This window comes from Thalassotalea sp. SU-HH00458, assembly GCF_040362795.1.
Lineage (GTDB): Bacteria > Pseudomonadota > Gammaproteobacteria > Enterobacterales > Alteromonadaceae > Thalassotalea_H > Thalassotalea_H castellviae.
This window is the reverse complement of record NZ_BAABWW010000007.1, coordinates 1-57671: the sequence shown is the minus strand read 5'-3', so window position 1 is coordinate 57671 and position 57671 is coordinate 1. Positions and strand designations below refer to the sequence as shown.

Below are 57671 nucleotides of genomic sequence, written 5' to 3'. Positions count from 1 at the left end.
TAAACTCGTTAATCCATCTACGCCATTGCTACCATTAGCACCGTTTACGCCATTTTTTCCGTTATCACCATCACCACAAGCACTTAACGCTAATGTTAATGAAGCGGTGATTGCTGTAATAATAAATTTATTCATAATGTTATATCCTTGATTTCAACGTGATGACATTTAGTCAACTAAACCTAGTGCGCGATTGATAAGATGGAAGATGACACTTTGCTCTACCGTACCTTGTATAAGATGTGCACTTGGTCCCATAGCGTGGACAGAAATATCTTCACCGGCATGCGTTTCTGAACCTAATGGAACGGTTGATTCTTGATGAAAACCGGTAACAGTGGTGTCTACTGAAGATAAATCCATACGGCCAGCCATGGCTGCTTCGCTATAACTCGCATCGGCATTGCTCTCATTACCTAAGTCTCGATAGCCTAAACCGTTCGCATAGCCCACTGTAGTGTATGGCATGCCATCTTTTGCGAGTGATGGCTCTTCTGAGCCAACACCGACAACTTTCCCTAAAATTGGGTTACCACGTTTAGGATAGCCTGCAATGGTAAATACATGACTATGATCAGCGGTGACTATGATTAATGTTTCTTCATCATTTGTGGCATCTACCGCTGCTTTTACAGCTTTTGCCAATTCGATAGTATCGGTTAAAGCATTGCTGGCATTACCTGCATGATGCGCATGATCAATTCGGCCTGATTCAATCGTTAAGAAGAAACCTTTTTCGTTATTATCAAGCACATTAATCGCTTTAGCTGTCATTTCGGCTAAGCTTGGTTCACCGGCAATATCGTTTTCACGATCCGCTTCATATTGCATGTGTGATTCATTGAATAAGCCAAAGATTTGTGTTGTTGAATCAGCATTTATCGCTTCAAAACCGGCTTTATCCATAACGTAGCTACCCTGAGGATATTTTTCTTGCCACTCAGTTACTAAGTTTCGGCTGTCAGTTCGATCACCCTCAACGGCACTTACTGCATCCGCACTATTAAATGCTGCATCTTTTGGTAAGAAATGACGGCGACCACCACCCATCACCACTTCGATGCCATCAACATCTACACCTAGAAAACGTTTTTCTAAATTAGTTTCAAAATTGATCAGTTGTGAAGCAATATCTTCGCAATCAGCGCGTTCTGGATTTTCCGCGATCGCCATATCAGAAACATCTTCCCAGTTACGATCGGCTGATTTCGCATAAGCAGCAGCTGGTGTTGCATGGGTTATTCTTGCTGTTGATATGATACCCGTAGATAAACCTTTGATTTCAGCTAACTCTAACGCTGTAACGACTTCATTACCTTTTGTTGATTCACAACTACCTCGAACAACATCTTCATTCACTCCAAGAACACCTGCGTCACTTTTTAAACCAGACATCATCGCTGTCATAGTCCCAGCAGAATCTGGTGTTTGTGCATCAACGTTATAGGTTTTTACTAAGGCTGAGTAAGGAAATTCTTCAAAACTTAAGTAGCCTTCTTCGCCCATTTCACCATTAAGCTGGCCAGATAGAATTCTCGCAGCCGTCAAGGTTGAAACCCCCATACCATCCCCAACAAAAAGAATGACATTTTTTGCTTTTATTGCTCTTTCTTGTTGTAGTTTTTCTAACAGTTTTTCTTGGCCTTGCTTAAACCAAGTATTAGAAGTTTGCGTTGCAGGTACCGTTTGGGCTAACGCACCAGACGATATCAAACTGGCCAAAACCAGTGATAGTCCTTGTTTAATCATCTATGTTTGCTCCAAGTTCATTTTTATTTATTAAGAAAACTGAACTAAAGTAAACAATAACTATTAAGCTTGAGTTACATTAACGTTACTTTCATTTGACGGTTATATGATGGAATTAAGACAGGAAATTTCATTGTTTCAAACACAAAAAAACGACTTTCACCGAAGTAAAAAGTCGTTTTTCAAATCACTAAAACTTAAGTAAGTCGTAGAATGGTGTTATTTTTTGCTTGTCGCCTGTATTACACGTAATTGCGCAACAGCACGTGCTAATTCAGAAGCAGCTTCTGCATAATCAATATCATTACCTTGATCATTCAAATGCTGCTCAGCACGTTCTTTCGCTTCAAGTGCAGCTTGTTCATCTAAGTCATCGCCACGTACAGCAATATCAGCTAGTACTGTCACGTGATTAGGTTGAACTTCAAGCATGCCGCCAGAAAGGTAGATAACTTCTTCAGTACCACCTTTTTTAACGATTCTCGCCATTCCAGGTTTTAGTGAGGTCAGCAAAGGTGCATGACCAGGCATAATACCTAGTTCACCTTCGCTACCTGTGATCTGTAATGATTCAATAGCACCCGAGAATAAACTCTCTTCGGCACTTACCACATTCAGATTGACAGAAAGTATTGCCATGTTGACCTCCTAAAGAGGTGATTAAGTCGTAGAAACGAAATAATCACCAACCTACATTACATGTTTTTAGCTTTTTCAGCTGCTTCTTCAATAGAACCAACCATGTAGAAAGCTTGCTCAGGTAAGTCATCAAATTCACCCGCAAGAATACCTTTAAAGCCAGCAATTGTGTCTTTAAGTGATACATACTTACCAGGAGAACCTGTGAATACTTCAGCAACGAAGAACGGTTGAGATAAGAAACGTTGGATCTTACGTGCGCGTGATACAGTTTGCTTATCTTCTTCAGATAACTCATCCATACCTAAGATGGCGATGATATCTTTTAGTTCTTTGTAACGTTGTAATGTTGATTGAACACCACGAGCCGTTTCATAATGCTCAGCACCAACTACTAACGGGTCTAATTGACGCGAAGTAGAATCAAGTGGGTCGATTGCAGGGTAAATACCTTGCGATGCGATATCACGAGAAAGTACAACGGTTGCATCTAAGTGAGCAAAGGTTGTTGCTGGAGATGGATCGGTCAAATCATCCGCTGGTACGTATACCGCTTGAATTGAAGTGATTGAACCTTTCTTCGTTGACGTAATACGCTCTTGAAGAACACCCATTTCTTCAGCAAGTGTTGGTTGATAACCAACCGCTGATGGCATACGACCTAACAATGCAGATACTTCCGTACCAGCAAGTGTATAACGGTAGATATTATCTACGAAAAATAATACATCACGACCTTCGTCACGGAATTTTTCAGCCATCGTCAAACCAGTCATCGCAACACGAAGACGGTTTCCTGGAGGCTCGTTCATTTGGCCGTAAACTAACGATACTTTATCAAGTACGTTAGAATCGTTCATTTCATGGTAGAAATCGTTACCTTCACGAGTACGCTCACCTACACCAGCAAATACTGAGTAGCCGCTATGCTCGATCGCGATGTTACGAATAAGTTCCATCATGTTTACGGTTTTACCAACACCAGCACCACCGAATAAACCAACTTTACCACCTTTAGCAAATGGACATACTAAGTCGATTACTTTGATACCTGTTTCTAATAGTTCATTAGACATCGCTTGCTCAGCATATGCTGGCGCTTCACGGTGAATTGACCATTTTTCTTCTTCGCCGATTGGGCCAGCTTCATCGATAGGCTCACCCAATACGTTCATGATACGACCCAAAGTTGCAGTACCTACTGGAACTTGGATGTTATCACCTGTGTTTACTACTGTCAGACCACGACGCAAACCGTCTGATGAACCCATAGCGATAGCACGTACAACGCCACCACCTAATTGCTGTTGTACTTCTAGTACTAAGCCTGAAAGGTCACCTTCAGTTACATTTAATGCGTCATATACCTGAGGTACAGCATCTTGTGGGAATTCTACATCCACAACTGCGCCAATGATTTGGACGACTTTACCTGTACTCATGTTTAATCCTCTAATCTTGTGCTCTTAAAATTAAGAACCTTTGCTTATACCGCTGCAGCGCCGGCACAAATCTCACTCAATTCTTGAGTAATGCTTGCTTGACGTGCTTTGTTATATACCAATTGTAAATCATCAATTAAGTCACCCGCGTTATCGGTTGCAGCTTTCATTGCAACCATACGAGCAGCTTGTTCACATGCGAGATTTTCAACTACACCTTGATATACTTGAGATTCTGTATAACGAACAAGTAGTTGTTCAAGCAATGCTTGAGCATCTGGTTCGTATAAATAATCCCAGCGATGCTTAATTGCGTCATCATCTGACTTAGGCAAAGGTAAAAGTTGATCGATTGTCGGCTGTTGCGTCATCGTATTAACAAACTTGTTATACACAATGAACAATCTGTCTATCTCACCATTGTCATAGGCGTTTAACATTACCTTCACACTACCAACTAAGTCAGTAAGTGAAGGGTTATCACCTAATCCAGAAATTTGTGAGACAACTTTAGCGCCCATATTATTGAAAAAGGCAGTAGCTTTAGAACCAACTACAGCAAATTCAACTTCGGCGCCTGCTTCCTGCTGTTTACCAGCATCAGCAAGTACTTGTTTAAATAAATTAATATTTAAACCACCACACAAACCTCGGTCTGTTGAGACAACGATATAGCCTACGCGCTTAGCTTCACGTTCTTCCATATAAGGATGACGGAATTCTAAATTACCAAGCGCGATGTGACCGATCACATTTCGCATATTTTCAGCGTATGGACGAGAAGCAGCCATGCTATCCTGCGCTCTGCGCATTTTACTAGCTGCAACCATTTCCATCGCGCTGGTGATCTTCTGTGTATTTTGTACACTTCCGATCTTTGATTTAATCTCTTTACCACCAGCCATGACTATTCTCCGCGAAAAGGTTAACTAATTACCAAGTTTGAGTAGCTTTGAAAGCTTCAATTGCTTTCGCTAATCCAGACTCGATATCTTTGTTATAGTCGCCTTTTTCGTTGATAGTAGCCATCAACTCAGCGTGCTCATTGTTTACGTAAGAACGTAATGCTTCTTCAAAATCAACAACTTTGTTAATTTCAACATCATTTAAATAGCCTTTTTCTGCGGCAAATAATGATACTGCTGTTTCAGCAATGGACAATGGGCTGTATTGCTTTTGCTTCATTAACTCAGTTACACGTTGACCATGCTCTAATTGAGCACGAGTAGCGTCATCTAAGTCAGATGCAAATTGAGCAAAGGCTGCTAGCTCAGCATATTGTGCTAATGCTAAACGAATACCACCACCAAGTTTCTTGATGATTTTCGTTTGAGCAGCACCACCAACACGAGATACAGAAATACCAGCGTTAACAGCAGGACGAATACCTGAGTTAAACAAGTTAGATTCTAAGAAAATCTGACCATCGGTAATTGAGATAACGTTTGTTGGTACGAATGCTGATACATCACCCGCTTGCGTTTCAATAATTGGTAATGCTGTTAAAGAACCTGTTTTGCCTTTAACTTCACCATTTGTGAAACGTTCAACGTATGCTTCGTTTACACGAGCTGCACGTTCTAATAAGCGTGAGTGAAGATAGAATACGTCACCTGGGTATGCTTCACGACCTGGTGGACGACGTAAAAGTAATGAAATTTGACGGTAAGCAACAGCTTGCTTTGACAAATCATCATATACAATTAATGCATCTTCACCGCGGTCACGGAAGTATTCACCCATAGTACAACCAGAGTATGCTGATAAGTACTGTAATGCAGCAGCTTCAGAAGCAGATGCAACAACAACGATAGTATTCTCTAACGCGCCGTGCTCTTCTAATGAACGAACTAAGTTCGCAACAGTAGAAGCTTTTTGTCCGATTGCTACGTATACACACTTAATACCAGTGTTTTTCTGGTTAATAATGGCATCTAGTGCGATCGCTGATTTACCAATTTGACGGTCACCGATGATAAGTTCACGTTGACCACGACCGATTGGAATCATTGCATCAATTGATTTAATACCAGTTTGAACTGGCTCATCAACCGATTTACGATCGATAACACCTGGTGCTACAACTTCAACTGGCGCGAAGCCATCGTTGTCAATTGGGCCTTTGCCATCAATTGGTTCACCTAAAGTGTTAACTACACGACCTAATAAGCCGCGTCCTACTGGTACTTCCAAAATACGGCCAGTACCTTTAACTTTTACGCCTTCAGCTAGATCCGCGTAAGGACCCATAACTACCGCACCTACCGAATCACGGTCAAGGTTAAGCGCTATTGCGAAGCGGTTGCCAGGAAGTTCGATCATTTCGCCTTGCATTACATCAGCAAGACCATGGATACGAATAATACCATCTGTTACAGAAACGATAGTACCTTCGTTACGAGCTTCACTAACTACGTCAAACTGTTCAATACGATTCTTGATCAGTTCAGCGATTTCAGTGGAATTCAGTTGCATGCTCTGTTCCCCGTTAAGATTGTATTGTTGTTGCTAAGCGGTTCAATTTACCTCTAACTGAACCATCTATCACCATGTCACCAGCTTTGATCACCAAACCTGAGACTACGTTTTTATCAACACTACAATTGAGCTTTACTTTTCTTGCCAAACGCTTTTCAAGCGCGGCGCTAATTACTTTCTGTTGCGCTACTTTTAGTTTCACAGCAGAGGTAACATCGACAGATATTTCTTTTTCAAATTCAGCTTTTAATTCGCTAAATTGAGTTAATACCTGTGGTAGCACCAACAAACGTTGATTTTCAGCCATTACTTTTATTAAGTTCTGGCCGTTGCTGTCTAATTGAACGTCACAAACTTTTAAGAAAAGGTCTGTGGCTTGTTCAACCGATGCACCACCAGAAATATATTCTGTAATAGTGGCATCTTTAGAAACTTCAGCAGCAAATGTTAGCATTTCATGCCAAGCATCTATTGCTTTTGCTTCTACAGCAAAATCGAACGCTGCTTTAGCATAGGGACGAGCGACGGTTGTCAATTCAGACATAAGCTCTATTCCCTCTTAAAGTTCAGCTACAAGTTTATCTAAAATGTCGCTATGTGCAGCGGCATCAATTGAACGCTCGAGAATTTTCTCAGCACCAGCTACCGCAAGAACCGCCACTTGTTGGCGTAATTCTTCTTTCGCTTGGTTACGTTCAGTCTCTATTTCTGCATGACCAGCAGCTAAGATTTTTTCTTTCTCAGCTTGTGCTTTTTCAGCAGCTTCTTCAACTAATTGCGTTTCACGCTTTTTAGCAGCTTCAATAATTTCAGCAGCTTGCGCTTTGGCTTCTTTTAGTTGTGCAGTAGCTTTCTCTTGAGCAAGCTCAAGATCTTTTGCAGCACGGTCCGAAGCAGCAAGTCCGTCAGCAATAGTTGCTTGACGAGCTTCGATGGCACCAATAATTGGTGGCCATACATACTTCATACAAAAAATTACGAATACGATAAATGCGATTAATTCACCAACTAAGGTCATATTAAGATTCATTTATGTATCTCCTATTCAAATTCGCGGTTAAAAAACAACTTAAAATTAAGCACCAACTGCGAATAATAGGTATAAGCCGATAGCAACACCGATCATCGCGATAGCATCGATAAGACCCGCTACGATGAACATTTTCACTTGAAGTTGAGGTGCTAATTCAGGTTGACGTGCAGCAGACTCTAGGAATTTGCCACCAAGTAAACCAAAACCAATCGCAGTACCAAGAGCACCTAGACCGATTAATAAAGCAACAGCGATATATAACATATTTATCTCCGATTATTTAAGTAAAGTTATAAAGTTAAAAATTAGTGATCTTCGTGAGCTAGACTCAAATATAGAATCGTTAGCATCATGAAAATAAACGCTTGTAATGGGATAACCAGCAAGTGGAAAGCTGCCCATAAAAAATGTACTGGCAATTGGAATAAACCAATTGTCGCAATCAGTAAAAATATCAACTCACCCGCATATAAGTTACCGAATAAACGTAACGCAAGTGATAATGGACGAGCTAATAAGGTAACCATTTCAAGAATAAAGTTCACTGGGTATAAAGACCAGTGACCAAAAGGTTGAGTCGTTAATTCTTTTATGAATCCGCCAATACCTTTTACTTTAATTGAATAGTAAATAATAAGAGCAAATACACCCAATGCTAAAGCAAAAGTCATATTTGGATCGGTTGTTGGCACAGCTTTCATATAATGAACACCAAACAACTCAAAAATACGCGGCATTAAATCAACGGGTACCCAATCCATAGCATTCATTAGTAAAACCCAAACAAAAATGGTTAATGCTAATGGTGCGATAACAGGGTTATGCCCATGGAAAGTACTTTTAACGCTATCGTCAACAAACTCGACGATCATTTCAACAGCACATTGCAGTTTTCCTGGTACGCCAGTTTCCGCTTTTTTGGCAACAGAACGGAAAATGGTTAAAAAGACCAAGCCTAAAAATATTGACCATCCTAGCGTATCTATGTGGAGGGCCCAAAAGCCTTCTCCTACAGTAAGATTCTGCAAATGATGTTTAATATATTCTTGGCTGGTTACTTCAGCAGCAGACATATTAAGGTTCCTAATGATTAAAGTTTAAAAATTCTAATGTTTAATAAAAAACGGTGTTAGTAATGGCATGGCCACAACTAAACAAAAACTGGTGAAAAATGGTACCGGCAGTATCGCTAAAAATTTAAAGGCTAGCGCAAACAAAAGGGCCGTTAATACTATTTTCATTTTTTCGCCACTATAAAAAGATTCCATCACTTTTTCTGACGATCGTGCTCCGGCATATCTAAAGGCTTTCAGAGCAAAAAATATATGAGGAATTATCGTTACTGCGCCGCCAGCTAAAACTGACTTTGCATGCTCAATTCCCCAGTTAAAATAAACCACGAAAGCTAAAATTAAAACCGCCATCAACATAGCGATTATCTGTTTAAAGGCGAAACGTTTTCCAACCTTGGTAAGTTCATTATTTTGTGTGGAACTCACGAGATTCTCCAAACGAAGCTTTTCGTATTATTTATAGGCTTTTAAAGTAAATACTTTTACTTTGAAAAGCCGACGCAAGTATACTTAATTAGAATACTAATGCAACAAAAGAGGGCGCTGCTTGCCCTCTTTATGTGCGATTATTGTGTAATTTTAATTATTGATGTGATGAATAGTTAAAAAGAACCAAACCGAGCAACAATACCATCCAATTCATCTAAGTTTGTATACGATATAACAAGCTTACCTTTTCCTTTAGTATTATGTGAAATAGTCACTTGTGAACCCAGCTTTTCAGATAAGTTTTGCTCTAACGATTTTGTATTTGGATCTTTTACTTTTTCTTCTTTAATTTTTGCTGGCTCTTGTATCTTTTTAATTAACGCTTCCGTTTCACGGACAGTTAACTCTTTTGCCACTACAGCACGGGCAGTGGTTGTTTGCTCATCATTTTGTAATGCTAATAAAGCTCGCGCATGACCCATTTCAATATCGCCATGTTCAAGTAATGTTTTTACTTCATCATTTAAGTTATTTAAACGCAGTAAATTAGTAACGGTAGTACGAGATTTCCCGACAGCTTCAGCGACTTCTTGATGCGTTAATTCAAATTCAGTTAATAATCGTTGTAATGCAATAGCTTCTTCCATTGCATTGAGATCTTCACGTTGAATATTTTCAATTAATGCGATGGCAACTGCAGCTTCATCTGGTACATCTTTAATTAAACATGGTACGAGATCAATCTCAGCTAATTGGGCAGCTCGCCAACGACGTTCACCAGCAATAATTTCAAAACTGTTTTCACCAATAGGACGAACAACAATAGGTTGAATAATACCTTGAGATTTTATTGAATTAGATAATTCATCTAACGCATCAGCCGACATATCTTTACGGGGTTGATACTTACCCGGTTGTAATTGCTCAATGGGAAGTTTTTGTAATTCACTTTGAGGCGGCGTGATCTCTTCAGCTTTAGACGATAACTCTTGATCAGAGCTTTCTTCTTTTTTAGGTGCATTTGTTAATAATGCATCTAAACCTCTACCAAGACCTCTACGTTTAGAAGGGCTCATAATTTTCCTTGCTGATTTACAGTGTAATTATTTTAATTTTTTAGGGTAAATATTTAATCTGCTTTACGCAGTATCTCGCCTGCTAGGGCTAAATAAGCTTTTGCACCAGTTGACGATTTATCGTAATACATTACTGGGGCACCAAAACTTGGCGCTTCAGCTAATCTGACATTTCTTGGGATAACCGTGCGGTAAACTTTATCACCAAAATGTCGCTTTAATTGTTCTGAAACATCATTGGCTAATCGATTACGTGGGTCATACATAGTTCGTAAAATACCTTCAATATGTAATTCACCATTGACCACTGAAGTTAACTGCGCAATTGTGTCCATTAATGCCGTTAACCCTTCTAATGCATAATATTCACATTGCATCGGTACTAACACAGAATCAGCTGCAGTCATGGCATTCACTGTTAACATGTTTAATGAAGGAGGGCAGTCGATAATAATATAATCATAATCTTTTTTGATCGGCGCTAAAGCATTTTTTAAGCGTTGTTCACGAGCATAAACTTCCATTAACTTAATTTCAGCCGCAGTAACATCCGCATTGGCTGCGATTAAATCATATACGCCTTCAGTATTTTTACAAACGACTTGATCAAAAGGAAGTTCTTCAACTAATAATTCATAACAAGTAGCAGGAACTTCATATTTATCAATACCACTGCCCATGGTTGCATTACCTTGGGGGTCAAGATCTATTAATAAGACCTTACGTTTTGTTGCTGCCAAAGAAGCTGCTAGGTTTACTGCTGTTGTGGTTTTGCCAACACCACCTTTTTGATTAGCAACTGCAATAATTTTTCCCACTAGAACCTCGAACAATTGTTGTTATTAGTTTTTCTTAAGCTCTATTACGTGCCTTTCACCGACAAGATTTGGCACTGTAATTTCATGACTTTTTATCAATGATACATCATTTGGTAATTGAGTTAATTCATCTTTTGGATATTGACCTTTTAGCGCATAAAAACGGCCATTTTGGTCAATAAGATGTTTACACCAATTAATCATATCTTCAAGTGAGGCAAATGCTCGACTTAATACACCATCAAAAGGAATTTCAGGTTGATATTTTTCAACTCGAGAAAGTAAAGGAGTTACATTAGCAAGTTTTAATTGAAAAACAACTTGTCTTAAAAAAGTAATACGTTTTCCTAAGCTATCAAGTAAAACAAATGATCGCTCTGGAAATAAAATAGCTAAAGGAATACCAGGCAAACCAGGTCCTGTTCCCACATCAATAAAATGATTTCCTTCAAGTACTTCTCCTACAGCTAAACTGTCCATAATATGTTTAACCAACATTTCATGCGGATCACGTACAGAAGTTAAATTATAAGCTTTATTCCATTTCACTAATAATTCAACATATTGAATTAGTTGAGATATTTGTGTTTCATTAACCTTAATATCTGATTTTTTTATTAAGGATTCTAATTCTGATATCAACGACATATTTTTAATATTTATCCATTATTTACAACAGTTTACGCTGACTTCCTTAAAAGGCCATGTTTTTTTAAGTACACAAGTAAAAGTGAAATAGCTGCGGGGGTTATCCCTGAAATTCGTGATGCTTTACCAATTGATTCTGGTTTTGCATCCGTTAACTTTGCAACGACTTCATTAGATAACCCTGAAATTTGGCCATAATCAAAATCATGTGGAATTAACGTATCTTCATGACGTTTTTTCTTTGCAATATCATCAAGTTGGCGATCAATATAACCGGCATACTTAATTTGAATTTCTACTTGCTCAGCGGCTTGTTTATCAGCAAGCGCTGGTCCAATGCCTTCAATTTCCATTAAATCATCATAACGTACTTCAGGACGACGAATTAAATCTTCAAGATTATTTTCACGACTAATCGGATTTTTTAATAATGGATTTATTTTTTCTGCTGCAGGGTGATCTTTTTGGATCCATTTTGATTTTAAACGCTGACGCTCAACTTCAATATTTTCCATTTTTTCGTTAAAACGACGCCAACGATTTTCATCCACTAAACCAAGTTTGTGACCAATTTCAGTTAATCGAATATCGGCATTATCCTCACGTAATAATAAACGATATTCTGCGCGGGAAGTGAACATACGATACGGTTCTTTAGTACCCAACGTTGCTAAATCATCAACCAAAACCCCCATATAAGCCTGATCTCTACCTAGCACTAACTCATCTTTACCTTGTACTCTTGCTGCCGCATTGGTAGCAGCAATTAATCCTTGCGCGCCAGCTTCTTCATAACCAGTCGTTCCGTTAATTTGGCCAGCAAAATACAAGTTATTCACGAGCTTACTTTCTAACGTTTGTTTTAAATCACGAGGATCAAAAAAGTCATATTCAATTGCATAGCCAGGGCGTGTGATATGGGCATTCTCAAAACCTTTGATTGAACGTACTAAATTCATTTGTACATCAAAAGGTAAGCTTGTTGAAATACCATTAGGATAAATCTCGTGAGTGGTTAAACCTTCTGGCTCGACAAAAATTTGATGTGAATCTTTTTCAGAAAAACGATGAATTTTATCTTCAATTGATGGGCAATAACGAGGGCCGATACCTTCAATAACACCAGTATACATAGGAGATCTATCTAAGCCACCACGAATAATATCATGGGTTTTTTCATTGGTATGTGTAATAAAACACGACACTTGCTCTGGATGATCTTTTCGTGATCCTAAAAATGAAAATACTGGTCTTGGATCATCACCCGGTTGTTCTTCCATTTGAGAAAAATCAAGTGTTCTAGCATCTAAGCGTGGTGGTGTACCTGTTTTTAAACGATCAATTCTAAAAGGTAAATCTTTTAATTTATTCGCCAAATTTACACTTGCTGGATCCCCGGCTCTACCACCTTGATAGTTGTTCATCCCTATGTGTATTTGACCTGCGAGAAAAGTACCAACGGTTAACACAACTGTTTGAGCTTTAAACTTTAGGCCCATTTGGGTTGAAACACCGACAACTTGATCATTGTCTAAAATAAGATCATCACAAGGTTGTTGAAATATTGTTAAATTCTGTTGATTTTCTAAAAAGTTTCTAACAAATGAACGATATAAAACCCTATCTGCTTGGGCTCTAGTTGCTCTAACAGCTGGCCCTTTACTCGCATTTAGTGTTCTAAATTGAATCGCAGCATGATCCGTCGCCGTCGCCATTAATCCACCTAAGGCATCAATTTCTTTAACTAAATGTCCTTTACCAATTCCACCAATAGCTGGATTACACGACATTTGTCCTAAAGTATCGATATTATGGGTAAGCAATAGAGTCTTACAGCCCATACGTGCTGAGGCTAATGCAGCTTCAGTGCCTGCATGTCCACCACCAACAACAATGACATCGTATGATTCTTGATACCACATAAAATAAACCTTAGAAAAATATTTAAAAATAAAAGGGCACGTATTTTAACTGTTTTTACCGTTAAGTGAAACGATCATTTTCATTAAATGATCTTCACTGGATCGTTAAATAATATATAAGATCTATTTAAAGATCTTATTATTATTACTTATTAGTAAACAGCTTTTCTGTGGGTAAGTGCTTTTTCTTCATTAAGATCAATTAATTATTTAGGATCCTTTGTTGTGATCAAACATTGATCAATCGACTTATAAGCTATGATCAAAAGCTATATTTATCCACAAGTGGATTTAATTAATTTTTTGTAAACTGGAAAATAACGCTTAATCCATAGCTTATTTTATTTTTATCCACAATTATGGTTTTTTTAGTGTAAAGTTGTTGATAACTTTGTTGTGTTTATTTTAAATATGATCGTTATTTTTAATGATCCACTGTTTAGCTTCCTCTTCAGGATCTATATCTTCAAGCATATCAAATGTTTTTATTGGAATGATTTCTATAGAACTTTTTGATTTTAATAGCTTATTTATATTTTTTGCTGCATAACAAAAGGTATCGTAGCTGGTATCTCCTAGACCAATAACAAAAAAGCGTAAACTAGATAGATCATTGGTTGTTTCAGATAAGTTATTAACAAAGGCTTGAATATTATCTGGGTATTCACCCGCACCATGAGTAGATGTACAAATTAGCCAGGTTTGATTTTCGATTGGTATTTGAGAAAAATCGGGTGATAAATGTACTTCTGTTTGATGATTTAAAGCAGTTAATACTTCTTCACATGCTTCTGCAACATATTCACTTCCACCTAACATACTGCCAACGATTATTTGTATTGATGCCATTTACTCACCTGAATGAAATTATAATTAATGTTTTCATTATATTTTTAGCTTGGCATAGTTAAAAGGTTTTTAATTATGTTCATCAATAGTTAATTAGGTTAAGGCAATATGAATGATAAAAATTTTTGTTATAGTGCTTAGAAGCTGTTGATCTATTTATTAGAATTAAGTTGAAGGAATCATATTGTGATAAAAATTTTCAGGAATAAACTTTTTTCATTATCCATTTATTGTCGACGTGATTTTGTTGTTTTATTGTTAATTAGTTTACTAGCTGCTTGTAGTTCTGCTCCTGATAATATTAAAGACGAAACCAAAGTTGTTACCCAACAACAGCAAACTGATTTAGGTCCTTATCAACAAAATACTCATGCCCCTTCTGTTGTGACTTATCAGGTTATAGATGATCCGCTTAGATTTATTAATGAACCAATATTTTCTTTTAATGACGTGTTTTATGAATACCTGTTAACTCCTTTTAGTAAAGGTTATCAGGCGGTTATGCCTGAGCCTATTGATCAAGGTATTCGTAATTTTTTTAATAATCTATCAGAGCCTGTTTCTGCAATTAATCATTTATTTCAAGGTGAATTTAAACGTTCAGCGAATAATTTATCTCGACTATTAATCAACTCTACTATTGGGTTGTTTGGTATGTTTGATCCAGCAAGTCACTGGTTTGAAATTAATGCAGACACTACTGGTTTTGCGAAAACTATTGAAATATATGGTGTGGGTCGAGGGGCTTATTTAGTTTTGCCTTTTATCGGGCCATCAAATGTTCGCGGTTTAGTGGCGATGCCTTTTGATCAATACGCTCATCCACTCAATCATATTAATGATGATGAAGCTGCTACACAGCTTTTGATCATTAATGGCGTGCATCGTCAAATTCCTGTGTTAGCGAAATATCCTCAAATGCTGGAGGGAGTTGATAATCGTTATGAGTTTATTCGAAATTTATACATACAAGGAAGTAAAAGAGATCAAGAGTTTGGTGAAAAACCGTTAATTATCAAGGATAAAAATAATCAGATGGATAAACATTAGATGAATAACCGTACATTGCCCGATAAGAAAATTGCTTTGTTTGCTAAAGTTATTTGTTTGTTTTTTATCATTTTAACGGGCTTTTTAGCCTGGCAAGCGACTCATTTTGAAATAGATGCTTCGGCTGATACTCTCTTAGTCGATAATAATAGACACCATATTATTAGCCAAATGAGTGATCAACGTTATGGTGCCCAAGAGTTTATTTTAATTGCTTTTAAACCTAAAAGTGGTGATATATTTTCACACGAAAATTTAGCTAAACTAACCAAGCTTGGTAATGAAATTTCGGCAATAGATCGCGTATCACAAGTGCGTAGCATAGCTAATGTACCTATTTTCGCCAATGCGACTAATTTTTCTGGCGATGTAAATTCTTTGACCTGGCAAGCACAACAATATCCAGCAGATCTTTTACAAAAAACCTTAAAAAATCACCCTTTATATGAAGGGTTGTTAGTGAATAAACAGCAAACCGCTTTAGCTTTACAGGTGGTTTTTCAGGAAGATCAAACACTCGTAAATTTACAAGCAGAAAGTCTTGCGATAAAGCAGCATTTACTCGAACGTGATTTACAGGCATCAGAAAAAGCACAGTTAGCTACTTTAAAAAACAAACAAGATGTTATTTCTAAATCACTGGATAAAACACGTATTGAAGAAATAACCCGTATTCGAAATATTATTAAAAAATATGGTACTGAAAATGAATTTTACCTTGGGGGGAACAATTTATTAGCCTATGAATTGATTAATATTATTGAAAGTGACTTGTTGCTATTTGGTAGTATTATTTTAATTGCTGTTATTGTTATTTTGACTTATTTGTTTCGACAATTTAGTTGGGTGTTTTTACCGATATTTTGTTGCACGGTAAGTGTCATTATTACGCTAGGTTTGCTTGCGGTATTTGCCCTAAAAGTTACGGTGATTTCTGCCAATGTTATTGCTTTGCAGATCATTTTATCGCTTGCGATGATCATTCACATCATTATTCAATATCAAGAATTTGTCGAAGCTGAACGATTTCATACTCAAACAGCTTTAGTCTTAGCAACCATTAAATCTAAATTTAAACCCTGTTTTTTTGCCGCCATCACCACAACTGTTGGTTTTGCTACCTTAATATTTAGTTCGGTTCAGCCTGTTATTAGTTTTGGTTGGATGATGGTAATCGCTATGTCAGTAAGTGTGTTAGTGAGCTTGATTTTTTTTCCTGCGTTATTAATTAGTTTTTTTTCCATTCAAAAGCACGTGGCAAAACATTCGTTAATAGAAGGATTTATGTCTGGCATGGCAACTTTGGTAAATCGCATACCGACTAAAATTAGCCTATTTACCATCATTGTTACATTAGCTTTCGGAGTAGGATGTTTTAAATTAACCGCCGAAAATAGTTTTTTAAATTACTTTTCAACATCTACTGACGTTAAACGTGAATTAACATTTATCGATCAAGAGTTTGGAGGGTCAACGACTTTTGACGTGTTATATAAAATTCCAAAATCGCAGCAAAAACAACCGTTAATTTTGTCCGCCGAAACCGTACAAACTATCACGGCAATTCAAACAATGTTAAGTCAACAAAAGGCCATAGGTAATATTACTTCTGTGGCTGACTTTACTCGCATTGCCCAAGTGGTTAACGGCAAGCCTCTCACTGAATATGAACTAACGGTGTTATATAAAAGCTTAGATAAAGACATACAACAAGATTTATTTGGTGGTTATTTTTCACCTTCCAACAATGAACTTCGGATTAGTACTCGAATTCAAGACAGTTATCAGGGGTTGAATCGAGCTGATTTATTGAAAAATATTCATCAAGAATTAGCCAATTTAGGCTTAGCGAAAAGTGATTATCAACTTACTGGTTTATTTGTTTTATATCAGCATATTTTAACTAAGCTTGTTGATTCACAAATTCTAACATTATTAATGGTTTATGCCGCGATGACCGTTATTTTAATGGTGATTTTTTCTTCATTGAAAATAGCGGTTATTTCGTTGATACCTAATATCATTACTACCGCTATAATTATGGGGATTATGGGATGGTTTGCTATTCCGTTAGACTTAATGACAATCACGATTGCGACAGTCGCAATGGGAATTTCAATGGATGATACTATCCATTATGTTCATCGCTATTTAGAAGAAAATTCAAATATTAGCAAAAAGGGCAGTGCAGACTCATCAACTAAATTGAACATAATCAAACAAACTAATTTATCGGTTGGATATGCATTAATGTACACAACATTAATCATTATTATTGGTTTTGGTATGTTGGTGTTTTCCAACTTTGTACCCAGTATGTTGTTTGGTTTATTAACCAGTATTGCCATGTTTGTAGCATTGATCACCGACATGACTATTCTGCCGGTGATGTTGAAGAAGTATTTAACTTAAATTCATTACTTACCAATACAAAACGAAGAGAATATTTCGCCTAATAAGTCATCATTGGTAAATTCACCGGTTATTTTATTGAGCGCTTCTTGACATAAGCGTAGCTCTTCAGCAAGTATTTCACCGGCGACATAAGCTTCAAGTTGTTCTAACCCTACCACTAAATGATGATGAGCCTCTTTTAAAGCCGAAAGATGACGTCGGCGAGCCATAAAACCACCTTCAGTATTTCCTTGATAGCCCATTATTTCTTTTAAATGTTCTTTTAACTCTTTTGTACCTTGGCCTGTTTTTGCTGATAAGGTTATGGTTGGTAACGCATTGTTAACTTCTATCCCCGTGGGTTTACCGGATAGATCTGCTTTATTTCTTATCACACTTAACCCAATGTTTTCTGGCAATTTTTCAAAAAATTCAGGCCAAATATCTTTCGGATTTTGATATTCTTCTTTGGTGGAATCAACCATCAAGAGTACGCGATCTGCTTGATTTATTTCTTGCCAAGCACGTTCAATACCTATTTGTTCTACTTTATCAGCGCTGTCTCGTAGCCCAGCAGTATCAATTATATGGAGTGGCATACCATCAATATGGATTTGCTCCGAAAGAACATCTCTTGTCGTTCCTTCAATATCTGTGACAATTGCACTTTCTCTGCCACTAAGCGCATTTAATAAGCTTGATTTACCTGCATTTGGCCGACCCGCAATTACCACGCGCATACCTTCACGGATAATGCTGCCTTGTTGAGCTTGTTGTTGTACATCTTCTACTTGTTTAATAATGGCTTTGAGATCATTGACAATTTTTTCATCGGCAAGAAAATCAATTTCTTCTTCAGGAAAATCAATAGCAGCTTCAACATACATTCTTAAATGGATAGTTGAATTTACCATTTCATTAACCAATTTAGAAAAGTCACCTTGTAGAGAATGCAAGGCACAACGAGCAGCTTGCTCAGAACTCGAGTTAATTAAATCGGCAATGGCTTCTGCTTGGGTTAAATCAAGCTTATCATTGATAAAAGCTTGTTCACTAAATTCCCCCGGTTTTGCCATTCTTATTTTATCTATGGTTAAAATTTCTTTTAATAACATATCTAAAATAACAGGGCCGCCATGACCTTGTAGTTCTAAAACATCTTCACCAGTGAATGAATTGGGCCCTTTAAAATACAGGGCTATTCCTTGGTCGAGTACTTGGTTATCTAAGGCATGAAAAGGTAAGTATTCTGCTTTCCTTAACTCGGGTACTTTACCTAAAATGGCTTGGGCAACATTTTTTACTTCAGGACCAGATACTCTTATGATGCCAACGCCGCCTCTTCCTGGCGCGGTTGCTTGTGCAGCGATTGTTTCTTTATAGGCTTGTAACATTGCAGATTAACTCGGTTTTGGTCTTCATCATTAAATTAAGTTTATTATAAACGGTTACTTAATGATTGGATATCTTGGAATTTCGTCATTTTTAGTCAATAAAAAAGCGACTAATAAGTCGCTTTTTCGATTGGTGCAATTTACTTCGTTAGCTCGCTTTCTTTTTTTCTATGCCCGCAAATATAATTTTCATTTGAATGATAGAAATAACATTACTGACTAACCAATATAATACTAAGCCTGATGGGAACCAGAAGAAAAAGATAGTAAACATAACAGGCATGTACTGCATTATTTTTTGCTGCATAGGGTCTTGTACGGTCATTGGTTGCATTTTCTGCATAATGAACATACTTACCCCCATCAATACCGGCAAAATGTAGTAAGGGTCTTTTGATGATAAATCTTGTAGCCATAAGCCAAAAGTTGCATGGCGTAATTCAACACTTTCTAAAAATACCCAATATAAGGCTAAGAAAATAGGCATTTGAATAAGCAGAGGTAAACAACCTCCAGCTGGATTGACCTTTTCCTTTCGATACATTTCCATGGTAGCTTGAGACATTTTTTGGCGATCATCACCAAATCGTTCTTTTAGTTGCGCCATTTTCGGTGCTAGTTCACGCATTTTTGCCATTGAGGTATATTGCGCTTTCGTTAGCGGGTACATCACACCTTTCACAATAATGGTAATAATGATAATTGCCACGCCCCAGTTTACCACTAGTGCTTGTATTTGAAGTAATAACCAGTGCAACGGTGAACTGATCATAAATAAGAAACCGAAATCGACAGTTAAGTCTAATCCATCAGCGATTTTTTCTAGCGCATCTTGATCTTTTGGACCTACATAAAAGCTTGCCGAAGCAGTAGCTTGTTGTTTTGGCTCAATAATTAAAGCAGGTGATTTAAAACCTATCACAGCATCTTGATTACTTGTGAAACTGGTATACAACAAATTGGCTTCTGTTTGATTCGGGATCCACGATGAAACAAAATAATGCTGTAACATAGCAACCCAACCACCTTGGGTGGTAACGTTTAAGTTTGCATCAGCAATATCTTCAAAATCATATTTTTCATAACGTTCTTCTTTTGTTGAGTATGCTGCGCCACGATAAGTGGGTATTAAGGCACTTGATGTATCAACTAATGAAGATTGTTTTAACTGTGCATATAATTCAATACTTGCAGCTGCGTCAGAATTATTATCAATTATATAATCTACGTTAACTTTATAATTTGATTTTTCAAAGGTAAAACGCTTGATAACAGATAAGCCATTGTTTGCAACATAGCTTAAATCAATGACGAGAGGCTCTTCACCTGTTAATTGATAGTGGTTTGACTCAACTTGATAAATTGGACGACCTTTTACCACTCTATCTATGCCTTGAGCACCCGTTAACCCACTTTGTGCGATATATTTAAAGGTACCATTTTGTAACATGGTAAAGGGAACACCACTGCCTTGCTCTGTTTCATAATCGAGTAAGGTTGCTTCAACTATATCACCACCTTGAGTATTAATTTTAATTTTTAATACGTCAGTTGTGACTTCTACCAAAGCGGCGCTTGAGGTTGTTGGTTTAACAACAGGGGTGGTTGCTGTGCTTGATACTGGAACAAATTCATCATTTGAAGATGTATTTGGAACCGACGAATCTACTTGATTAGTCGCTACCGGTTGTTGCACAGGGGCATGATCAAGCTGCCATTGTTGGTAGAGTAAAAAAGTTACTACCATAAGCGCAATGAACAGAAAACTGCGTTGAGATTCCATAATATGTTATTTCTCTTTTTTTAGTGGTGGTACGGGATCTTCTCCACCCGCATTTAATGGATGGCATTTTAGTATACGTTTGCCTGCTAACCAACTACCTTTTATCACACCAAAGCGATTTATTGCTTCAATGGCATAAAAAGAACAAGTTGGAGTGAATCGACAATTGTTGCCAAGCAGTGGGCTAAGCCAACGTTGGTAGGCTTTTACGAGTGATATTGCTATTAATTGTGGCGTTGAATTATTTTTCGCCATATTTTTTCTAATTGTCGTCTAATTTCTTGGTTATCTAACTTGTCAGTACCCGATTTAACCATTACTACCATATCTATGCCTGGTAAGTTGTGTTGATTAAGTCGAAAACTTTCTCGTATTTGACGTTTAATTCTATTGCGTTGAACCGCTAATTTAACGCGTTTTTTAGCAATAGCTAAACCTAAGCGATTAGTTTTTTCTGGGTTGGGTGTTATGAGAACAGTAATATGATTAGAGCCAAAACGTAGAGGTTTTGTAAATACTGTTTGGAATTGACCGGGAGTCAACAAACGTGACTCCCGATTAAATTCGTAAGTAACCATTTGGGTTACCTGCTTTCTATTGATGATTCAACAAAAAGTTTAAGCGCTAAGACTTGCACGGCCTTTAGCACGACGACGTGCAATTACAGCACGGCCGTTTTTAGTTGCCATGCGAGCACGGAATCCGTGATTACGCTTACGTTTTAATACGCTAGGTTGAAATGTTCTTTTCATTACGCTATCCGTCGGTTGTTGTTGCCCTGGCATAACCGCCGTTTTGAGCACACTGGGTCTAAAAAAGAGGCAGAATTCTATACATTATAGGAATAATTGTCAACGGCTAATATCAATATAATATCAAAAGATCCTTTAATGATCTTTGTGTGATCACATTACTATCCACAGTTTGATAACAAAATTAGATCATGTTGTTGATTATTTGTCCTTTTTATGGTTCTAAATAGTAATTTATTCTATCTATTATATTTTAGTGTTAATAAATTATAAGTTAAATATTATGTTTTTAATCAAAGTGTTAAGTGTTTGTTTCGCCTGAGGTGTCATTTATTTTTCAGACACCTGTTGAAGTTGTGGATAACTAAAGAGATAATGCCTTATCAAATAAAAATAACATTATTAAAGCCTACCTTTTTCGAAAATTGTTGGCATTAAATCAGCTAGGAGCTTTTCTTGGATCACTCTTTGTGGCAACGTTGCCTTTCTATTTTGCAAGAAGAACTTCCTGCTCAACAATTTAGTATGTGGATCCGCCCACTTCAATGCGTGATCGATGATAATATTATGACCTTATATGCACCTAATCGGTTTGTACTTGATTGGGTGCGTGATAAATATGTTGCACGCATCACTGAATTAGTTTCATTTGAAGAAAATGGCAATCCGCCTTTATTACGTTTTGACGTGGGAAGTATACCAAAAGTAGCACCTGCTCCAGTTAACAACGAGAGTCACTTTGCTCCTTCTATGAGAGAGAGTAGGCCACAACAAAATATAGATCCTGAGCCGAATATCCCCAAAAAAACCAATGTCAGAGTTAATTATACTTTTGATAATTTCGTTGAAGGTAAATCTAATCAGTTAGCCAGAGCTGCCGCGTCTCAAGTAGCCGATAACCCTGGCTCTGCTTATAACCCTTTATTTATTTACGGCGGAACAGGATTAGGTAAAACTCATTTATTACATGCGGTTGGTAATGGTATTTTGCTCAATAAACCTAATGCCAAAATTGCTTATATGCATTCAGAACGATTTGTTCAAGATATGGTAAGAGCGCTACAAAATAATGCCATGGAAAAGTTTAAACAATACTATCGCAGTGTTGATGCGCTATTAATCGATGATATTCAGTTTTTTGCCGGAAAAGACCGTACTCAAGAAGAGTTTTTTCATACCTTTAACGCTTTGCTTGAGGGTAATCAACAAATCATTCTCACCAGTGATCGTTACCCTAAAGAAGTTGATGTAGAAGATAGACTTAAATCTCGTTTTGGTTGGGGCCTGACGATAGCGATTGAACCACCTGAGCTTGAAACTCGTGTTGCAATACTTAAACGCAAAGCCCAAGAAAGTCATATTAATTTGGCCGATGAAGTTGCTTTTTTTATTGCTAAACGATTACGTTCAAATGTGAGAGAATTAGAAGGTGCTCTTAATCGTGTTATTGCTAATGCAAATTTCACTGGTAGAGCAATTAATATTGATTTTGTTAAAGAAGCGTTAAGAGATTTACTTGCCTTACAGGATAAGTTAGTTACTATCGATAACATACAGAAAACTGTTGCTGAGTATTACAAGATCAAAGTGGCTGATTTACTTTCAAAAAGAAGAAATAGATCTGTTGCTAGACCTAGACAAATAGCAATGGCATTATCTAAAGAATTAACAAACCATAGCTTACCTGAAATTGGTGATGCATTTGGCGGTAAAGATCATACAACTGTGTTGCATGCTTGCCGGAAGGTAAAGGATTTACGCGAAGAATCCCACGACATTAAAGAAGATTATTCTAACTTGACTAGAACTCTTTCATCCTAATAATAAGGTTAAGAACAGTAGGTAACCAATGAAGTTTTCATTAAACAGAGAATTATTATTAAAGCCTTTATTACTCGTTTCTGGAGCAGTAGAAAGGAAAAGCACATTACCTATTTTGGGTAATATTTTGCTTGATGTAAGTGAACAGTCACTTACTTTAACAGCTACTGATTTAGAGCTTGAAATGGTCTCTTACGCGGTTGTTGAAAACCAAGGTGAAGATGGTAAATTAACAATTCCTGCGAGAAAATTACTCGATATTTGTAAAAGTTTACCTGAAGGTTCTTTAATTAATTTTGAATCTGATAACGATACAGTGACGATTTCTTCAGGCAGAAGTAAATATTCCTTATCTACGCTACCGGCGACTGACTTTCCTAATATTGAACAATGGAAAGGTGACGTGGAATTTAAACTGTGTAAATCAGAGTTATTACGTCTTATTGAAAGCACACATTTTTCAATGGCTAATCAAGATGTTAGATACTATTTAAATGGTATGTCCATTGAAACAGAAGGTACTGAAATACGTTCTGTCGCAACAGATGGTCACCGATTGGCTATTTGTAAGCTAGCTAATGAATCACTTGAATTGCCAAATCGGCAAGTGATTGTTCCCCGTAAAGGTATTTTAGAAATTATTCGCTTACTTGATCCTGTCGAAGAAGACGTTCAAGTATTTTTAGGGTCTAACCATATTCGAATTATTGATAATGAGTTCTCGTTTACCAGTAAACTAGTCGATGGTCGTTTTCCTGATTATCGTCGAGTTTTACCAAGAAACGGTGATAAAATTTTAAACACGGATAAAGACCAGCTTAAGCAAGTTTTATCAAGAGCGTCTATTTTATCTAACGAAAAGTTTAAAGGGGTTAGACTTAACTTTGCTAATTCAGAGTTAAAAATTACCGCGAACAACCCTGAACAAGAACAAGCGGAAGAAGTCATAGAAATAGAGTTTCCTTATGAGGAAGTTGAAATTGGTTTTAACGTAAACTATGTGCTTGATGTTTTAAATGCCATTAAAGATCCTGTTGTTAAATTTACTCTAGCTGATGCAAACAGTAGTGTCGTTATTGAAGGCGAAAACTCCGGTGAAGCAATTTACGTTGTAATGCCAATGCGTTTGTAAATGTCTGTAAAAGAATTACACACTATAAATTTCAGAAATTTAGCTTCCAATAAATTATCGCTACATTCAGATTTAAATTTTTTAGTTGGTGATAACGGTAGTGGTAAAAGTAGCTTATTAGAATCTTTATTTTATTTAGGTCACGGTAAATCATTTAGAACAAGTAAGGTTGATAGTTTAATTCAAAATGGCTTTGATGATTTTATTATCAGTGTTAAATCAAATGAAAATACTCAATTGGGTATACAAAGAAATAAACTTGGTGAAAGCAAAATCAAGATTAACGGTTTAGCATCTTCTAAACTTTCTGATTTAGCGAAGAATATAGCAGTTCAAATTGTAACGCCTGAAAGTTTTAAATTGTTTTTTGGTGGTCCAAAAGAAAGAAGAAAATTTGTAGATTTAGGATTGTTTCACGTGGAACATTCTTTTTCATCTGAATGGAAATTGTTTCAAAGAGTCTATAAACAAAGAAATGCTTGTTTGAGAACAAAGCTAGGTTTAGAACAATTGGATTACTGGACAGATGAATTTTGCCGGCTATCTGAAAATATCGCTTCATTAAGAAAAGGCTACATAGAAAGCTTAAAGCAAGAATTACATTATTGGTTGAAAATTATGTTACCCACTTATGGGAAAGATATTTCAATTCAATATTTACAAGGTTGGAATAATAAAAAAGAATTATCTGACATATTACAAGAAAACAAATATAAAGAATTAGAAAAGGGTTTTTCTTTATATGGTGCACAGAAATTTGATATACGGTTTTTAATTGATAATGCTTCAATCGAACATCGTTTATCAAGAGGACAACAAAAGTTGTTTTTGCTCGCGTTAACTTTCGCACAATCTAAATTGATTGAACAAGTTAAACGAATAAAGCCAATTTTACTGATTGATGATATAGGTGCTGAACTAGATCATAGTTCACGAAAAGCTATGTTTTTAGCTTATCAGCAACTAAATTGTCAAACGATAATATCGGCAATTGATAGGGTCGCACTGGAACCTTTAATTCCAGACGATAATAATTACAACATGTTTCACGTGGAACATGGACAAATTAAAGCAATGATTGAGTAGGCTAAACGCTATGACAATAGAAAATGAATATGGCTCGGATAGTATTAAAGTTTTAAAAGGACTTGATGCAGTTCGAAAAAGACCTGGTATGTATATTGGTGACACGGATGATGGCACTGGTTTACATCATATGGTTTTTGAGGTGTTGGATAACTCTATAGATGAAGCGTTAGCAGGTCATTGTAGTGATATTATTGTGACTATCCACTTAGATGGTTCTGTATCTGTAAAAGATGATGGACGTGGAATTCCCACCGATATGCATCCAGAAGAAGGGGTTTCTGCTGCAGAAGTTATCATGACAGTATTACATGCTGGTGGTAAATTTGGTGGTGAAGATTCTGGCTATAAAGTATCAGGTGGTCTTCATGGTGTTGGTATTTCCGTTGTAAACGCTTTAAGTAGTAAGTTAAAACTTAATATAAGAAGAGGCGGGAAACTCTATGAGCAAATTTATCAAGCAGGTGAACCTGAAGCACCATTGGCCGTTATTGGTGAGAGTGAACGTACAGGTACAGAAGTAAGATTTTGGCCAAGTGCTGAAACTTTCTCTGATACACTTTTTCATTACGACTTATTAGTAAAAAGAATTCGTGAATTATCATTTCTAAACTCTGGTATTTCAATTCGGTTAATTGATGAAAGAGAAGAAGGTAAAGAAGACCACTTCCATTTTGATGGTGGTATTCAAGCGTTTGTTGATTACCTTAATACCAATAAAACAGCAGTGAATGAAGAAATCTTTTACTTTGATTTAGAACGTGAAGATGGAATTATTGTTGAAGTTGCTATGCAATGGAATGATGGCTTCCAAGAAAGTATTCATTGTTTTACGAACAATATTCCACAAAAAGATGGTGGAACCCATTTAAGTGGTTTCCGTACAGCATTAACGAGAACGTTAAATAGCTACATGGTTAAAGAAGGTTTAAATAAAACCAAGAAAGGCGGTAGTACAGAAACAAGCGCATCAGGTGATGATGCACGTGAAGGCTTAACAGCTGTTATTTCAGTGAAAGTTCCAGACCCGAAATTTTCTTCGCAAACCAAAGATAAATTAGTTTCTTCTGAAGTTAAGACTGCCGTTGAGCAAGCAATGGGTGAAAAATTAGGTGAGTACTTATTAGAAAAGCCAGCCGTTGCTCGTACAATTATTATGAAAATAGTTGATGCAGCAAGAGCTCGTGAAGCAGCACGTAAAGCACGTGAAATGACCCGAAGAAAAGGGGCATTAGATATTGCAGGTTTACCTGGAAAACTTGCAGATTGTCAGGAAAAAGATCCTGCATTATCTGAACTCTATATTGTGGAAGGGGACTCTGCTGGCGGCTCAGCTAAGCAGGGACGAAATCGTAAAAACCAAGCCATCTTACCGTTGAAAGGTAAAATATTAAACGTAGAAAAAGCACGCTTTGATAAAATGATATCTTCACAAGAGGTAGGAACGTTAATCACAGCGCTTGGCTGTGGTATTGGTCGAGATGAATATGATCCGGATAAATTACGTTATCATAGTATCATTATCATGACCGATGCTGATGTCGATGGATCTCACATTCGTACTTTGTTATTAACATTTTTCTATCGTCAAATGCCTGAGATAATGGAAAGGGGTTATATTTATATTGCGCAACCACCACTTTATAAAGTGAAGAAAGGTAAGCAAGAACGCTATATAAAAGATGATGATGGTTTAACAGAATATTTAACAACATTAGCGTTAGATAATGCGGCCATTCATGTCAACGAATCTGCTCCACCAATTGCTGGAGCTGCATTAGAAAAATTGGTGAATCAATTTAGAGATGTAACGGCAACAATCAAAAGATTATCTAGACAGATACCTGCTGATATCTTAGAAAAAATGATATACAGCTCAACGATCAATGTAGAAGATTTTGCTGATAAAGCTAAGGTAGAAGCATGGACAGCAAACTTACTTGCTCAGTTAGATAACCAAGACGGTAATGGTTCACTTTATTCTGTGGTAGTGAAACAAGATAGTGAACGCAACGTCTATTATCCGAGCTTTATTGTTCGTAAACACGGAATTGATACAGAATATAATTGTAGTTTTGAATTTATTGATTCAAAAGAATTTGGTTCAATTATCGCCTTAAATTCAGCAATTAACGGATTAATTGAAGAAGGTGGCTATGTTAAACGTGGTGAAAAAGTTAACTATGCGACGACTTTTGAAGAAGCATTAGATTGGTTGATGGCTGAGTCAAAACGTGGACAATATATTCAACGTTATAAAGGATTGGGTGAAATGAACCCAGATCAACTTTGGGAAACTACCATGGATCCTGAAACACGTAGAATGCTACAAGTGACTATTGAAGATGCTATCGCGGCTGATCAATTATTTAATACCTTGATGGGTGATCATGTAGAGCCACGTAGAAACTTTATTGAAGATAACGCCTTGAAAGTGGCGAATTTAGATATATAGTATATATATCAGTCAGTTGAATTAAAAAAGAGCCGTGTTGGCTCTTTTTCTTTTTGGTAAAGAAAGTAACAAATGGCTTATAAACTATCTAAATTAGGATAACAAAAGCTATAAAATTATAGTGATATAGAAAAATGCGCTAACACTATGAACGGACATCAAAAAGTTTGGTGCCTAAATTGAGTAATAACTCGAGAAAATTGCTTAGGTACCTAGGCGATTAATCAGACAAACGGTATACTAGCGCAAGAAAATTTTTAACCAGTAAAAAATCGGAAAATCATGAGCACGTTTAATAGTAAAACATTCCAAGGTTTAATTTTGCAATTGCAAGATTATTGGTCACGTCAAGGTTGTGTCATTGTTCAACCATTAGATTTAGAAGTAGGTGCTGGTACGTTTCATCCTATGACGTTTTTACGTGCTGTAGGACCTGAACCAATTAGTAGTGCTTATGTTCAACCATGTCGTCGTCCTACAGATGGCCGATATGGTGAAAACCCAAATCGTCTGCAACATTATTATCAATTTCAAGTAATGTTAAAACCGTCACCCAAAAATATTCAAGAACTGTATTTAAATTCGTTAAAAGAATTAGGTATTGATCCATTAGTTCATGATATTCGTTTTGTTGAAGATAACTGGGAATCACCAACATTGGGTGCGTGGGGTTTAGGTTGGGAAATTTGGTTAAATGGCATGGAAATTACGCAATTTACTTATTTCCAACAAGTTGGTGGTTTGGAGTGTACTCCTGTCACTGGCGAAATTACCTATGGGTTAGAACGTTTAGCAATGTACATTCAAAACGTGGATAGCATCTATGATTTAGTTTGGACAGATGGACCAATGGGTAAAGTACTTTATGGTGATGTATTTCATCAAAATGAAGTAGAGCAATCAGCCTATAATTTTGAACATGCAGATGTAGATGCATTGTTTGCACAATTTGACCAGTGTGAAAAAGACAGCCAAAAATTGATTGAAGCAGGCTTGGCATTACCCGCTTATGAACAAGTGATGAAGGCATCTCATGCATTTAATTTACTAGATGCAAGACATGCTATTTCAGTAACAGAACGCCAACGTTATATTTTAAGAGTACGTGCTTTATCGAAAGCATGTGCAGAAGCATATTATGCAACTCGTGAAGAACTAGGCTTTCCAATGTGTAAAAAGTCAGATGAGCGAGGATAATAGGATTATGAAAGATACATTATTAATAGAAATAGGTACGGAAGAGTTACCACCAAAATCGCTCAAAAACTTAGCGACAATATTTTTTGAACAAATTACATCACAGGTACAATCGGCTGACTTAGCGTATGAAGACGCTAGCTGGTTCGCTTCTCCGAGACGTCTTGCTGTCAAGATAACTGGTTTAGTGGATAAGCAACAAGATAAAGAGATTGAGAAACGTGGTCCTGCGATTAATGTAGCGTTTGATGAGAAAGGTGAGCCAAGCAAAGCGGCTTTAGGCTGGGCACGTTCAAATGGCATTACCATTGAACAAGCACAACGGTTAAAAACCGATAAAGGTGAATGGTTATTACATAAAGCTGTTCAAACCGGTCAAACGCTAGATATGCTTATTCCAGAAATGGTGAGTAATGCGTTAAATAAATTACCTATACCAAAACCGATGCGTTGGGGTAGCGAACGTATTCAATTTATCAGACCAGTACATACCTTAACAATGATGTACGCTGATAAAGTGATCAATGGTGAAACTTTAGGTGTATCATCAAATAATTTATTACAAGGTCATCGTTTTCATCATGAAGGTATGGTGACTTTGACGCATGCCGATGATTATGAAGCTGTTTTGAAAAAAGCATTTGTTATCGCTGATTATCAAGAAAGACAGCAACTTATCATTGAGCAAATTAAACAAACTGAGCAAACGTTAGCGGTAGATGCGTTGATTGATCAAGATTTATTGGATGAAGTAACTGCCTTAGTTGAGTGGCCAGTGACATTAGTCGGTACTTTTGATGAAGAGTTTTTACAAGTTCCGGCTGAACCTTTGATTTATTCGATGAAAGACCATCAAAAATATTTTCCGGTGAATGATAAACAAGGCAAGTTAATTAATAAGTTTATTTTTGTCGCAAATATAGAAAGTAAAGCCCCAGAAAAAGTTATCTTTGGAAATGAAAAAGTAATACGCCCTCGACTTGCCGATGCCGAATTTTTCTTCAAAACAGATAAAAAACAATCGCTTGAATCTAGATTAGCTAGTTTAGAGTCAGTTTTGTTTCAAAAACAATTAGGCACGTTAAAAGCTAAATCAGAGCGGATTGCTCAATTAAGTCAATATATCGCGAAACAGGTCGATGAAAATGCTGAGTTAGCTTATCGAGCAGGATTGTTAAGTAAAACAGATTTAATGAGTGATATGGTTTTAGAATTCCCTCAAGTACAAGGTACTATGGGTAAATACTATGCTATTCATGATGGCGAAGAGCAAGCGGTGGCCCAAGCCTTGGAAGATCAATATCGTCCGAGATATGCTGGTGATAGCTTACCGGAAGGGAACATTGGCTGCTCTGTCGCGATAGCAGATAAAATCGATACGCTAGTGGGTATTTTTGGTATTAATCAGCCACCAAAAGGGGATAAAGACCCTTTTGCACTTAGAAGAGCCGCCATTGGTTTAATTCGTATCATCATTGAAAAACAATTAGATTTAGATATTGAAACATTAGTTGCTGAAAGTATTGCCTTATACGGTGACAAATTAGCTAATGAAAATACTCAACAAGATGTTATCGATTTTGTATTGGGTCGCTTTAGAGCACATTATCAAGAACAAAATATTTCAGTTGATGTGATTCAAGCGGTGTTAGCAAATGCTCCAACAGCGCCGTTGGATTTTGACAAACGTATTTCTGCTGTTAATCACTTTAAGTCGATGTCAGAGGCTGAAACTTTAGCGGCAGCAAATAAGCGTGTTGGTAATATACTTGCTAAATTTAGCGGTGAATTATTTACAGAATTTAAACCAGCTTTAGCAGCTGAACAGGCTGAAACTGATTTAGCTAAAACGTTCACTGCCATCAGCGAAAAAGTGAAACCATTACAAGCGGCAAAAGATTATAAAGCGGTTTTATCTGAGTTATCTCAAATTAAACAACCGATAGATATGTTTTTTGATAGTGTCATGGTTATGGCAGATGATGAACAAGTTAAAATTAACCGCTTAACTTTACTGAATGAGATTAGAAATAGCTTTTTAGCGATTGCAGATATTTCATTACTACAAAGTTAATTCACGTTAAACAACCGACTTAAAAGAAAAGGTAGCAAGCTAGTTTTATAGCGTGCTACCTTTTTTTATTAGGTAAATATAATTGTGTAAAAAGTATTAAGACTTTTTAATTAAGTATTGAAAAGGAATGCTATCACATTGTTGCGCGATGAGTTGATGTTCCATAAACCGACAAAAGCTAGGTATATCTCGAGCTGTAGACGGATCATCTGCTAACACTAATAAAGTTTCGCCACTGTTAATTTTACGTATATTTAATCTCACCATCATAACGGGTTCAGGGCACCTTAAGCCAATGGCATCTAACTGGTGATCTGCTTTTGCAAAAATTTCATTCATTACAACTGACCCAATTAATTGTTAGCAAGCGATAATTGAGTGATATAGCCACTTAAATTATGAGCTGTCTTCAACATACTAATAAAATCATCGGCGCGTTGTTTAGCCTCGAAAGCATGACTGATGATACGAAAATAATGATTGGCATTCACTAATTGAAAATGAATATTTGGGTATAACTGCTGTAATTGAGTTAAAGATTGTTGAGCATTACTGATATTGCTAAACGCACCAAACTGCACATACCACTGAGGTTTGTTAGGATTCGATTTTATCGCTTGGCTTTTCATTTGCGGTGTTTTTTCAACCACAGCTGCAGGAACGCTTGGTCTAACTTGGTTTGGCGTTTCTGTTGTTGTTGTTCTAACAGCCGGACTTGCAGTGCGTACTTCAGGCGAATAATTACTGTATTTTTGACCAAATTGATAACTGAGAGATAAAAACAAACTATGGTTAGTATCGATTATTTCACTATTAAAGTGAGAGAACTGGCCAAATTCTAAGGCTAAGTTTTTAGTTAATTGATAGGTGGCAGCTAACATAATATAAGGTGACATTTGTTTTTCGATAACCGCTTCATTCGAGCTGTTGATAACAAATCCTAAACCCGTTCCAGCTTTTATGGATAAATCACTGTTGTAGCGTTTAATAAAGTTGGCACCAAGTGAAAATTGGCTGTAATTGGCAAAGATATTGGTGTCATTGTTCTCTAACATAATGTCATTATTATCAAAATATCGCGTTTCAAATTCAAACGATTCGCCAAATTGCCATTGATAAAAAATATGATACCCAGGGCCGTTTTCCTGATCGAGATGGTAGTTAACGCCGGCACCGACTTTATGTTTATCTTGAGCAAGAATCGAAAAAGGCAATAACACGAAAACTATAAAGATAATTGTTAATTTATTCATAGGGATAATTCTGATATTTTTTTTTATATTAACAGTAAATCCTGATAACTACCAAATAGGGAAAATGGTTTTTTGGTAAATATACTTGCTTTGTTGTCATAGGGTGAATAACCTAAAGAGAGATATACAGAGTAGGTTTTTTTATGCGCACGTTTCTCCTAGTTTTTGCCTTATTTTTCAGTATTGTATTTACGTCAAATGCCTCAGAAGGATACCTATTGAGGAAGACTTTTGAAAATGCAGAGAAACAATTGTGGAAGTCGAATTCATCAACGTATCAAGAACTCTATCAACAGTTAAATTATTATCCATTGCAGCCTTATTTAGATCAGAAGCGCTTGATACACCGCATGCGTCTTTCATCAGCGAAAGAAATAGCCAGTTTTTTAGATAAATACCAAGGTTCTCCACTTGATTGGCCATTACGCAAAAAATGGTTGAACTATTTAATTAAAAGAAACCGTCAGGCGTTGTTTATCGAGTTTTTTCAGCCAACGTACGACGTTAACCTCACTTGTCATTATTATCAGTATCAACTTAATAAAGGTGTAGCAGAAAGCAACGTTTTACCTAAAATAGCGAAATTATGGGTGGTAGGTAAGTCTCAACCTAAGTCATGTGATCCATTATTTGAACGTTGGCAAAAAGCAGGGTTGCGAACGCCAGAGCATGTATGGCAGCGATTAGGTCTAGCAGCTGATGGTGGTAAGCATACTTTAATACCTTATTTAACAGGGCTGCTTCCTGAAAATGAGCAGTATTTAGGGAAGCTTTGGCATAAAGTACGTAGAGATCCTGCCTATATAACGAAATTATCACGATTTCCAAATAAAAATGACAAAGAAACTACCATTTATACGTATGGCATTAAAAGATTAATTTGGCGTGATCAAAATAGGGCGCTGAAATCTTATCAACAAGCAAAAACTAACTTTGCTTTTACTGAAGAACAGCAGCAACAAATTGCTTTAAAATTTTCATTAGCTTTAGCCAGTAAAAACCATCCATCGGCCAATGAATGGTTAAAGCAAGTCGATGATAACAATTTAACCGACAATATCGTTCAATGGAAAATAGCTGATGTTTTGAGAAAGCAAAATTGGCCAACCATTAAAACAGAATTACTGTCATTACCAGTTGCTTATCAACAAAAACAACAATGGAAATATTGGTATGCACGCAGTTTATTAGCCACCAATGAACAAGTATTAGGTAAACAATTAATGGAGGAGTTGGCAGATACTCGTCATTATTATGGTTTTTTAGCAGCAACCTATAGCGATAAACCCGTTAATTTACAAAATAAGCCCTTACAAATATCTGAACAAGAAAAAATAGAGCTTTTTAAAAATGCGGCGGGCAAGCGAGCCTTTGAATTTTTTCATTTAGGTCGTTATTACCACGCAAGATTAGAATGGAACTATTGGCTAAGACAATTAACAGAACGGCAAAAGTTAGTAGCCGCTAAATTAGCGAATGAAATAGGTTGGTATGATCGTGCTATTTTTGCTTTATCTCAAGTGGGATATTTAGATGATGTAGATTTACGATTTCCATTAGCATTCAACGATGAAATTAAGCAACATGCGAGTAAGTATGCCATTAACCCTGCATGGGCTTTTGCTATTACTCGTCGGGAAAGCTCCTTTATGTCGGATGCAAACTCATCTGTCGGAGCGAGAGGCTTAATGCAGTTAATGCCGGATACCGCAAAACATTTAACAAGACGAAAAAAGGTATCGACTAAATACCTGCTTGATAGTAAAAATAATATTAATTTAGGCACTAAATATTTAAAAGATTTATTAGATAGGCATAAAGGAAATCAAGTGCTAGCTACTGCGGCCTATAATGCTGGACCTTATCGCGTGAAAAAGTGGTTAAAATCAGCAAACGAATTACCTGCTGATATTTGGATTGAAACGATCCCATTTCGGGAAACACGTGAATATGTGAAAAGCGTACTGGCTTATCAAGAAATTTATCAACATAAAGTGGGTGAGCAAAGTTCACTGTTTGATCAGTTGCATAGCCTAAATATTACCCAGTTATAATGACTACATAATGCTTTTTCAGATAAGGTGTTGTAGTCATCATAATATTGATCTTGCGATAATCACTTTAAAATCAAAGCAATCTTAGATATGTAAAGTCGCAAGTGCTGAACTGCACAATACGCTATGGTATGATGGCTAAAATTTTTCATCAGGGTGATCACATGAGAATGAGTAAACTTTCGACCTTATATCCAGCACATGTAGCTGAACTACAAATCAGAGCCAAAAACGCGCTTAAACGAGATAATTTGCAGGGTATAGTCATTCATTCTGGGCAAGAGCTTAAAGTATTCTTAGATGATTTAAGTTATCCCTTTAAAGTTAACCCGCATTTTAAACATTGGCTTCCTTTGGTCAATGTGCCTAACTCTTGGTTAATCATCAATGGTGAAGACAAACCGACGCTTATTTATTATCAGCCGACTGATTTTTGGCATAAAGTGATTGAATTATCCAATAACTATTGGAATGAGTTTTTTGACATAAAAGTGTTGAGTAAGGCCTCTGCCGTTGATCAGCTTCTGCCTTATGATAAAAAAGGCTACGCTTATATAGGGGCACACGTTGAAGTAGCTCAAGCGTTAGGGTTTGACAGTATTAATCCAGATACATTATTGAATTATTTACACTTTCATCGCGCATATAAAACATCATATGAGCAAGAATGTATGCGACTTTCCAATAGCATTGCGGTGAAAGCTCATAAAGCGGCAAAAGCTGCATTTTTTGATGGTGCCTCTGAATATGATATTCAACAAGCTTATTTAAAGGCGAGTCAACAGACCGAGAGTGAAACACCCTACGGAAATATAGTCGCGCTAAATGAAAATACCGCTATTTTGCATTACACGGCATTAGAAAGAAGTGTGCCTCAAGTGCATCGTTCATTTCTCATAGATGCAGGCGCAAACTTTCATGGTTATGCCTCTGATATTACCAGAACGTATTCCTATAAACGTGATAAGTTTGCTGAGTTAATTTCCCGCATGGATCAATTAATGTTGAAGGCAGTTGATGGACTTCAACCAGGGAAAAGCTATGTGGATCTCCATATTAATACTTATCGTGATATTGCGAATGTTTTACATGAGTTCGACTTTTTAACTGTCGATGCCGCAACTGCTGCTGAAGCTGGTGTGGTGAGTACATTTTTCCCGCATGGTCTTGGTCATCATTTAGGTCTTCAAACTCATGATGTCGGTGGTTTTATGGCTGATGAACGTGGAACGCATGTAAATACTCCAGACAACCATCCGTTTTTAAGAACTTCAAGAGTCATAGAAAGTGAACAGGTTTTTACTATTGAGCCTGGTTTATATTTTATCGATTCATTACTGTCAGATCTAAAACAGTCAAAAAATGGCGATATGATTCAATGGGAGAATGTCGATGAAATGCGCCGATTTGGCGGGATTCGAATTGAAGATAATATTATTGTTCATCAATCACATAATGAAAATATGACCCGTGATTTAGAATTAGACTAAACATAGTAAAAGTTAAACGTGTCACAAACTTATCAAATAGCAGCAAGTGAAGTGATAGATGAAACAATTATCAATAAAAGTCGATTTATTTGTTATCTATCACCTTGCGCTTCTAATGAAGCCGCTAAAACGTTCTTAAAAAAAATCATTGAATTACATCCTCAAGCGCGACATCACTGTTATGCGTTTGTCAGTTCGCATCCAAAAAATAGTCAATATTATGGGTTTTCAGATGATGGAGAGCCCTCAGGCACTGCCGGTCGTCCTATGCTAAATGTTTTGCAAGGTAGTGGCATCGGCGAAGTTTGTGCCGTGGTGGTTCGTTATTTTGGTGGAATTAAATTAGGGACTGGCGGACTGCAAAGAGCTTATGGGGGGAGTGTAAGACAAGCATTAACGTTATTAAAAACAAAAACTAAAATTCCTATGGTACAGAAAACGTTAGCGTGTCAGTATACTCAGGTGAATGATGTGCTACATTTACTTAATACTATAGGTGGTGAAGTTATTGAACAATGTTTTCAAGAAGATGTTGCATTAACTTTAGCTATTCCTGAAGAAAATTTACCGTTATTAAAAGAACAATTACAAACGTTGTCTTCTGGCCAATTAATTTTAAAGTCACATGAAAAATAAGAAGTAATAATAGTCGTGCAATATAAAAATATTATCCGCATTTTAGGACTGTTAGTGGCCATACTCAGTGTCACCATGCTTCCTCCTGCATTTATTTCATTAATTTATCGTGATGGCGGCGGTGTTTCATTTTTAATGTCATTTGTTTTCTGTTTAATCGCTGGGTTATTTGCTTGGTACCCTAATCGAGATGAAAAAAGTGACTTGAGGGCTAGAGAAGGCTTTTTAATTGTCGTTCTGTTTTGGACAGTATTAGCCAGTTTCTCAGCCGTACCTTTGATGTTATTAGAGCAACCTAACTTGACAGTTGCCGATGCTTTTTTTGAGTCATTTTCAGGTTTAACAACAACAGGAGCTACGATACTCACGAAAATTGACGGGCTTCCGCATGCAGTGTTGTGGTATCGACAACAACTACAATGGTTGGGTGGCATGGGGATTATTGTTTTAGCGGTTGCGGTTCTTCCTATGCTAGGCGTTGGTGGCATGCAGTTATATCGTGCTGAAACTCCAGGACCAGTTAAAGACTCAAAAATGACGCCTCGTATAGCTGATACCGCGAAGCACCTTTGGTTTATATATTTATCGTTAACGGTTGCTTGTTCAATCAGTTATTGGTTAGCAGGGATGAATTTATTTGACGCGATTTGCCATGCTTTTTCTACAATTGCCATTGGTGGGTTTTCTACACATGATTTAAGTATGGGGTATTTCGACAGCCCATTGATCAATTTCGTTTGTGTACTTTTCTTACTTATCTCTGGAGTTAACTTTGCTCTGCATTTTGCGGTAGTACACAGTAAATCACTACGTGCTTATTTTTATGATCCTGAATTTAAAGCATTTCTTTATATTCAGTTAGCACTGACTTTACTTTGCTTTACGGTATTAATGTCGGCAGGGATCTACGAAAGTGGATTTGAAGCCTTTGATCAAGCCTTGTTTCAATCCGTGTCAATTAGTACCACAGCAGGCTTTGCCACCACATCTTTTTCAGAGTGGCCAACGTTATTACCCATATTATTAATTTTTTCTAGCTTTATTGGTGGTTGTGCAGGGAGTACAGGCGGCGGTATGAAAGTTGTCCGCGTGGTTTTATTATATTTACAAGGTTTGCGTGAGCTAAATAAACTCGTTCACCCGAAAGCTATTTTTACCATTAAATTAGGTAATAAAGCCTTACCAAATCGAGTAGTTGAAGCGATTTGGGGCTTTTTCTCTGCTTATGCTGCCGTGTTTGTGCTTTGTATGTTGGCATTATTAGCGGCAGGCGTAGATGATATAACTGCTTTTACCGCTGTTGCTGCTTGCTTAAATAACTTAGGACCTGGCTTAGGAGAAGTCGCTGCTAACTTTGCTAACCTTGGTGATTCAAGTAAATGGGTGCTAATTTTAGCGATGTTATTTGGTCGGTTAGAAATCTTTACCTTGCTGGTGTTGTTTACACCAGCGTTTTGGCGTTCTTAATTCTGATTATCTTGAAAAATTAGAAAAATTTTAACGGGTCTACATAAAATAATCGTTCAACATCGGTGATATATTTTTTATTGACTAAAAATAAAATAACATGATCTTCAGCTAAAATTTCAGTATGCGAATGAGCAATGATCACTTCTTCATCACGAACTATCGCTCCAATAGTGGTACCTGGAGGTAATTTTAATGAAGCAATGGTTCTGCCTATAACTTTTGAGGAGTTCTCGTTCCCTTTCGCTACAATTTCAATCGCTTCTGCAGCACCACCTCGTAAACTATAAACATTATTAATACTTCCTTTTCGAACATGTGTTAATAGCGCCGAAATTGTCGCGTGTTGAGGGGAAACCGCAATATCTATATTACTGCCATGTACTAAATCTATGTAGGCGCTGCGCTGTATCAATACCATGGCTTTTCGAACACCTAAGCGCTTTGCCAATAAAGATGACATAATATTGGCTTCGTCATCATTTGTGACTGCAATAAAAACATCAAACTGATCAACATGTTCTTCCATTAATAGCTCTTGATCGGATGAATCACCAACAAAGACTAACGTATCGTTTAACTCTGAGGCTAAATAAGCAGCACGTTTTGCTGTGTGTTCAATCAGTTTAACTTGATGGTTTTTTTCTAATAGACGAGCTAAGCCTGCGCCGATATTACCACCGCCTGCGATCATGATGCGCTTGTATGCGGGTTCAAGCTTTTGAAGTTCGTTCATCACGGCACGAATGTGAATGGTAGCCGCAATGAAAAATACTTCATCATCTGCTTCAATCACGGTTGTGCCAAGTGGGCGAATAGGCTTGCCGTTACGATAAATAGCCGCAACACGTGTGTCGACATTAGGAATATGTTCACGCAGGGTTGATAGGGCATGACCAACTAATAATCCGCCATAATAAGCTTTTACGGCAACTAAACTGACTTTACCTTTGGCAAATTCTAATACTTGCAATGCACCAGGATAATCGATAAGTCTGGCGATATCACGAGTCACTAATTCTTCTGGAGCAATAACGTGATCTACAGGAATATTATTGGGCTGGAAAAGCTCATCTTGATATTTCAAAATTTTAGCGGAACGAATTCGCGCAATTTTAGTCGCGGTGTTAAACAATGAATAACATACTTGGCAGGCGATCATGTTCGTTGCATCGTCACTGGTAACGGCAACAATAAGTTCGGCATCCTCAGCACCAGCTTGCTTTAGCACATCGGGATGAGAGCCTTGACCAACAACAACTTGCAAATCCATTTTATCTTGTAATTCTCGCAGTATTTCTGCGTTGGTATCAATTAATGAGATGTCGTTTTTTTCACCCACTAAATTCTCTGCGAGTGTACCACCAACTTGTCCTGCGCCAATTATGACTATTTTCATTGGATGCTATCCGTTATTTTTCTTTTTTAACTTAGCGTAATAAAAACCATCCATAGACTGCTCATTGGGTAAAATTTGCCAGCCTATTTTCTGTTGAGTATTGTCTATTGCTATCAGCTCTGCATCAGAATTTTTTGAAATAAACTGCTGAATTTGTTCACAGTTTTCTTCAGGTAAAATACTGCAAGTAACATAAAGCAAAGTACCACCGGGTTTAAGTAATGGCCATATATTTTTCAATATTTGTTGTTGTAATATCGTCAGGGCTTCAATATCGGTTGATTTTCTTAACCATTTTATATCCGGATGACGCCTGATCACTCCGGTACCCGAACAAGGTGCATCAAGAAGTATGCGATCATATGCTTGTTTGTCCCACCATAACTCAGGTTTAGACGCATCGGCGGCAATAACATTTGCTGATAGGTTTAATCGAGCTAAATTGTCTTTCACACGTAATAAGCGTTTTTCTTCAATATCAATGGCGGTCATTGCATTTATCGACGGGCGAAGTTCTAAAATATGACAGGTTTTTCCACCAGGTGCTGCACAGCAATCAAGTACGTTATCATGAGGTTGGCAATCTAAAAGTACCGCCGCCTGTTGAGCAGCGCCATCTTGCACAGAAACATGACCTAACTCAAACCCGGGTAAATTATTAACATCTGTTGCTTGTACGAGCTTTATTGCTCCAGAAAACTCATCAACACTCGCTACTTCAATATCAGCCCTTGCTAATAATTCCAAATATTGTTCAATAGTATGATGCTGTTGATTGACTCTAAGCCACATCGGTGGTTTTTCTTGGTTGGCATTTAAAACCGCTGGCCAATCGTCTGGGTAGGCATTTTGTATTTTCTTAATAAACCAGCTTGGGTGATTGTATTGTATCGCAACAGGCAATTTTTCATCATTGTCAGTTGTTTTACGCTGAAAGTTTCGCAAGATGCCATTGACTAGAGCTTTTAAATGCTGATGTTTTAACGGTTTAGTGGCCGCTACAGTTTCGCTGACAGCCGCATGATCTGGAATGCGGGTATATTTTATTTGATAAATACCCACTAACAGTAAAAAATGCACAGCTCGTTGTTTCGCCACTAATGGCTTTTGTATTAGTTGCCTTACTTCATGCTCTAACTCTGGCAAGTATCGCAACACGCCATAACATAGCTCTTGTAATAACCCTTTGTCTTTACCTATCACTTTTTCTTGTAGTGCAGGTAATTCATCAGCAAGGCTTCGGCCTTTATCAATTACAGCATATGTACATTTAGCGGCTAGGGCTCTTACATTTGTAGCCATAGTGTTATTTACCTAAACCGTTAATAGATTGACCTTTTTGAAACCATTCTGCGCGACCATTTAATAGGTCGCTAAACGGAATTGCTTTTTTGCCTGGTAACTGCAAAGTTTCTAATTTTAACGCTTGCTCACCTGTCGCTATGGTAACACCTGTTTTATCAACATGAAGTATTGTGCCGGCAGTTTCACTAAAGTTACCTTCAACAACACTGGCTTGCCAAGTGCGAATACGGTGTTGTTTTTGTTTGTCATCGGTAAAAGTAAACTGAGCGACAGGCCAAGGAATATAGGCGCGGAGCTTTTGATGCAAGGTTTTTGCCGGTAATTGCCAGTCTAATTCTGCCTCATCTTTATGGAGTTTAGCTGCATAGCTCGCTAACGCATTATTTTGCGGTTCAGCCTGATGTTTACTTTCCGCCATTAACTGTAAAGTTTCGATTAATGCTTGAGGGCCTAATGCCGCCAATTTTTCATAAATACTGGCACTGGTATCTTGTGGGCTAATTTCACACGTCGCTTTTAAAATCATATCGCCCGTATCAAGACCTTCATCCATTTGCATAATGGTGACACCCGTTTCTAAATCGCCGGCTTCAACCGCGCGTTGAATAGGAGCCGCGCCGCGCCATTGCGGTAAGATAGAACCATGAACATTAATGCAGCCAAGTCGTGGTGCGTCTAAAATGACTTTAGGTAGCAACAAACCATAGGCCACAACAACCATGATGTCAGCTTGGTAATTGATCAATGTTGCTTGATCTTCACTTTCTTTAAAGTGTTGAGGTTGCTCAACCGGAATATTGTTTTCGATCGCTAAAAGCTTAGTTGCACAGGCTGTGAGTTTTTTTCCTCGGCCCGCGGGTTTATCGGGTGGGCAATAAACCGCAATAACATTGTGGTGAGAGTTGATCAGTGCAGCTAAATGCTTGGCGGCAAAATCAGGGGTGCCGGCAAAAATAATATTTAAAGGTTGTGACATAGGTAGATTCTATTCTTAATAACAGTGATTAAGCGCCAGCTTTTGCTAAACGAGCTTCTTTTTCTAGTTTGGTTTGAATACGTTTACGTTTTAGTGGCGATAAATAATCCACAAAGAGAACGCCATCAAGATGATCCAACTCATGTTGAATACAGATAGATAATAATTCCGTTGCGTCTAGTTCAAATACTTCGCCATTGATATCAAGTGCTCTTACCGTGACTTCTGTGTGGCGTTCAACCTTTGCATAATTGCTTGGCACCGACAAACAACCTTCCTCGTTAATCATGATTTCATCATTTTTCTTGATAATTTCAGGATTAATCAATACGTAGGATTGTTCTTTGTCTTCGGAAACATCAATTACCACAATTCGTTGGTGAATATTTACCTGTGTTGCCGCTAAGCCAACACCATTTTCTGCGTACATAGTTTCAAACATGTCAGCAACAATGTTTTTAATATCTTCATTTACTTCGGCAACTGGCGCTGCTTTAGTTCGAAGTCTTTCATCTGGAAATCGTAAAACGTCTAATATAGCCATAATTTTTCAAAAGAATTCGCGAAATTTCGCATAGAGTGTTATGTTTCAATTTTAGCCATTAAATATAATTAATCCTAGTGCTTTACGTTACTTTAGGTTAATTGAAAGAAGAATAGGCGGATAAATATGCTAAAAAGGATAATTTTAACGATATTTTGTTTAATTTTGCCGTTGAGTGTTATAGCCGATGAGCTTAAATTAGCGAAAAATGCACCAACGTCTTATGTCGTAAAAAAAGGCGATACGCTTTGGGACATTTCAGCAAAATTTTTACAGCAACCTTGGTTATGGCCAAAATTATGGAGAATTAACCCTGACATTGAGAATCCTCATTTAATTTATCCGGGTGAAGAACTGAATCTTGTTTATGATGCACAAGGTCAACCAATGTTGGTGAAAGGAAAACCAGCATTAAAGTGGTCTCCTAAGGTTCGTACCTCACTTAAAGATCAAAATCCGGTGGAAACCATTTCGCTGAATGTATTATCACCTTTTGTAAAATATGACACGGTATTGTCTGGAGAAGACATTGAATCTGGTCCTTATATTTTAGGCAGTGATGAAGGATATAAATCAAGTGTTGATGGTGTGAAGCTATATGTTAACGGCGACTTAGCGGTAGGTAAGTCTTATGGTGTTTATCAAAAATCTGAAGCTATTTTGTCCCCGTCTACTGAAGAGATTATTGGTTATCATGCTCGTTTAGTTGGCACAGGTAAAGCTATTCGCCAAGGTGATAAAGCCAGTAAAACACCGGCTACAATTTATGTTGAGGGTGCTTTAAGAGAAATTCGTGCTGGCGATATTGTTAAACCAGTAAATGAAGGGCAAATGTTACCTTCATTTTTTACCATGCAAGCAGCAAATAATGATGTTCAAGGTGAAATCATTAAAGCATCAAATGGCATGCGAGAATTTGGCAAGCTTGAAGTGGTTTTTATTGACCAAGGTAATAGCCATGGCGTTAAACAAGGTGATGTTTTATCTGTAAAACGATTAAGCCCTGGTGTTGTCGAAACCAATGATGGCCCTGTTTATACTGCTGATGCATCGCGTTGGAATAGAATGGCGAATGAAGCCGAATCTGATTATCAAATGCCAAAAGAAGCCATTGGTAAATTGATGGTTTTTAAAGTGTTTGACCAAGTCAGTATGGCAATTATTTTAAATTCTGAAAAGCCGTTAAGATTACAAGATTGGGTAACTGCGCCATAAAAAGTCTTGTCATACATAGTATTGAACTGTTTTAGGGAGAAAACAGATGCAACCTCAGGATGAAGCTGCACATAAAGCAAAGCATTAAGCCAACCAAACCTCACAAATAATGTGCGGTTTTGGTTGGCTTTAAAATTTATTCCTCGACTCGCCATCCATAAAAAATTAGCGCTTGTTCAACAATTTTCATTAATTGATTTATTTACTCAACCACCGCCTCAAATTAAAATCGGGCTTTCAGAGAAACAATATCAAGCATTAATCTCACCTGATTGGCAAAAAATAGACAGCATAATTGAACGTGTAAAGTCACTTGCCGGAAAGGTAATTCCCTTCGATCATGCGGATTATCCACAGAAATTAAAAGAAATTTATGATCCGCCTTTGGTGCTGTTTGTCAAAGGGGATAGTAAGGTGTTAAACCATCCTCAACTCGCGATTGTTGGCAGTCGTAATGTCAGTGTCCATGGTCGAGAAACGGCTTATCAATTTGCCCACGAATTATCTGAGCAAGAAATTGTGGTCACAAGTGGCTTGGCGTTAGGCGTTGATGCGCATGCTCATAAAGGAGCGGTTGATAACAAATCAGCAACTATTGCGGTAATTGCTACCGGTATTGACCTTTGTTATCCGGCTCGCCATAAAAATTTAGTCAAAAAAATCATAGAAAATGGCGGGGCAATTGTCAGTGAATTTCTCCCCAATACGCCACCAAAATCTGGACACTTTCCAAAGCGAAATCGTATTATCAGTGGTATGTCAGCAGGGGTATTGATTATTGAGGCCGCTATGAGAAGTGGCTCGTTAATTACCGCTCGTTTTGCGCTGGAACAAAATCGAGATGTTTTTGCTGTACCTGGCAATATTAATAATCCGCAAATTAAAGGCTGTCATTGGTTAATTAAACAAGGGGCTAAATTAGTTGAGGAACTTGCCGATATAATGGAAGAAGTAAGCTTTGATTCAAAAAATAGTCTAGACTTAAGATTAAAGCAGAGTAGAAACAAAGAGAAAGAAAAAGAGTCAAAAAAAAGTTGTGATCAGGACTTGTTTAACGATTCATTGTTAGCTAGTGTGGGATATGAAATCACTCCCGTAGATACGGTGGTTTCTCGGAGTAAACTACCCACAGACGTAGTGCTAACCCGATTAACAATGCTTGAGCTTAGAGGTCTGGTGTCTGCGGTGCCAGGGGGCTACCTTAAAAATTAATAGGGGCTAAATATGTTTGATATCTTGATGTACCTTTTTGAAAACTATATTCATAGTGAAGCCGAGGTAATGGTAGACCACGACATACTCACTGATGAACTAACACGGGCCGGCTTTCACCAAGATGAAATATATAAAGCACTTGCTTGGTTAGAGAAATTAGCCGCTTTGCAAGACACCGACAGCTATCCGTATTTTTCGCGTGAAGCAAGTCGTTCATTTCGTATTTACACCGAAGATGAAAGTCAAATACTTGACCAAGAATGCCGTGGTTTTTTAATGTTTCTAGAACAAGTAAATGTGCTTGACTTTACGACGCGTGAAATGGTGATCGATAGAGTGATGGAGCTTGATACCAAGTACTTCACTATTGATGATTTAAAATGGGTGGTATTAATGGTGTTATTTAATGTCCCTGGTAAAGAATCTGCCTATTCACAAATGGAAGATTTAATTTTTGATGAGCAAGAAGGACCGCTTCACTAACGGGTTCTCTCATATGAGTAATCAATTGGCAGATCAAATTGATTTCGTCTTTTGTAAAAATCCACCTACTACGCTCTTGGTTTACCGAGAGCGTTTTTTGTATTAAAGCTATATTTACACAGCATAGTTTTTTTGTGCGATAATCATTCTTATTCAATACCACTTAAATAGATATTTCATGTCAAACGACGATTCAATGTTTTCACATCATGAACATGCGCTTGATAAAGCGAATGAGCCTTGTCCTGAGTGCGGCAGTGAATTAACGATCAAACATGGTAAATCAGGTGCTTTTTGGGGATGTGTTTCTTATCCAGCCTGCGCTTTCACTCGCCCAATTGTTGAACATGAAAAAGTTGAAGATCAAATTTTGGCGGGGAGTGAGTGTCCTAAATGTGGCCACGAACTTGCGGTTAAACAAGGTCGATATGGCATGTTTATCGGTTGTAGCAATTTTCCTGAGTGTCATCATATTGAAGATCAAAACCACCATGAAGATGCTGGCGTTAATTGTCCTAAGTGTCAGAAAGGCGAATTAATTGAACGCACTAGTCGCTACGGTAAAATATTTTATTCTTGTGATAATTATCCAAAGTGCAAATTTATTGTTAATCATCCACCTGTGGCTGGAACTTGTCAGAAATGTGGTTTTGAGTTGTTATTGAAAAGAAATATGTCAGCTGGCGAGAAACTACAATGTGCGCAGAAAAAATGTGGTCATTTTCAAGAAACATAAAGACAATAAGATCACTGCCTTTATGTTGTGATTTGATGGCTTATTGAGACACTTTCGCTAGATAACGTTTGGCAAAACTGTCTAAATCAGGAAAAGATTCTTGCTTTAATAGCGAGGATAATTGAACCAATCGCTCAGCTAACTCAACTTCGTCTTTACCACAAAGGTTGATATGAGCCATTTTTCGTCCATCACGCTTTGCTTTATCATACCAATGCATTGCAACACTCGGTATAGAATAAATTTCATCTGAAATATCGTCTTCACCAATAACATTGACCATCGCGGTAGGACGAATTAATTGTGTGCCGCCTAAAGGTAGGCCACAAATAGCGCGAAGGTGATTTTCAAATTGGCATGTATCAGCACCTTGTTGTGTCCAATGCCCTGAGTTATGTACCCTCGGTGCAATTTCATTGACTAATAACTTCTCGCCTACTTGGAAAAACTCTATTGCAAGTACCCCAACATAATTTAATTGTTCAGCAATTTTTGTAAAAACTTCAGCCGCATTCGATTGAAGACTTGCCTCGCTTGGCGCAGCTACTGAAACGCTCAAAATACCATTGGTATGATGGTTTTCAGTTAACGGATAAACCGCTATTTCGCCATGGGTATTTCGTGCACCAACTAAAGATACTTCTCGATCGAAAGGTACCATTTGCTCTGCAACAATGCCTTGGGCAACAGAAGATGTTGCGTTGGCGATAAATGCTTCCATCTCTTGCCAAATAGCATCAGCTTGTTCGAGCGATTTTAAACGCCATTGGCCTTTGCCATCGTATCCTTCTAGAGCACTTTTGAAAATTATTGGTAATGCAAGTTGCTTAAGTGCTAGATCAAAATCAGCTTTCGTGGCTATTACTACATGTTTTGCGTTTGCTACTTTACATGACTCAAGAAGTGATTTTTCAAGCCGACGATCACCGCCAATTTTTATTGCATCACTGCTTGGAAATAATTTTCCGCTCTTTTCACATTCATTTAACGTGTTATGCGCAACGTGCTCAAATTCCGCGGTGATCACATCACATTGTGAAATGCCATGTGGTAAATCCCCATAAATATGCTCGGGATCAACAGGGTGAACAACTTTATTTGTTCGTACGTCAAATGCTTTAATGTCCATACCTAACGGTGCACCCGCTAAATCCATCATACGAGCTAATTGTCCTGCACCTAATACCAACACTTTTTTCATTGTAATAAACCTATTCAGCGGGATTCGGGTTATTTAAAATAGTTTCTGTTTGTTCTTTTCTAAACGCTTCAATATTTGCCATGATTTCTGACTTATGCGTACCAATAATTTGTGCGGCTAATAAACCTGCATTGGCAGCACCAGCAGTGCCAATAGCTAAAGTACCAACTGCGATGCCTTTTGGCATTTGTACAATTGAAAGTAGAGAGTCTTGTCCATTAAGTGCTTTAGATTGTACTGGTACACCTAAAACAGGGAGTGGAGTAAAAGCCGCTGCCATGCCTGGTAAATGCGCCGCGCCGCCAGCACCAGCAATAATTACGGAAATGCCACGCTCTTTGGCTGTTTCAGAATATTCAGCAAGTAAATGAGGTGTTCTATGTGCCGATACTACTTTTGTTTCATAAGGAACTTTTAATAAATCAAGCATATCTGCTGCGTGTTGCATTGTTGGCCAATCTGACTTTGACCCCATAATTATACCGACTTTCATGATTTATCACCTTGTAGTTTAAATGCCGTTAGCTGTGATCTAAACATCACCAAAAATAAGCCGCGCATTATACCTTTGTTTGCTTTAATACGGAAATATGTTGCGGAAATTTGTCTATAAAAACGACGACTAAAATAATATTGTTTGAATATAAAAAAGCAAAATAGTTATGTTGTAGACAATATTGGTTATTAAATGTAGTTATCAGCAGTATATATAAAAGCAGTTTAATAATTGTCGACACTATTAGACCAAAGGAGGATAGGTAAAAATTTTAATGTACGTAAAATAACCATATCTTAAATTATGGTTTCCAAGGCAATAACGCCAAAATAGTGAGGTTGAGTTATGAGTAATATCTATAATCAAGGGCTAGACAAGGTAGCTGCAAATAGCCAGCCGTTAACTCCAATCAATTTTTTAAATCGAACTGCTGATGTCTACCCAGAAAAAGTGGCTATTATTCATGGCGAGCAAAAAATCACCTATCGACAATATCGAAATAATGTTCGTCGTTTAGCTTCAGCTCTAGTGCAACGAGGAGTAAAACCGGGAGATACTGTTAGCATTATTGCCGCTAATATTCCGGCATTTTTAGATGCTCATTACGGCGTGCCATTAACGGGAGCCGTGCTTAATTCTATTAATATTCGTTTAGACGCACTAGCGATTGCTTTTATTTTAGATCATGGTGAGTGCGATATTTTACTTACGGATACCGCATTTGCGCCAGTGGTAAAAAAAGCTTTAGCCTTGTGTTCACGTAAACCTCTGGTGATAGATATCGACGATGATGTTGAATGTGAAGAGGCTGAATGTATCGGTGACATTGAATATCAAGCATTATTAGCTGAAGGAGATGAAAATTATCAAGGCAATTTTATTGTCGATGAATGGCAAAGTTTAGCGCTAAATTACACTTCAGGCACTACCGGGAATCCTAAAGGCGTGGTGTATTCTCACCGAGGTGCATATTTAAATGCAGTGGGTAATAATATGATTTGGCCGATCAATAATCAGTCGGTGTATTTATGGACACTACCTATGTTTCATTGTAATGGCTGGTGTTTTCCTTGGACGATAGTTGCTATGGGCGGAACACAAGTTTGTTTACGACAGGTTGAAGTGAACGCCATTGTTAATAGTTTAATCGATCATCAAGTGAGCCATTTTTGTGGGGCTCCTATTGTTTTAAATATGATTTTAAATGCCGAGACTGAATTATTAGATAAAGTGCCACGCGGTATTAGTATTATGACAGCGGGTGCTCCACCACCAGCGGCAGTGATCAAAGGCATGGAATCTCGAGGTTTTGATATTACGCAAGGCTATGGTCTAACCGAAGTTTATGGACCATGCGTAGTAAGTGAGTGGAAAGCAGAGTGGGATCAGCGTAATGACGATGAGCGGGCGGCATTAAAAGCAAGGCAAGGTGTGCGTTATCCTACTCAAGAAAATGTCGATGTTTTAGACCCAGATACAATGAAAGTCGTGCCTGCTGATGCCGAAACCATTGGTGAAATTATGTTTCGCGGTAATACCACCATGAAAGGTTATCTAAAAAATGACACTACTACGATGGAATCATTTAAAGGGGGCTGGTTTCATTCCGGTGATTTAGCGGTAAAACACCCTGATGGATTTATTGAAATTCGTGATCGTTCTAAAGATATTATTATTTCAGGTGGTGAAAATATTTCGTCCGTAGAAATTGAAAGTGTCCTGTATCAACATTCAGCTATTTTAGAAGCTGCAGTTGTAGCGAAAAAAGATGAAAAGTGGGGCGAAACGCCATGTGCCTTCGTCGGGTTAAAAGAAGGTAAAACAGCAACTGAAACGGAAATAATTAATTTCTGTCGAGAACATATGGCCAACTTTAAAGCGCCAAAAACAGTGGTGTTTAGTGAATTGCCGAAAACATCAACAGGTAAAATTCAAAAATTTATCTTACGGGCAAAGGTTAAAGAGCTATTTGCTTAACTCGTTGGATATTTTTAATAAAACCATCGCCCTAAATAATTATAGGGCGATGGTGAATGATTAGTTTATTTTAAATGTTTATCTAAAAAGCTTAACACACTTCTCATGTAAGCTTTTTGGTTTGCAGGGTTATAAAAACCATGTCCTTCATCATCTAAAACAAACCATTCATAAGGCCTATTTGCTTCATCTAATGCGTCTTTTAATTGTTCTACATGCTCTATAGGTGCGACTCTATCATCTTCACCGTGTGCCAATAATAGTGGAGCTTGAATTTTTCCTGCATAATTCACCGGTGAAAAGCTTTTTAATTCCTTCTTATCTTTACCTAATGCTTCACGCCAAAAACTTTTAACTGCTCTGCTGCCATTTTCTTCTAAAATCAATTCTAAATTATAGACACCTGCGTTAGCGATAATACACTTATAAACATCTGGATATAGCGTTGCACTTTGTACCGCAGAGTATGCACCGAAGCTGGCGCCCATAATACAGACATTTCCGGCTACTGCTTTATTATTGTCAACAAGCCACTGATAGCCATCATAAATATCATGTTGAATAGTTGTTCCCCATACTTTATAACCATCTACTCTGAATTTTTCACCGTACCCCCCAGAACCTCTATAATTCACCTGTAATACAGAATATCCATTCAGCACTAAATACTGAATTTTATTTGAGAACTGCCAGTAATCTCTAATACCATGAGGGCCGCCATGCACCATGACGACTACAGGAGCTAATGCATTGTTAGTTGACGATTTAGCTTGTGTGAAATAACCATTAATTAATTGTCCATCACGAGCTTTTAATTGAATGGGTTCAGATTGAAAAAGATCTTTATTTTGTATTTCTGGCTTAAAACCAAAAAGCAATGTTAGCTTGTTATCTTTCTTATTGAATAAATACAGTTGTCCAGGGTTGGTATCTGATGAAACCATTATAATTGAGAATTCGCCATCATCAGACCGACTTGTAATATTGATAGAGCTGTAAGGAAATGTTTTAAGTAGATCTTTAAATATTGCTGCTTCATCCAGCTTTTTATTCAGAATAAGGTATGCAGGATAGCCATCATCTATTCTTATGGCGTATGCATTTCTACCATCAACAGTTAATTCTACGTCAGTAACATCGACGTTTTTATCAGTGTATAAACTTTTATACGTAAAATCGTTCAAGTTTAATTTAAAAATACCAAATAAATCTTGGTTGTGATTGTCTCTCGTATACAGATATTTACCTGATGAACTGATTGAAATTAAAGATACTGATTGGCCAACCGTATTTTCAGGAACTTTTTGCCACTGATCTTCCTTTTTTAAATAGAGTTGTCTTTTATTATGTTCATCAGTACCCACTACCGCTTTGATGTTGCCAGAAGTATCCGTTAAAAAATGACTAAAAGGCAGAGGGGCTTTATCCATTTCTTTTTTAATCATACCGTTATAAACATTTAATAATAAAACCGACGATAACCGAACTCCCGTTTTACTCATTGGGGTTGATTTTATTAATATATGTTTTTCATCTTCAGGCAATACGTCAATTATGCTAGCCCAGCCGAATATACTTTCTTTTCGTTTTAATCTGCTGCCAACTTGATCTTGTCCTGCTTGATAACCATAAATAATTTTACCGCGTTTACCATCATAGTTTACAGCATATAATTCGCCATAAAACTGAGGCTCCTCTAAGGATGGCACGTGCTTTACCATTGCGATTACTACTCGTTCATTATTGACCCATTTGTAATCACCAACTTCATAACCGCCAGATAACCTCGCTGTTCCAACGGTTTTCATATCTTCTCTATTTAAAAATACTAAAATTGTGCTGCCTTCATAGTCCATCGCAATAGCGATAACTTCACCATTAGGGGATATTTTGGCATTTTGATATTTATTATGATCAAATAAGTGCTCCCAGTTTTTAGCGATGCTATTAAAAGAGCAGAGGAGTAACGTAGTTACAATAATAAGATTTCGTACGATATTCATTCTTAAATCCATTTAATGATTCTTTTGATAAAGAAAGGGTGTATTCAATTAAACCCAAGTTTTTCTATTTACATGAAATGTAATAGATTATTTCTGTGACTTTAAATTTTATTCGCTGATAAAACAAGTATAATCAAGGCTAATTTAATTTTACTTACTTGCAATTATGACATTAACGGCTGTCGATACTTTTTTAAATGGCGGAATTATCGCTTATCCTACCGAAGCAGTATTTGGTTTGGGGTGTGATCCAGACAATATTGACGCGATTGAAAAACTATTGCGTTTAAAAAATCGCTCTGCTGACAAAGGACTGATTTTATTAGCTGCCAACTATTCTCAATTATTACCTTATATTGACGATGATAAAATTCCCCAAGATAAGCGCTTTACTGTGCTTTCTAGGTGGCCAGATGGTATTACCCAAGTTGTTCCTAAGCATAAAAATTGTCATGCATTATTAACCGGTAAGTTTGACACTATTGCAGTACGACTTACCAGCCAGCCAGATGTTGTGGCTTTATGTAATAGCGTTAATAAACCCATTGTTTCTACCAGTGCCAATTTATCTGGTGAAACTCCCGCGAGAACGTGGCAAGCATTATCGAATCAATTAATTGATAAAATAGATTTTATTATTAAAGGACAAACCTTAGGGTATAATCAGCCATCAACTATTATAGATGCTTTAACCGGAGAGCAGTTTCGCGCATGAGCCAAGTCAATTTCAATCAAGTTATCGAGTTTTTAAAGCAATTACAGGACAATATTTGTCAGGCACTTGAATTGGCTGATGGTAGCGGAAAATTTGTTGAAGATAATTGGACGCGAGCAGAGGGTGGTGGTGGCCGTACTCGCGTGTTAATAAACGGAACTGTTATTGAGCAAGGCGGTGTTAATTTTTCAGAAGTTTCTGGAGATAAATTACCGCCATCGGCAACGGCTCATCGTCCTGAACTTGCTGGTAGAACTTGGCGGGCGTGTGGGGTGTCATTAGTGATCCACCCCAAAAACCCCTTTATTCCTACTTCTCATGCCAATGTTCGTTTTTTTATCGCCGAAAAACAAGGTGAGAAGCCAGTATGGTGGTTTGGTGGTGGCTTTGATTTAACACCTTTTTATCCATTTATGGAAGATGTAAAACATTGGCATCAAACCGCTAAAGAACTATGCCAGCCATTTGGTGATAACGTTTATCCAGAGCATAAAAAGTGGTGCGATGAATACTTTTATTTAAAACATCGCAATGAAACACGTGGTGTAGGTGGTTTATTTTTTGATGATTTAAATCAATGGGATTTTGAAACCTGTTTAAATTATATCAAAGCCGTTGGCCAAGGCTTTGTTGATGCCTATGTGCCGATTATTAATAAGCGAAAAGATACTGAATATAATGACCAACATCGTGAATTTCAGTTGTATCGTCGTGGCCGTTATGTTGAATTTAATTTGGTTTTTGATCGAGGAACCTTGTTTGGTTTACAGTCAGGCGGACGCACGGAGTCTATATTAATGTCTATGCCGCCTTTGGCAAGGTGGGAATATAATTTTCAAGCCGAGCAAGGTTCGGAAGAAGCCAAGTTAACCGATTATTTAGTAGCACAAGATTGGCTATCAGAGTAACAAGTTCCTTTAACCGGACAGACTGTATTGCGCGTTGCTTTTGCTCGATATAACGCGCTATCGGCAACGGCATACCAATCTGTTAGTGTTTCTTCTTTATTCGTATATTCCGCGACACCACATGAAATAGTGACTTGATGATTTTCAATAAAAGGATATTTTTCTATTAATTCCTTTAGTTTAATTGCCAATTGAATTGCTTGCTCCTGATTAATTGCATAGGGCAAGATAATAAATTCTTCACCACCGATACGAAAAAGGTAATCATTTACTCTTAGCTCTTGCTGTATTAAATGACAGACGGTTATTAACACCTCATCACCTTGGTTATGACCAAACTTATCATTGATACTTTTGAAGTGGTCGATATCTAAAAGAATCATACTTGTAGCAACAGGGTTACGTTTATATTTACTTATTTGCAACTCTGCGATTTCGGTAAAAGCTCTTCTATTAAGAGTTTTGGTTAGGGGGTCGGTTTTCGATAAGGTTTCTAATTGTTCATTTTGTTTACTGGTTTCATAACTAAAAGCTAAAGAGCAACTGGCGGTGATCATTAACGTAATTAGAAATGTAGCTAGCATTAAATTTGTTAATAATGGCGCTGCAAGTATCGCTATACCAATTAATGTTAGCAGGCTACTGATTGCGGCTATGCGTACAGTTAAGAAGTAAAAAAGTAAGGCGATGGTTGGATAGCACCAAAATAACTGACTTTCACCTTTCAAATATAGGGTGGATAAACTACCAAAAATCGCCAATAGACAAAAAAGTATTTTAAGAGTACTTACGTGTTTTTGATGGTAAGCAAAATAACCGATTAAACACATAAGGATGAAAATGGCTAAATCTAACAGTGCCATATCCCATTCAGCTTGTATAAATCTATAAATCGTTAACGGCAGTATTCCGGCTGCCGAAAGTAAAGGCATCACGCAAAGAATTCTTTGCTGTAGTGTACTTCTTGCTAACATTCTAATATTATCTTGCTTGGTTATTTCATCTCAATTTTAGTATAGCAGCTATGATGTAAATTAATTTTGATTGCATTATTTTTAGTTGTTATTAAATAGGTTAGGTTTTATTTTGTCATCTAAACAACAAACGCATCTCGGTCGTTTTATACCCGCGATTAAACACAGTCTTTTGGGATTGAAAGCGGCATATCAATATGAAATAGCTTTTAGACAAGAAGTATTTTTGCTCCTTATTTTATTGCCAAGTGCTTTTTATCTAGCCAATGACTTTATCGAGTTTTGTTTATTGATCTCTTCAGTTTTGGGTATTTTGATTGCCGAATTACTTAATTCTGGCATTGAAGCGGCAGTTGACAGAATTAGTCTTGAACACCACGAATTAAGTGGTCGTGCTAAAGACTTAGGCTCTGCAGCCGTTTTTGTTGCAATAATATATTTTGTTTTAGTATGGGCTTATAAAATTTTCACTTTGCTATAACGCTAGTCATTTCTTTCAAATTCATTCCATCGTTGTAATTTATGACACGCTTTTTGTTTATTTAAGCTATTGCGTTGCTAATATGTTAAATAAATATGAGATTAGTCTCGAAGTTTGCGCTAGGTCAAATTTTTTAAAGTAAACACTCTATACAATCGTCTTAATTATAAACCTTACTTTTATTGTGGATATTAAGATGAGAAAAAATATTATTACTTTAGCCGTATTAACAACTCTTTCACTTTCAGCATTAGCAAGTGATTATAAAGCAGGTGATATTGTTGTTCGTGGTGGATTAACTATGGTTGATCCAAATAGTGATAAAGCGGGTGTTTATGTTGAAGCAATAGGAGGCAATACGCCTTTATCTATTGCTGTTGATGACAATACGCAACTTGGCTTAAATGTCGTTTACTTTTTTGACCGCAACTGGGCGGTAGAAGTATTAGCAGCAACACCTTTCACCCATGATGTTACTATTTATGATCCTCAAGGGGGTTCTGAAGAAATTTTTGGAACGAATGTTGATGGTGTAACTTTAGGTGAAGTGACTCATTTACCACCGACCGTTAGTGCTTTATATTATTTTGATACCGCCTCAAACTTTAAACCTTACATAGGTCTTGGTGTTAACTACACTATTTTCTTTGACGAAAAATTCAAAGATACACCTAAATCATTAGGTTTTAATGATCTAAAATTAGATGGCTCTTTTGGTCTTTCTGCTCAAGTAGGTGCTGATTATCAACTTAACAACAACTGGCAGGTTAATGCCTCTGTTCGATATATTGATATCAATACAGAAGCTAACTTTAAAATTGGCGATTTAATTAAAGGCTCTGCGGATATAGAAGTAGACCCTATGGTATTTTCAGTAATGCTGGGTTATAAATTTTAAGTTAAATTCTTATAACTCATAACTAAAAAGCAGGCTTTAGCATTCAGTTAATCCTGCTTTTTTGTGTTTTTATCCTTATCATTGTTATATTCTGCCATTATTCTTTTTTATTAAATAGCCGTCATGGATCAATATCGCGTTTTCGGAAACCCTATTAAGCAATCTCGTTCTCCCTTTATACATCAAAAATTCGCTGAGCAAACCCAAGAGCGTTTAAATTATCAAAGTGAATATGTTGAGATAGGTAAGTTTTCTCAAGCAGTAAAGCAATTAATCAATATTGGTGGTAAAGGCGCGAATGTTACTTCTCCTTTTAAAGAAGAGGCAATGGCGTTATGCGATAAATTAACCGAACGAGCAAAATTAGCTGGTGCTGTGAATACCTTGTCATTTATAAATGGCGAAATCTTGGGCGATACAACCGATGGTGATGGTTTGGTTAATGATTTATTAGCAAATAATGTAGCGTTAAAGAATAAGAAAATATTACTGTTAGGTGCCGGTGGGGCTGCAAAAGGGGTGATTCTGCCTTTATTAGAACAATCACCTACACAGCTCGTTGTTGCTAATCGGACTGTCTCGAAAGCCGAAGCAATTATTCAGCAATATCTCGCAAAGCCTATTTCTTGTTGTTCTTTCGAAAAAGTAACTAACTATGAGTTCGATGTTATTATTAATGCAACTTCGGCAGGCTTGAATGGCCAAGCACTACCTATTTCTGAAGAACTGATACGCTCTAATGTGATTTGCTATGATATGACTTATGGCAAAACCTTAACGCCATTTTTACAACTAGCTAAACAACGAAATGCAGCAAAAATAATTGATGGTTTAGGAATGTTAGTGGGTCAGGCTGCAGTGAGTTTCGCCATATGGCGAAATATTCAACCGGATACACAACCTGTTTTAACTTCATTGAGAGAGGAAATGTCGAAATGAATCAAGCAATACTCTTTAATGATGACCTAACGTTTGACAAAACTCATAATGCTTGGTGCTTTACTGGCATCATGTCAGGACAACGTATTACACTATATTTTCATTCTTTTTCTTTAGGGCGCTTAGATAAAATCGATGCTTGTACTAAATTTGATTTAGAAGAAGTAGCTGAACTCTGGCTCGAAAAAAATGAACCAGAGGGGGATGAAATTCATATACAAATGAAAGCTTAACTTTCGACTTCTTCTAAGTATTCATTTTTCAAATGAACATAGTTATCCGCAGATTGTTTTAAAAATGCCAGTTCTTTATCTTTAAGTAATCGGGCTTCTTTCATTGGATTGCCGACATAAAGATAACCACTGCGTAGTACTTTATTTGGAGGAACAACGGTTCCAGCACCAATAAAAACATCATCCTCAACGACAGTACCATCCATAATGATAGCCCCCATACCGACTAAAATTCTATTTCCTAAAATACAACCATGTAGCATGCACTGATGACCAACAGTAACATCATCGCCAATAATTAACGGAAACCCATCCGGTTGATGACTAGATTTGCGAGTTACATGTAAAATAGTACCGTCTTGTATATTGGTTCTATCACCGATACGTATTTTATTAACATCACCTCTTCCTGCAACCAATGGCCAAACACTTACCTCTGCGCCAACAACAATATCGCCAATTAACACGGCACTCTCATCAACATAAGAATTATGACCAATAGTTGGCGTAATTCCTTTATAAGATCTTAAGTTATTATTTTTCATAAACGAGCTCTTTCTATACGTTTTAACTAAATCATGAATAAAAGAGTACGCTTTATCGTTAAATAACGCGAATTGAATTATTAGAAAGTAAATAGGTACGATATAAGAATTTGTATTCTCTTGGCTAATTAACTATCAATAATTGATGAATAAACATCAATTAATACGGGGTTTGTACGAAAACCAAGCAAACAAAAAAATAATTGAAAATAGTTGTTGACCTGAGCGCAGAAT

The 57671-nt window shown here is 37.2% G+C and carries 55 protein-coding genes (1 of these 55 running past the window's edge); 23 read left to right on the top strand and 32 right to left on the bottom strand.

Annotation, left to right across the window (positions count from 1 at the left end; translation table 11 throughout):
- The 16 genes from ABXH06_RS11945 to mioC all read right to left on the bottom strand — a co-directional run.
- Positions 1 to 135: the beginning of an alkaline phosphatase family protein gene (locus ABXH06_RS11945; protein ID WP_353518363.1), read on the bottom strand. 1767 nt of this gene lie to the left of the window's left edge; the window shows 135 of its 1902 coding nt (coding positions 1–135); its start codon is at positions 133 to 135; its stop codon lies beyond the left edge, outside the window.
- 33 nt (positions 136 to 168) lie between these two features.
- Entirely contained in the window at positions 169 to 1749 is a 1581-nt protein-coding gene (locus tag ABXH06_RS11940) for an alkaline phosphatase (RefSeq protein WP_353518362.1), read from the bottom strand.
- 219 nt (positions 1750 to 1968) lie between these two features.
- Positions 1969 to 2388, bottom strand: coding sequence for a F0F1 ATP synthase subunit epsilon (locus tag ABXH06_RS11935; protein WP_353518361.1), 420 nt, complete (start codon positions 2386 to 2388; stop codon positions 1969 to 1971).
- 56 nt (positions 2389 to 2444) lie between these two features.
- Positions 2445 to 3830: a F0F1 ATP synthase subunit beta gene (atpD, locus tag ABXH06_RS11930; RefSeq protein ID WP_311582040.1), complete on the bottom strand. Its 1386-nt coding sequence runs from the start codon at positions 3828 to 3830 to the stop codon at positions 2445 to 2447.
- 44 nt (positions 3831 to 3874) lie between these two features.
- Positions 3875 to 4735 carry a F0F1 ATP synthase subunit gamma gene (atpG, locus tag ABXH06_RS11925; protein WP_311582037.1) on the bottom strand — a complete coding sequence of 287 codons (861 nt, stop codon included), beginning with the start codon at positions 4733 to 4735 and terminating at the stop codon, positions 3875 to 3877.
- Positions 4736 to 4763: 28 nt separating this feature from the next.
- The gene (atpA, locus tag ABXH06_RS11920) at positions 4764 to 6305 is read right to left on the bottom strand and encodes a F0F1 ATP synthase subunit alpha (RefSeq protein WP_311582033.1); all 1542 of its coding nucleotides are present in this window, start codon (positions 6303 to 6305) and stop codon (positions 4764 to 4766) included.
- 13 nt (positions 6306 to 6318) lie between these two features.
- Positions 6319 to 6852: a F0F1 ATP synthase subunit delta gene (atpH, locus tag ABXH06_RS11915; protein ID WP_303453373.1), complete on the bottom strand. Its 534-nt coding sequence runs from the start codon at positions 6850 to 6852 to the stop codon at positions 6319 to 6321.
- A gap of 15 nt (positions 6853 to 6867) precedes the next feature.
- Positions 6868 to 7338 (bottom strand): F0F1 ATP synthase subunit B, encoded by a 471-nt coding sequence (gene atpF / locus ABXH06_RS11910; RefSeq protein WP_303453371.1) that lies wholly within the window; start codon positions 7336 to 7338, stop codon positions 6868 to 6870.
- A gap of 45 nt (positions 7339 to 7383) precedes the next feature.
- Entirely contained in the window at positions 7384 to 7605 is a 222-nt protein-coding gene (gene atpE, locus ABXH06_RS11905; protein ID WP_076417406.1) for a F0F1 ATP synthase subunit C, read from the bottom strand.
- A 41-nt stretch (positions 7606 to 7646) separates the two neighbouring features.
- On the bottom strand, positions 7647 to 8414 hold the full coding sequence (atpB, locus tag ABXH06_RS11900) for a F0F1 ATP synthase subunit A (protein WP_311582024.1): 768 nt from the start codon (positions 8412 to 8414) through the stop codon (positions 7647 to 7649).
- Between the two features lie 33 nt (positions 8415 to 8447).
- Positions 8448 to 8840 (bottom strand): ATP synthase subunit I, encoded by a 393-nt coding sequence (locus ABXH06_RS11895; RefSeq protein ID WP_311582020.1) that lies wholly within the window; start codon positions 8838 to 8840, stop codon positions 8448 to 8450.
- 176 nt (positions 8841 to 9016) lie between these two features.
- Complete coding sequence (locus tag ABXH06_RS11890; protein WP_311582016.1) at positions 9017 to 9919, bottom strand: ParB/RepB/Spo0J family partition protein; 903 nt, start codon at positions 9917 to 9919, stop codon at positions 9017 to 9019.
- Positions 9920 to 9972: 53 nt separating this feature from the next.
- A complete protein-coding gene (locus ABXH06_RS11885; protein ID WP_353518360.1) occupies positions 9973 to 10737 on the bottom strand; it encodes a ParA family protein in 765 nt (254 codons plus the stop codon).
- Between the two features lie 24 nt (positions 10738 to 10761).
- The gene (gene rsmG, locus ABXH06_RS11880) at positions 10762 to 11385 is read right to left on the bottom strand and encodes a 16S rRNA (guanine(527)-N(7))-methyltransferase RsmG (protein ID WP_311582010.1); all 624 of its coding nucleotides are present in this window, start codon (positions 11383 to 11385) and stop codon (positions 10762 to 10764) included.
- 32 nt (positions 11386 to 11417) lie between these two features.
- Positions 11418 to 13307: a tRNA uridine-5-carboxymethylaminomethyl(34) synthesis enzyme MnmG gene (gene mnmG, locus ABXH06_RS11875; protein ID WP_311582008.1), complete on the bottom strand. Its 1890-nt coding sequence runs from the start codon at positions 13305 to 13307 to the stop codon at positions 11418 to 11420.
- 405 nt (positions 13308 to 13712) lie between these two features.
- Positions 13713 to 14156 (bottom strand): FMN-binding protein MioC, encoded by a 444-nt coding sequence (mioC, locus tag ABXH06_RS11870; protein ID WP_353518359.1) that lies wholly within the window; start codon positions 14154 to 14156, stop codon positions 13713 to 13715.
- A 186-nt stretch (positions 14157 to 14342) separates the two neighbouring features.
- On the opposite strand from mioC, the gene ABXH06_RS11865 reads away from it, so the two are divergent.
- On the top strand, positions 14343 to 15206 hold the full coding sequence (locus ABXH06_RS11865; RefSeq protein ID WP_353518358.1) for an MlaA family lipoprotein: 864 nt from the start codon (positions 14343 to 14345) through the stop codon (positions 15204 to 15206).
- Complete coding sequence (locus ABXH06_RS11860; RefSeq protein ID WP_353518357.1) at positions 15207 to 17618, top strand: efflux RND transporter permease subunit; 2412 nt, start codon at positions 15207 to 15209, stop codon at positions 17616 to 17618. It abuts the gene before it with no gap.
- A 5-nt stretch (positions 17619 to 17623) separates the two neighbouring features.
- Here ABXH06_RS11860 and mnmE read toward each other — a convergent pair whose 3' ends face one another.
- From mnmE to rpmH, 5 genes are all read right to left on the bottom strand, one after another.
- Positions 17624 to 18994: a tRNA uridine-5-carboxymethylaminomethyl(34) synthesis GTPase MnmE gene (gene mnmE / locus ABXH06_RS11855; protein WP_311581996.1), complete on the bottom strand. Its 1371-nt coding sequence runs from the start codon at positions 18992 to 18994 to the stop codon at positions 17624 to 17626.
- 148 nt (positions 18995 to 19142) lie between these two features.
- On the bottom strand, positions 19143 to 20777 hold the full coding sequence (gene yidC, locus ABXH06_RS11850) for a membrane protein insertase YidC (protein WP_353518356.1): 1635 nt from the start codon (positions 20775 to 20777) through the stop codon (positions 19143 to 19145).
- A gap of 6 nt (positions 20778 to 20783) precedes the next feature.
- Positions 20784 to 21032 carry a membrane protein insertion efficiency factor YidD gene (yidD, locus tag ABXH06_RS11845; protein ID WP_311581990.1) on the bottom strand — a complete coding sequence of 83 codons (249 nt, stop codon included), beginning with the start codon at positions 21030 to 21032 and terminating at the stop codon, positions 20784 to 20786.
- Complete coding sequence (rnpA, locus tag ABXH06_RS11840; protein WP_353518355.1) at positions 21002 to 21355, bottom strand: ribonuclease P protein component; 354 nt, start codon at positions 21353 to 21355, stop codon at positions 21002 to 21004. The genes yidD and rnpA overlap by 31 nt, the downstream gene beginning before the upstream one ends.
- 39 nt (positions 21356 to 21394) lie before the next feature.
- The gene (gene rpmH, locus ABXH06_RS11835) at positions 21395 to 21529 is read right to left on the bottom strand and encodes a 50S ribosomal protein L34 (RefSeq protein ID WP_033080930.1); all 135 of its coding nucleotides are present in this window, start codon (positions 21527 to 21529) and stop codon (positions 21395 to 21397) included.
- 456 nt (positions 21530 to 21985) lie between these two features.
- Between rpmH and dnaA the strand changes: the two genes are divergently transcribed.
- The 6 genes from dnaA (at position 21986) to glyS (ending at position 31294) form a co-directional block, all read left to right on the top strand.
- Positions 21986 to 23350, top strand: coding sequence for a chromosomal replication initiator protein DnaA (dnaA, locus tag ABXH06_RS11830; protein WP_311581979.1), 1365 nt, complete (start codon positions 21986 to 21988; stop codon positions 23348 to 23350).
- 28 nt (positions 23351 to 23378) lie between these two features.
- On the top strand, positions 23379 to 24482 hold the full coding sequence (gene dnaN / locus ABXH06_RS11825) for a DNA polymerase III subunit beta (RefSeq protein WP_353518354.1): 1104 nt from the start codon (positions 23379 to 23381) through the stop codon (positions 24480 to 24482).
- The gene (gene recF / locus ABXH06_RS11820; RefSeq protein WP_353518353.1) at positions 24483 to 25568 is read left to right on the top strand and encodes a DNA replication/repair protein RecF; all 1086 of its coding nucleotides are present in this window, start codon (positions 24483 to 24485) and stop codon (positions 25566 to 25568) included.
- A gap of 10 nt (positions 25569 to 25578) precedes the next feature.
- Complete coding sequence (gyrB, locus tag ABXH06_RS11815) at positions 25579 to 28023, top strand: DNA topoisomerase (ATP-hydrolyzing) subunit B (RefSeq protein ID WP_353518352.1); 2445 nt, start codon at positions 25579 to 25581, stop codon at positions 28021 to 28023.
- Between the two features lie 282 nt (positions 28024 to 28305).
- Positions 28306 to 29220 carry a glycine--tRNA ligase subunit alpha gene (glyQ, locus tag ABXH06_RS11810; RefSeq protein ID WP_353518351.1) on the top strand — a complete coding sequence of 305 codons (915 nt, stop codon included), beginning with the start codon at positions 28306 to 28308 and terminating at the stop codon, positions 29218 to 29220.
- Between the two features lie 4 nt (positions 29221 to 29224).
- On the top strand, positions 29225 to 31294 hold the full coding sequence (gene glyS, locus ABXH06_RS11805) for a glycine--tRNA ligase subunit beta (protein WP_503012498.1): 2070 nt from the start codon (positions 29225 to 29227) through the stop codon (positions 31292 to 31294).
- Between the two features lie 96 nt (positions 31295 to 31390).
- On the opposite strand, the gene tusA is transcribed toward glyS, so the two are convergent.
- Together tusA and ABXH06_RS11795 are read right to left on the bottom strand one after the other, a co-directional pair.
- On the bottom strand, positions 31391 to 31633 hold the full coding sequence (gene tusA, locus ABXH06_RS11800; protein WP_353518349.1) for a sulfurtransferase TusA: 243 nt from the start codon (positions 31631 to 31633) through the stop codon (positions 31391 to 31393).
- A gap of 14 nt (positions 31634 to 31647) precedes the next feature.
- Positions 31648 to 32547 carry an SPOR domain-containing protein gene (locus tag ABXH06_RS11795; RefSeq protein WP_353518348.1) on the bottom strand — a complete coding sequence of 300 codons (900 nt, stop codon included), beginning with the start codon at positions 32545 to 32547 and terminating at the stop codon, positions 31648 to 31650.
- Between the two features lie 143 nt (positions 32548 to 32690).
- Between ABXH06_RS11795 and ABXH06_RS11790 the strand changes: the two genes are divergently transcribed.
- The 4 genes from ABXH06_RS11790 (at position 32691) to ABXH06_RS11775 (ending at position 38194) form a co-directional block, all read left to right on the top strand.
- Positions 32691 to 34601, top strand: a complete 1911-nt coding sequence (locus tag ABXH06_RS11790) for a transglycosylase SLT domain-containing protein (protein WP_353518347.1) — start codon at positions 32691 to 32693, stop codon at positions 34599 to 34601.
- Positions 34602 to 34771: 170 nt separating this feature from the next.
- Positions 34772 to 36091: a Xaa-Pro dipeptidase gene (pepQ, locus tag ABXH06_RS11785; RefSeq protein WP_353518346.1), complete on the top strand. Its 1320-nt coding sequence runs from the start codon at positions 34772 to 34774 to the stop codon at positions 36089 to 36091.
- Between the two features lie 18 nt (positions 36092 to 36109).
- Positions 36110 to 36727, top strand: a complete 618-nt coding sequence (locus ABXH06_RS11780; RefSeq protein ID WP_353518345.1) for a YigZ family protein — start codon at positions 36110 to 36112, stop codon at positions 36725 to 36727.
- Between the two features lie 15 nt (positions 36728 to 36742).
- Positions 36743 to 38194 (top strand): TrkH family potassium uptake protein, encoded by a 1452-nt coding sequence (locus ABXH06_RS11775; protein WP_311581950.1) that lies wholly within the window; start codon positions 36743 to 36745, stop codon positions 38192 to 38194.
- Positions 38195 to 38213: 19 nt separating this feature from the next.
- Here ABXH06_RS11775 and trkA read toward each other — a convergent pair whose 3' ends face one another.
- Genes trkA through def form a run of 4 tightly spaced genes read right to left on the bottom strand, consistent with a single transcriptional unit; the run spans position 38214 to position 42418 of the window.
- On the bottom strand, positions 38214 to 39593 hold the full coding sequence (gene trkA, locus ABXH06_RS11770) for a Trk system potassium transporter TrkA (protein ID WP_311581947.1): 1380 nt from the start codon (positions 39591 to 39593) through the stop codon (positions 38214 to 38216).
- Between the two features lie 6 nt (positions 39594 to 39599).
- Positions 39600 to 40895, bottom strand: a complete 1296-nt coding sequence (gene rsmB / locus ABXH06_RS11765; protein ID WP_353518344.1) for a 16S rRNA (cytosine(967)-C(5))-methyltransferase RsmB — start codon at positions 40893 to 40895, stop codon at positions 39600 to 39602.
- Positions 40896 to 40899: 4 nt separating this feature from the next.
- A complete protein-coding gene (gene fmt, locus ABXH06_RS11760) occupies positions 40900 to 41874 on the bottom strand; it encodes a methionyl-tRNA formyltransferase (protein WP_353518343.1) in 975 nt (324 codons plus the stop codon).
- A gap of 28 nt (positions 41875 to 41902) precedes the next feature.
- Positions 41903 to 42418: a peptide deformylase gene (gene def, locus ABXH06_RS11755; protein ID WP_353518342.1), complete on the bottom strand. Its 516-nt coding sequence runs from the start codon at positions 42416 to 42418 to the stop codon at positions 41903 to 41905.
- A 126-nt stretch (positions 42419 to 42544) separates the two neighbouring features.
- Here def and ABXH06_RS11750 point away from each other — a divergent pair, with 126 nt between their 5' ends.
- From ABXH06_RS11750 to ABXH06_RS11735, 4 genes are all read left to right on the top strand, one after another.
- The gene (locus tag ABXH06_RS11750; protein WP_353518341.1) at positions 42545 to 43633 is read left to right on the top strand and encodes a LysM peptidoglycan-binding domain-containing protein; all 1089 of its coding nucleotides are present in this window, start codon (positions 42545 to 42547) and stop codon (positions 43631 to 43633) included.
- Positions 43634 to 43756: 123 nt separating this feature from the next.
- Positions 43757 to 44845, top strand: coding sequence for a DNA-processing protein DprA (dprA, locus tag ABXH06_RS11745; RefSeq protein ID WP_353518340.1), 1089 nt, complete (start codon positions 43757 to 43759; stop codon positions 44843 to 44845).
- A 12-nt stretch (positions 44846 to 44857) separates the two neighbouring features.
- On the top strand, positions 44858 to 45331 hold the full coding sequence (locus ABXH06_RS11740) for a DUF494 family protein (protein WP_311581930.1): 474 nt from the start codon (positions 44858 to 44860) through the stop codon (positions 45329 to 45331).
- 178 nt (positions 45332 to 45509) lie between these two features.
- Complete coding sequence (locus tag ABXH06_RS11735; protein ID WP_353518339.1) at positions 45510 to 46067, top strand: topoisomerase DNA-binding C4 zinc finger domain-containing protein; 558 nt, start codon at positions 45510 to 45512, stop codon at positions 46065 to 46067.
- A 40-nt stretch (positions 46068 to 46107) separates the two neighbouring features.
- Here ABXH06_RS11735 and ABXH06_RS11730 read toward each other — a convergent pair whose 3' ends face one another.
- Positions 46108 to 47268, bottom strand: coding sequence for a 5-(carboxyamino)imidazole ribonucleotide synthase (locus ABXH06_RS11730; RefSeq protein WP_353518338.1), 1161 nt, complete (start codon positions 47266 to 47268; stop codon positions 46108 to 46110).
- Positions 47269 to 47278: 10 nt separating this feature from the next.
- Positions 47279 to 47761, bottom strand: coding sequence for a 5-(carboxyamino)imidazole ribonucleotide mutase (gene purE / locus ABXH06_RS11725; RefSeq protein WP_353518337.1), 483 nt, complete (start codon positions 47759 to 47761; stop codon positions 47279 to 47281).
- Between the two features lie 348 nt (positions 47762 to 48109).
- Here purE and ABXH06_RS11720 point away from each other — a divergent pair, with 348 nt between their 5' ends.
- A complete protein-coding gene (locus tag ABXH06_RS11720) occupies positions 48110 to 49741 on the top strand; it encodes an acyl-CoA synthetase (RefSeq protein WP_353518336.1) in 1632 nt (543 codons plus the stop codon).
- A gap of 65 nt (positions 49742 to 49806) precedes the next feature.
- Here the strand turns inward: ABXH06_RS11720 and ABXH06_RS11715 are convergent, their stop codons facing one another.
- Positions 49807 to 51744, bottom strand: a complete 1938-nt coding sequence (locus ABXH06_RS11715; protein WP_353518335.1) for an alpha/beta hydrolase family protein — start codon at positions 51742 to 51744, stop codon at positions 49807 to 49809.
- A gap of 166 nt (positions 51745 to 51910) precedes the next feature.
- Here ABXH06_RS11715 and tsaC point away from each other — a divergent pair, with 166 nt between their 5' ends.
- The gene (gene tsaC, locus ABXH06_RS11710) at positions 51911 to 52459 is read left to right on the top strand and encodes an L-threonylcarbamoyladenylate synthase type 1 TsaC (protein WP_353518334.1); all 549 of its coding nucleotides are present in this window, start codon (positions 51911 to 51913) and stop codon (positions 52457 to 52459) included.
- The gene (gene hemF / locus ABXH06_RS11705) at positions 52456 to 53367 is read left to right on the top strand and encodes an oxygen-dependent coproporphyrinogen oxidase (RefSeq protein WP_353518333.1); all 912 of its coding nucleotides are present in this window, start codon (positions 52456 to 52458) and stop codon (positions 53365 to 53367) included. The genes tsaC and hemF overlap by 4 nt, the downstream gene beginning before the upstream one ends.
- Here the strand turns inward: hemF and ABXH06_RS11700 are convergent.
- Positions 53334 to 54299 carry a GGDEF domain-containing protein gene (locus tag ABXH06_RS11700; RefSeq protein ID WP_353518502.1) on the bottom strand — a complete coding sequence of 322 codons (966 nt, stop codon included), beginning with the start codon at positions 54297 to 54299 and terminating at the stop codon, positions 53334 to 53336. The two genes, hemF and ABXH06_RS11700, sit on opposite strands and share 34 nt — an antisense overlap.
- A gap of 154 nt (positions 54300 to 54453) precedes the next feature.
- Here ABXH06_RS11700 and ABXH06_RS11695 point away from each other — a divergent pair, with 154 nt between their 5' ends.
- From ABXH06_RS11695 to ABXH06_RS11680, 4 genes are all read left to right on the top strand, one after another.
- On the top strand, positions 54454 to 54822 hold the full coding sequence (locus ABXH06_RS11695; protein WP_353518332.1) for a diacylglycerol kinase: 369 nt from the start codon (positions 54454 to 54456) through the stop codon (positions 54820 to 54822).
- 196 nt (positions 54823 to 55018) lie between these two features.
- Positions 55019 to 55720 carry an OmpW/AlkL family protein gene (locus ABXH06_RS11690; protein WP_353518331.1) on the top strand — a complete coding sequence of 234 codons (702 nt, stop codon included), beginning with the start codon at positions 55019 to 55021 and terminating at the stop codon, positions 55718 to 55720.
- 123 nt (positions 55721 to 55843) lie between these two features.
- Positions 55844 to 56659 carry a shikimate dehydrogenase gene (gene aroE / locus ABXH06_RS11685; protein ID WP_353518330.1) on the top strand — a complete coding sequence of 272 codons (816 nt, stop codon included), beginning with the start codon at positions 55844 to 55846 and terminating at the stop codon, positions 56657 to 56659.
- On the top strand, positions 56656 to 56892 hold the full coding sequence (locus ABXH06_RS11680; protein ID WP_353518329.1) for a hypothetical protein: 237 nt from the start codon (positions 56656 to 56658) through the stop codon (positions 56890 to 56892). Before aroE ends, ABXH06_RS11680 begins: the two co-directional genes overlap by 4 nt.
- Here ABXH06_RS11680 and ABXH06_RS11675 read toward each other — a convergent pair.
- Positions 56889 to 57437, bottom strand: coding sequence for a gamma carbonic anhydrase family protein (locus tag ABXH06_RS11675; RefSeq protein WP_311581895.1), 549 nt, complete (start codon positions 57435 to 57437; stop codon positions 56889 to 56891). The genes ABXH06_RS11680 and ABXH06_RS11675 overlap by 4 nt on opposite strands.
- Positions 57438 to 57671 lie beyond the last annotated feature (234 nt).

Bases quoted from the DNA above. Each gene is read 5' to 3' on its own strand.
- ABXH06_RS11940 (WP_353518362.1), bottom strand. From the start codon at position 1,749: ATGATTAAACAAGGACTATCACTGGTTTTGGCCAGTTTGATATCGTCT.
- ABXH06_RS11935 (WP_353518361.1), bottom strand. From the start codon at position 2,388: ATGGCAATACTTTCTGTCAATCTGAATGTGGTAAGTGCCGAAGAGAGT.
- atpD (WP_311582040.1), bottom strand. From the start codon at position 3,830: ATGAGTACAGGTAAAGTCGTCCAAATCATTGGCGCAGTTGTGGATGTA.
- atpG (WP_311582037.1), bottom strand. From the start codon at position 4,735: ATGGCTGGTGGTAAAGAGATTAAATCAAAGATCGGAAGTGTACAAAAT.
- atpA (WP_311582033.1), bottom strand. From the start codon at position 6,305: ATGCAACTGAATTCCACTGAAATCGCTGAACTGATCAAGAATCGTATT.
- atpH (WP_303453373.1), bottom strand. From the start codon at position 6,852: ATGTCTGAATTGACAACCGTCGCTCGTCCCTATGCTAAAGCAGCGTTC.
- atpF (WP_303453371.1), bottom strand. From the start codon at position 7,338: ATGAATCTTAATATGACCTTAGTTGGTGAATTAATCGCATTTATCGTA.
- atpE (WP_076417406.1), bottom strand. From the start codon at position 7,605: ATGTTATATATCGCTGTTGCTTTATTAATCGGTCTAGGTGCTCTTGGT.
- atpB (WP_311582024.1), bottom strand. From the start codon at position 8,414: ATGTCTGCTGCTGAAGTAACCAGCCAAGAATATATTAAACATCATTTG.
- ABXH06_RS11890 (WP_311582016.1), bottom strand. From the start codon at position 9,919: ATGAGCCCTTCTAAACGTAGAGGTCTTGGTAGAGGTTTAGATGCATTA.
- rsmG (WP_311582010.1), bottom strand. From the start codon at position 11,385: ATGTCGTTGATATCAGAATTAGAATCCTTAATAAAAAAATCAGATATT.
- mnmG (WP_311582008.1), bottom strand. From the start codon at position 13,307: ATGTGGTATCAAGAATCATACGATGTCATTGTTGTTGGTGGTGGACAT.
- mioC (WP_353518359.1), bottom strand. From the start codon at position 14,156: ATGGCATCAATACAAATAATCGTTGGCAGTATGTTAGGTGGAAGTGAA.
- ABXH06_RS11860 (WP_353518357.1), top strand. From the start codon at position 15,207: ATGAATAACCGTACATTGCCCGATAAGAAAATTGCTTTGTTTGCTAAA.
- mnmE (WP_311581996.1), bottom strand. From the start codon at position 18,994: ATGTTACAAGCCTATAAAGAAACAATCGCTGCACAAGCAACCGCGCCA.
- yidC (WP_353518356.1), bottom strand. From the start codon at position 20,777: ATGGAATCTCAACGCAGTTTTCTGTTCATTGCGCTTATGGTAGTAACT.
- yidD (WP_311581990.1), bottom strand. From the start codon at position 21,032: ATGGCGAAAAATAATTCAACGCCACAATTAATAGCAATATCACTCGTA.
- rnpA (WP_353518355.1), bottom strand. From the start codon at position 21,355: ATGGTTACTTACGAATTTAATCGGGAGTCACGTTTGTTGACTCCCGGT.
- rpmH (WP_033080930.1), bottom strand. From the start codon at position 21,529: ATGAAAAGAACATTTCAACCTAGCGTATTAAAACGTAAGCGTAATCAC.
- dnaN (WP_353518354.1), top strand. From the start codon at position 23,379: ATGAAGTTTTCATTAAACAGAGAATTATTATTAAAGCCTTTATTACTC.
- recF (WP_353518353.1), top strand. From the start codon at position 24,483: ATGTCTGTAAAAGAATTACACACTATAAATTTCAGAAATTTAGCTTCC.
- gyrB (WP_353518352.1), top strand. From the start codon at position 25,579: ATGACAATAGAAAATGAATATGGCTCGGATAGTATTAAAGTTTTAAAA.
- glyQ (WP_353518351.1), top strand. From the start codon at position 28,306: ATGAGCACGTTTAATAGTAAAACATTCCAAGGTTTAATTTTGCAATTG.
- tusA (WP_353518349.1), bottom strand. From the start codon at position 31,633: ATGAATGAAATTTTTGCAAAAGCAGATCACCAGTTAGATGCCATTGGC.
- ABXH06_RS11795 (WP_353518348.1), bottom strand. From the start codon at position 32,547: ATGAATAAATTAACAATTATCTTTATAGTTTTCGTGTTATTGCCTTTT.
- ABXH06_RS11790 (WP_353518347.1), top strand. From the start codon at position 32,691: ATGCGCACGTTTCTCCTAGTTTTTGCCTTATTTTTCAGTATTGTATTT.
- pepQ (WP_353518346.1), top strand. From the start codon at position 34,772: ATGAGTAAACTTTCGACCTTATATCCAGCACATGTAGCTGAACTACAA.
- trkA (WP_311581947.1), bottom strand. From the start codon at position 39,593: ATGAAAATAGTCATAATTGGCGCAGGACAAGTTGGTGGTACACTCGCA.
- rsmB (WP_353518344.1), bottom strand. From the start codon at position 40,895: ATGGCTACAAATGTAAGAGCCCTAGCCGCTAAATGTACATATGCTGTA.
- fmt (WP_353518343.1), bottom strand. From the start codon at position 41,874: ATGTCACAACCTTTAAATATTATTTTTGCCGGCACCCCTGATTTTGCC.
- def (WP_353518342.1), bottom strand. From the start codon at position 42,418: ATGGCTATATTAGACGTTTTACGATTTCCAGATGAAAGACTTCGAACT.
- ABXH06_RS11750 (WP_353518341.1), top strand. From the start codon at position 42,545: ATGCTAAAAAGGATAATTTTAACGATATTTTGTTTAATTTTGCCGTTG.
- ABXH06_RS11740 (WP_311581930.1), top strand. From the start codon at position 44,858: ATGTTTGATATCTTGATGTACCTTTTTGAAAACTATATTCATAGTGAA.
- ABXH06_RS11735 (WP_353518339.1), top strand. From the start codon at position 45,510: ATGTCAAACGACGATTCAATGTTTTCACATCATGAACATGCGCTTGAT.
- ABXH06_RS11730 (WP_353518338.1), bottom strand. From the start codon at position 47,268: ATGAAAAAAGTGTTGGTATTAGGTGCAGGACAATTAGCTCGTATGATG.
- purE (WP_353518337.1), bottom strand. From the start codon at position 47,761: ATGAAAGTCGGTATAATTATGGGGTCAAAGTCAGATTGGCCAACAATG.
- ABXH06_RS11720 (WP_353518336.1), top strand. From the start codon at position 48,110: ATGAGTAATATCTATAATCAAGGGCTAGACAAGGTAGCTGCAAATAGC.
- ABXH06_RS11715 (WP_353518335.1), bottom strand. From the start codon at position 51,744: ATGAATATCGTACGAAATCTTATTATTGTAACTACGTTACTCCTCTGC.
- tsaC (WP_353518334.1), top strand. From the start codon at position 51,911: ATGACATTAACGGCTGTCGATACTTTTTTAAATGGCGGAATTATCGCT.
- hemF (WP_353518333.1), top strand. From the start codon at position 52,456: ATGAGCCAAGTCAATTTCAATCAAGTTATCGAGTTTTTAAAGCAATTA.
- ABXH06_RS11700 (WP_353518502.1), bottom strand. From the start codon at position 54,299: ATGCCTTTACTTTCGGCAGCCGGAATACTGCCGTTAACGATTTATAGA.
- ABXH06_RS11690 (WP_353518331.1), top strand. From the start codon at position 55,019: ATGAGAAAAAATATTATTACTTTAGCCGTATTAACAACTCTTTCACTT.
- aroE (WP_353518330.1), top strand. From the start codon at position 55,844: ATGGATCAATATCGCGTTTTCGGAAACCCTATTAAGCAATCTCGTTCT.
- ABXH06_RS11680 (WP_353518329.1), top strand. From the start codon at position 56,656: ATGAATCAAGCAATACTCTTTAATGATGACCTAACGTTTGACAAAACT.
- ABXH06_RS11675 (WP_311581895.1), bottom strand. From the start codon at position 57,437: ATGAAAAATAATAACTTAAGATCTTATAAAGGAATTACGCCAACTATT.